This window comes from Rhodococcus aerolatus, from assembly GCF_054783215.1.
In genome coordinates this window covers 113528-169978 of record NZ_BAAGQZ010000029.1, presented here as the reverse complement: position 1 = coordinate 169978, position 56451 = coordinate 113528, and the positions used below count along the sequence as shown (strand labels likewise).

Genomic DNA, 56451 nt, shown 5'->3' with positions numbered 1-56451 from the left:
AGGTCGAGGTCGTCGGGGTGGCGCTCGAGGTAGGCGGCGATGAACGGGCACCGCGGGGTCAGGGTCAACGAGCGGGCCCGGACGTCGTCGAGCGCCGCCCGGGCCAGCGCGCCGCCGACGCCGTGGCCCTCCCAGGCCGGGTCGACCTCGGTGTGGGTGAACGTCCGGTGCGTCCCGCGCGGCTCGTAGGCCGCGAAGCCGACCCGCTCGCCCCCGATCGTCGCCTCGTAGCGGCGCCGCTCGGGGACGTCGGTGACCTCGACGCGCCCGGTCACCGCCGCGACACGGTGGCCGCGCCCGCCACCTGGTCCTTGAGCCGGCTGCGGTGGTAGCCGTAGGCGAAGTAGATGGCGATGCCCAGCACCATCCAGACCAGGAACCGGAGCCACGTCTCCCCGGCCAGGTTGAGCATCAGGTACACGCTGACCAGCACGGACAGGATGGGCAGGGCGGGGACGGCGGGGCAGCGGAACGCCCGCGGCAGCTCGGGCCGGGTGCGGCGCAGCACGATCACCCCGATGGCGACCAGCACGAACGCGAACAGGGTGCCGATGTTGACGAGGTTGGCCAGCTCGGAGAGCGGGACGAGGAACGAGATGAGCGCGACGACGACCCCGGTCACCACCGTGGTGCGCACGGGCGCCCCGGTGCGCTCGGACACGGTCGAGAACACCGGCGGCAGCAGCCGGTCGCGGCTCATGGCGAAGAACACCCGGCTCTGGCCGAGCATGAGCACCATCATCACGGTGGTCAGCCCGACCAGCGCCCCCACCGAGACGAGCGTGGCGATGACGGGCTGACCGACCGACCGGAACGCCTCCGCCAGCGGGGCGTCGACGCTGATGTCGGTGTACTTGACCATCCCGGTGATGACGATGCTGACCAGCACGTAGAGCAAGGTGCAGATGGCGAGCGAGCCGAAGATGCCCCGGGGCATGTCCCGCTGCGGGTTGCGGGTCTCCTCCGCGGAGGTGGCGACGATGTCGAAGCCGATGAAGGCGAAGAACACCAGCGCCGCACCGGTGAAGATGCCCGTGACGCCGAACGCCCCGGGCGCGAAGCCGAGGTCCTGCAGCAGCGACGGGGTGCTCTCGGCCCCGGCCGCGGCGGGTGAGCCGGCGGGCGGGATGAACGGCGAGTAGTTCGATGCCTTGACGTAGAACGCGCCGGCCACGATGACCAGCAGCACGATGGCGACCTTGACGATGACGGCGACCAGGTTGACCTGGGCGGAGACCTTGATGCCCTGGCTGATCACGGCGGTGAGCACGAGCACGATGGCGGCGGCGACGACGTTGTGCCCGTCCCCGGTGATCGCGGCCGGCAGCGTGATCCCGGCCTGGCCGAGGACGTCGGTGAAGTACGTCGACCACCCGACGGCGACGGTGCTGGCCCCCAGCGCGAGCTCGAGGATGAGGTCCCAGCCGATGATCCAGGCCACGAGCTCGCCCAGGCTGGCGTAGGAGAACGTGTAGGCCGACCCGGCCACGGGCACGGTCGAGGCGAACTCCGCGTAGCAGAGCGCCGCGAGCGCGCAGCCGAACCCGGCGAAGACGAAGGACAGCGCGACGGCCGGCCCCGCCTGCACCCCCGCGGCCTCCCCGGTGAGGACGAAGATGCCGGTGCCGATGACGACGCCGACCCCGAAGACGGTCAGCTGGACCCAGCCGAGCGTCTTGTTCAGCTGGTGGCCGGGCTCCTCGGTGTCCTCGATGGACTGCTCGACGGTCTTGGTGCGGAACGCCCCCATGGTGGCTCCCTGCCTCGTGGCCCGGTGGTGGCACGAGACGCTAGACCGCTGCCCCCCGCAACGCTGCACGACACAACGGACGGGCCGCGACCAGGAACCCGGGGACGGGTCAGGACGGCGGGTACTGGCTGCGCAGCGTGCCCGCCTCGAGCCGGCGGGCCACGTCGCGGCGGAACACCAGGATGAGCGCCCACAGGAAGGCGAAGACGATCCCCGCGATGCCCAGCGGCACGTTGACCAGCAGCCCGGCGACGAACAGCACCTGCACCGCGAGGTTGTAGGTCAGCGCCCACGGCCGGCGCTGCAGGCCGGCCCCGAGCACGAGCAGCAGCGTCAGCAGCCCGACGTAGAGCCCCGCGACCAGCGAGATCCCACCCCCCACGGTGCTGATGACCGGCAGCGCGAGCAGCACGATGATGACCTCGAGCACCAGGGTGCCCGCCATGACGCCGCGCAGGCCCTTCCACGGGTCGGGCGGGCTGGCCAGCGGCTCGGGCCGTGCGGGGGTGCTCACCCGGGCACCCCGCCCAGCATGGTGCGCGCCTCGCCGACGGTGACGACCGAGCCGGTGACGACGACACCGGCACCGGAGACCGACTCCCCGGGGTCGCCCACCTCCTCGGCCATGCCCACGGCGGTCTCCAGGGCGTCGGCGAGCGAGTCGGCGACCACCACCCGCTCGTCGCCAAACCGGGCCACGGCCAAGTTGGCGAGCTCCTCGACGTCCATCGCGCGCGGCGAGCCCGACCGCGTCACGACGACCTCGTCGAGCACCGGCTCCAGCGCCTCGAGGACCCCGGCGACGTCCTTGTCCCGCATGACCGCGACCACGCCCACCAGCTTGCGGAAGTCGAACTCCTCGCGCAGCGCGGCGGCCAGAGCGCGGGCGCCGGCCGGGTTGTGGGCGGCGTCGAGGAACACCGTCGGCGCGCTGCGCACCCGCTCGAGCCGGCCGGGGCTCGCCACCCCGGCGAAGGCCTCGCGCACGGCGTCCGCGTCGAGCCTGCGGTCCGCGCCCGCCCCGAAGAACGCCTCGACCGCGGCCAGGGCGAGCACGGCGTTGTGCGCCTGGTGCTCGCCGTGCATCGGCAAGAACACGTCCTCGTAGACCCCGCCGAGGCCCTGCAGCCGGAGCTGCTGGCCCCCCACGGCGACCTGGCGGCCGAGCACGGCGAGCTCGCTGCCCTCCCGGGCGACGGCCGCGTCGACCTCCACGGCGCGGCGCAGCAGCACCTCCATCACCTCGGGCTCCTGCTCGGCGATGACGACCACCGAGCCCGGCTTGATCACGCCGGCCTTCTCGGCGGCGATCCCGGCGAGGTCGGTGCCCAGGTACTCGGTGTGGTCCAGCGAGATCGGGGCGATGACGGCCACCTGCCCGTCGATGACGTTGGTGGCGTCCCACCGCCCGCCGAGGCCGACCTCGACCACGGCGACGTCGACGGGCGCGTCGGCGAACAGCGCGTAGGCCATGCCGGTGAGCACCTCGAACTTGCTCAGCCGCGGGCCGCCGTCGGCCTCGGAGCGGGAGTCGACCATGGCCAGGAACGGGGCGATCTCCTGGTAGGTCTCGACGTACCGCAGCGGGTCGACGGGCGCACCGTCCACGCAGATCCGCTCGGTGACCAGCTGCAGGTGCGGGCTGGTGAGCCGGCCGGTGCGCAGCTGCAGCCGGGTCAGCAGGGCGTCGACCATGCGGCTGACCGAGGTCTTGCCGTTGGTGCCGGCCACGTGGATGGCCGGGTAGCTGCGCTGCGGGTTGCCCAGCACGTCCATGAGCGCGGTGATGCGCACCAGCGACGGCTCGATCTGCGTCTCCGGCCACCGCGTGTCCAGCTCGGCCTCGACGGCGCCGAGCTCGGCGAGCCCCGCGGGGGCGACGTCGCTCACGAGGCGGCCGGCTCGGGCAGTGCGGCCAGCCGGGCGTCGAGCCGCTCGATCTCCTCGGCGGCGGTGCGCTGCCGGGTGCGGATCTTCTCCACCACCGGCTCCGGCGCCTTGGCCAGGAACGCCTCGTTGCCCAGCTTGGCGGTGGTGCCGTCGAGCTCCTTGCGCGCCGCGCCCAGCTCCTTGGTCAGCCGGGCCCGCTCGGCGGCCACGTCGACGGTGCCGGAGGTGTCGAGCTCGACGGTGACCGTGGCCCGGCTCAGCCGGACCTCGACCGAGGCCGTCGGGGTGAAGTCCTCCCCGGCCGGGGTCAGCCGGGCCAGGGCGACGACGTGGTCGAGCATCCCGGCGAGGTCGGCGCGGTCGACCTGGCCGACGCGGGCGGCCACCCGCTGGCCGGGCCGCAGGCCCTGGTCGGCGCGGAAGCGGCGCACCTCGGTGACGAGGCGCTGCACGTCGGCGACGCGGCGGGCGGCGTCGGCGTCGGGCGTGGCGTCGGCCGCCCCGGGCCGGACGGGCCAGTCGGCGACGACGACGGACTCCCCGCCGGTGAGCGCGGTCCACAGCGTCTCGGTGACGAAGGGCATCACCGGGTGCAGGGCGCGGAGCAGCGCGTCGAGCACGTGGCCCAGCACCGCGCGGGTGGCCGGCGCCTGCGCGGGGTCCGCCGTCTGCACCTTGGCCAGCTCGAGGTACCAGTCGCAGAGCTCGTCCCACGCGAAGTGGTAGAGCGCCTCGCTGGCCCGGCCGACCTCGTAGCGGTCGAGCGCGGCGTCGACCTCGGCGAGCACGGCGTCGAGCCGGTCGAGGACCCAGCGGTCGGCGTCGGTGAGCCCGGCGCGGTCGGGCAGGCCGTCGGTCGAGGCCTCCAGCAGCAGCGCCAGCTTGGTCGCGTTGAACAGCTTGGTGGCGAAGTTCCGCGACGCCTGGGCGGCGTCCTCGCCCACGGCCAGGTCGGAGCCCGGGTTCGAGCCGCGCGCGAGGGTGAAGCGCAGCGCGTCGGCCCCGAAGCGCTCGACCCAGTCCAGCGGGTCGATCCCGTTGCCCTTGCTCTTGCTCATCTTGCGGCCCTGCGCGTCGCGGACCAGGCCGTGCAGCAGCACGTCGGTGAACGGCACGGCCTGCTCGGGGGCCGCCCCGTCGCCGGCCTCGTCCCCACCGAGGGCGTAGGTGCCGAACATCATCATCCGCGCCACCCAGAAGAACAGGATGTCGTAGCCGGTGACCAGCACCGACGTCGGGTAGAAGCGCTCCAGCTCGGCGGTGCGCTCGGGCCAGCCGAGGGTGGAGAAGGGCCACAGCCCGGAGGAGAACCAGGTGTCCAGGACGTCCGGGTCCTGCGTCCAGCCCTCCCCCGTCGGCGGCTCGTCGTCGGGGCCGACGCAGACGACCTCGCCGTCGGGGCCGTAGAACACCGGGATGCGGTGGCCCCACCACAGCTGCCGGGAGATGCACCAGTCGTGCATGTGGTCGACCCAGTCGAACCAGCGCGGCTCGAGCCCCGCGGGGTGGATGGTGGTGCGCCCGTCGCGCACCGCGTCGCCCGCGGCCTTCGCGAGGGTCTCCACGGCGACGAACCACTGCAGGCTCAGCCGCGGCTCGATGGGCTCGCCGGTGCGCTCGGAGTGCCCGACGCTGTGCAGGTACGGCCGCTTCTCGGCGACCACCCGGCCCTGCTCGGCCAGGGCCTCCCGGACGGCGACGCGGGCGGCGAACCGGTCGAGGCCGTCGAAGGCCGTGCCCGTGCCGGTGACGGTGCCCGCCTCGTCGAGGATCGAGGGCATGGGCAGACCGTGGCGCCGGCCCACCTCGAAGTCGTTCGGGTCGTGCGCCGGGGTGATCTTGACCGCGCCGGTGCCGAACTCCGGGTCGACGTAGTCGTCGGCGACCACCGGCACGTCGTGCCCGGTGAACGGGTGGGTGAAGACGTGGCCGACGAGCGCGGTGTAGCGCTCGTCGTCGGGGTGCACGGCGATGGCGGTGTCGCCCAGCATGGTCTCGACCCGGGTGGTGGCCACCACGACGTGCGGCTCGGCGTCGTCCAGCGAGCCGTAGCGCAGGCTGACGAGCTCACCCTCGACGTCGGAGTAGCTGACCTCGATGTCACTGATGGCACTGCGCAGCGCGGGCGACCAGTTGACCATCCGCTCGGCGCGGTAGACCAGCCCGTCGTCGTAGAGCCGGCGGAAGATCGTCTGCACGGCACGGGAGAGGCCCTCGTCGAGGGTGAAGCGCTCCCGGGACCAGTCGACGCCGTCGCCGAGGCGGCGCATCTGCCCGCGCACTGTGTCCCCGGACTCCTTGGTCCAGTCCCACACCTTCTCGACGAAGAGCTCGCGGCCGTAGTCGTGGCGGGTCTTGCCGTCCACCGCGACCTGCTTCTCCACCACGGTCTGGGTGGCGATCCCGGCGTGGTCGGTGCCCGGCAGCCACAGCACCTCGTAGCCCTGCATGCGCTTGCGGCGGGTCAGCACGTCCATGAGCGTGTGGTCGAGCGCGTGGCCCATGTGCAGGCTGCCGGTGACGTTGGGCGGGGGCAGCACGATCGAGTACGCGGGCTTGCCGCTGGCCGGGTCCGCGGTGAAGTACCCGGCGTCCACCCAGCGCTGGTAGAGGGTGCCCTCCACGGCGGCCGGGTCCCACGAGCCGGGCAGCGGGGGGCGGGGCGGCGGTGCGGTGGTCACACCCCCGATCCTATTCGTCGGGCGCGCGGTGCCCCGTCCGCCCCGGGGCGGTCAGCGCCGCCCACTCGGCCGGGGTGTTGGCCCCCCGGACCGAGCCCAGCGCGGGGTCGGCGGCGGCCAGGGCGGGGTCGGCCAGCAGCTGCGCCCGGCCCACCTCGCGGGTGCGCGCCCCGCGCAGCAGGGCCCGTACCGGGGCCGCGTCCGCCGCCAGGTCGGCGGCCGCGGCCGCGAGGTGGGTGCGGTAGACGGCGAGCAGGGGGTGGGCCTGACCGTCCACCACCGGCACCACCGCGTCGTCGTCCGGGCGCAGCAGGCCGAGCAGGGTCGTGAGCAGGGCGTGGTGCAGCAGCGGCAGGTCCGTCGCGCACACGCACGCCACGTCGCGCCCGGCCGCGGCGGCCGCGGCGAGCCCGCGCGCCACCCCGGCGAGCGGCCCCCGGTCCAGGACGTCGTCGTGCAGCACGGTCACCCCCGTGTCGGGCACGGTCCGACCGGGCGCGGTGACCACGAGGACGGGGTCGCACACCGCGCGCAGCTCGGCCACGACGTGGGCCAGCAGCGGGGCCCCGCGGTGGGGCAGCTCCGCCTTGGGCGAGCCCATCCGGCGCGACCGGCCGCCCGCCAGCACCACTCCCGCCGCGACCACGCCCCGAGGGTAGGCGGTTAGGTTCTCAGGCCATGGCGACCTTGTTCACCCGCATCATCTCCGGCGAGATCCCCGGGAGGTTCGTCTGGCGCGACGAGCGCTGCGTGGTCTTCCTGACCATCAACCCGCTCGCCCCGGGGCACGCGCTGGTGGTCCCGCGCGAGGAGGTCGACCACTGGATCGACCTGCCCGCGGACCTGGCCGCGCACCTGTGGGTGGTGGCGCAGCACGTCGGCCGGGCCCAGCAGGACGCGTTCTCCCCGAGCAAGGTCGGCGTGCTGGTGGCGGGCGAGGAGGTGCCGCACACCCACGTGCACCTCATCCCGTTCACCAGCGTGCGCCAGCTCGAGATCAGCAACGCCGAGGCCGACCCCGACCCCGCCGCCCTCGACGACGCGGCCGAGCGGCTGCGGGCGGCGCTGCGCGCCGCGGGCCACCCGGAGACGGTCGACGCCTGAGGCGCCCGGACCCCGGGCGGGTGCGGTCCGTCGTGACCGGGATGTGACCGTCTCGCGCGGCCCGTGGGCGCGCAGGGTCCTACGGTGCTCTGCGACACCCGTCACCGAGGGACGAGAGGCACACGCATGTCCTACAACACCCCCCAGGAGACCGCGGAGCTCGCGGTCACCTCCGGCACGGCGAAGGCCCACCTCAGCCCGGCGAAGGCCGTCGTCGGCGGGATCCTCGCCGGCGCCTACATCGCCTTCGGCGGCCTGCTGGCCATCGTCGCCTCCGCCGGGCTCAAGTCCGAGGACTGGGGCGGGATCGTCACCCTGGTCACCGGGCTGACCTTCAGCCTCGGCCTGGTGCTGGTCGTCGTGGGCGGCGCCGAGCTGCTCACCGGGAACATGATGCTGCTGCCCATGGCGGCCCTGCGCGGCAAGGTCGGACCCGGCAAGATCGCCGTGAACTTCGGCCTGCTCATCATCGGCAACCTCATCGGGTCGCTCATCGTGGCCTACTTCCTGGCCTCCGGCACCGGGGTGATCGGGACCGCGTCGTCCGCGGCCGGCTCCACGGGGGCGTCGAACTACGCGCGCCTGGCCACGATCACCGTCGGCAAGGCCGTCACCGAGAGCGACTACCAGATCTTCCTGCGCGCGGTCGGCTGCAACTGGCTGGTCTGCCTCGGGGTGTGGCTGGGCCTCGCCGCGAAGACGGTGGGCGGCAAGATCCTGGGCATCGTCTTCCCCATCACCGCGTTCGTGGCGCTGGGCTTCGACCACGTCGTGGCCAACATGTTCTTCCTGCCGCTGGCCATGTTCCAGCACGTCCCGGGGGTGACGTTCACCCACACGCTGAACAACCTGGTCTTCGCGTTCCTCGGCAACGGCCTGGGGGCCGCGCTGTTCGTCGCCGGCGCCTACTGGTTCCTCTACCTCAAGGACGCCCCGGCGACGGCCGCGACCACCGACGCCGCGTCCAACGGCGGGAACGGGGCACGGGCGACGGGGAAGGCCCGCTCCCGGTCCTGACCCGGAGCGACCTCCGCACGGGGGAGGGACCACGCGGTCCCTCCCCCGTCGGCGTGGGGGCGGTGCGCGGGCGGTGGGAGACTGGTGGGACACCAGCGAAGGAGCCGACCGTGGGACGTGTGACCGCTCGACACCCCGTCCGCCGCATCACCGCCGAGGGCGAGGTGCGCCGGCCCGACACGCTCGCCGTCGAGGAGCCGATGGAGCTGCGGGTGGCCGGCCGCTCGATCGCCGTCACCATGCGGACGCCCGGCCACGACGTGGACCTGGTGCACGGCTTCCTGCTCACCGAGGGCGTGATCGGCTCAAGCGACGACGTCGCGGTGGTGCGCTACTGCGACGGGGTCGACGACGAGGGCCGCAACACCTACAACGTCCTCGACACCGACCTGGCCGCCGGGGTCGCCCCGCCCGAGCTGGGCGTCGAGCGCAACTTCTACACGACCTCGTCGTGCGGGGTGTGCGGCAAGGGCTCGCTGGAGGCGGTCAAGCTCAAGACCCGCCACTCCCCCGCGGGTGACGACACCACCGTCACCCCGGCGGTGCTGTCGTCCCTGCCAGACACGTTGCGCGCGGCGCAGAAGGTGTTCGACTCCACCGGGGGGCTGCACGCGGCCGGGCTGTTCACCCCCGCCGGCGAGCTGCTCGTGCTCCGCGAGGACGTCGGCCGCCACAACGCCGTCGACAAGGTCGTCGGGTGGGCGGTGCGCGAGGGGCGGGTCCCGCTCGCCAGCACGGTGCTCATGGTCAGCGGCCGGGCGTCGTTCGAGCTGGTGCAGAAGGCGGCCATGGCCGGGGTGCCCCTGCTGGCGGCGGTGTCGGCGCCGTCGTCGCTGGCCGTGGCCCTGGCCGACGAGCAGGGCCTCACGGTCGTGGGGTTCCTGCGCGGGGAGACGATGAACGTCTACACCCACCCCGACCGGGTGCTCGCCCGCAGCTGAGCGGCACCGGCCGCAGGCTCAGGCCGACTTGGTCTGGCGCTCCTCGCGCGGCGGCGTGCGCGGCACGATCGTGGGGAGCACGTTGTCGCGCACCGTGTCCTCGGTGACGACGACCTTCTCGACGTCGTCGCGCGAGGGGATGTCGTACATCACGGGGAGCAGGACCTCCTCCATGATGGCGCGCAGCCCGCGGGCGCCGGTGCCGCGCAGGATGGCCTGGTCGGCGATGGCGCCGAGCGCCTCGGGGGTGAACTCGAGCTCCACCCCGTCGAGGTCGAACAGCCGTCGGTACTGCTTGACCAGCGCGTTCTTGGGCTCGGAGAGGATGGTGACCAGCGAGTCCTTGTCCAGGTTGGTCACGCTGGCGACGACGGGCAGCCGGCCGATGAACTCCGGGATGAGCCCGAACTTGATGAGGTCCTCGGGCATGACGTCGGCGAAGCGGTCCACCGTGTCCACCTCGGCCTTGGAGCGCACCTCGGCCCCGAAGCCGAGGCCGCGCTTGCCGACGCGGTCGGAGACGATCCGCTCCAGCCCCGCGAACGCACCGGCCACGATGAACAGCACGTTGGTGGTGTCGATCTGGATGAACTCCTGGTGCGGGTGCTTGCGGCCGCCCTGCGGGGGGACGCTGGCCTGCGTGCCCTCGAGGATCTTCAGCAGCGCCTGCTGCACGCCCTCGCCGGACACGTCCCGGGTGATCGACGGGTTCTCCGACTTGCGGGCGATCTTGTCGACCTCGTCGATGTAGATGATGCCGGTCTCGGCCCGCTTGACGTCGTAGTCCGCGGCCTGGATCAGCTTGAGCAGGATGTTCTCGACGTCCTCGCCGACGTAGCCGGCCTCGGTCAGCGCGGTCGCGTCGGCGATCGCGAAGGGGACGTTGAGCATCTTGGCCAGCGTCTGGGCGAGGTAGGTCTTGCCGCAGCCGGTGGGGCCGAGCATGAGGATGTTCGACTTGGCCAGCTCGACGGCCTCGTCGCGGGGGTCGCGGGCCTTCTCGCCGGCCTGGACCCGCTTGTAGTGGTTGTAGACCGCCACGGCGAGGGTGCGCTTGGCCGTGTCCTGGCCGATGACGTAGTTCTCGAGAAAGGCCCGGATCTCGGCCGGCTTGGGCAGCTCGTCGAGCTTGACCTCGCCCGCCTCGGCGAGCTCCTCCTCGATGATCTCGTTGCAGAGGTCGATGCACTCGTCGCAGATGTAGACGCCCGGGCCCGCGATGAGCTTCTTGACCTGCTTCTGGCTCTTGCCGCAGAACGAGCACTTGAGCAGATCGCCACCGTCACCAATGCGCGCCATGCCTGCTGTCCCTGCTTCCGTCGTGGTCCGGTCGGTGGGGCACCGGGCCGTCGTCGCTGGTCGGGTCGAGTCCCGACCGTACCCGCCGTGCCCGACGACCGGGGGTCCTCGGGCACGGCACCAGCCGGTCGGTGGGGCCGACCCACCGCGTGTCGGTCGACACCCTGCCCGCCACCCGGACGCCCGCGGGGGACGCCCGGGTGCGCGGCGTGTCAGGCCTGGGCCGGGCCCGACGGCCCGCTACGCCTGGGCCGAGAGCTTCCGGTAGGGCAGCACGTCGTCGATGATCCCGTAGGTCCTGGCCTCCTCGGCCGTCAGGATCTTGTCGCGCTCGATGTCCTCGCGGACCTGGTCGGCGTCGCGACCGGTGTGGCGGGCCATCGTGGTCTCCAGCAGGCGCCGCATCCGCTGGATCTCCGCGGCCTGGATTTCCAGGTCGGAGACCTGGCCCTGGATGCCGCCCGAGGCGGGCTGGTGGATGAGCACGCGGGCGTTGGGCAGCGCCATCCGCTTGCCGGGGGTGCCCGCGGCGAGCAGCACGGCCGCCGCGGAGGCGGCCTGGCCGAGGCACACGGTCCGGATGTCGGCACGGACGTACTGCATCGTGTCGTAGATGGCCATCAGCGAGGTGAAGGAGCCACCGGGCGAGTTGATGTACATCGTGATGTCGCGGTCCGGGTCGTCGGACTCCAGCACGAGCAGCTGGGCCATGACGTCGTTGGCGGAGGCGTCGTCGACCTGCACGCCGAGGAAGATGATGCGCTCCTCGAAGAGCTTGTTGTACGGGTTCGACTCCTTCATCCCGTAGCTGGTGCGCTCGACGAAGGACGGCAGGACGTAGCGGGAGCTGGGGAGCGACAGCGCGGGATCGCCCGCGCCGGGCTGGATGGGGCTCATGGGGTCTCCTGGGGGGTGAGGACGAGCGGGCCGCGGGGGCGCGTCAGCTGGAGGCGACGCCGCCGGACTGGGCCGCGCGGGAGATGACGTGGTCGACGAAGCCGTAGTCCTTGGCCTCGGCCGCGGTGAACCAGCGGTCCCGGTCGGAGTCGGCGGTGATCTGCTCGATCGTCTGACCGGTGTGCTCGGCGATGAGCTCGGCCATCTCGCGCTTGGTGTGCTTGAACTGCTCGGCCATGATCGCGATGTCGCTCGCGGTGCCGCCGATGCCGGCCGACGGCTGGTGCATCATGATCCGCGCGTGGGGCAGGGCGTAGCGCTTGCCCTTGGCGCCGGCGGAGAGCAGGAACTGCCCCATCGAGGCGGCCAGGCCCATGCCGTAGGTCGCCACGTCGCACTCGGCGAACTGCATGGTGTCGAAGATGGCCATGCCCGCGGTGACCGAGCCGCCCGGGGAGTTGATGTAGAGCGAGATGTCGCGCGTGGGGTCCTCCGCGGAGAGCAGGAGGATCTGGGCGCAGAGCTTGTTGGCGATGTCGTCGTCCACCTGGGTGCCCAGGAAGATGATGCGCTCCTGCAGCAGGCGCTCGAAGACGGAGTCGCTGAGGTTGAGACCAGCGGTTCCGGCGCGCATGGCGGGGTTCTGCGGCGTCACGAGGGGCCTACCTTCCGGTGCGGTCGTGCGGGGTGTGGGGCAGTCCTGGGCGCGGGTCACCGAGCCGCTGGGTGGGGCCGGTGACGCTGCGTTCGAGCCTGTACCCGACCCTAACGAACACCGGCCGACCGGGAATCCCGGTACGGCCGGTGTTCGCTGTGGGCGTCAGGACTGCTGGTCAGGACTGGGAGGGGGCGTCCCCGTCCTCGGTCGCCTCGGCGGTGTCGGTCCCCGCGCCGGCCTCGGTGCTGGTCTCGGTGCTGGTCTCCGTGACCTCGCCCTCGATGCTGCCGTCCGCGTTGACCTGGACGTCGTCGGAACCGTCGGCCCCGTCGGCGTCCGCGTCGGCGGCGGGCGTGCGGCCCAGCAGCTCGTCGAGGTCGACGGGCGCCCCGGTGGTGTCGGTGACGGTTGCCCGGCCGACGACCCCGGCGAGGGCCTTCCCGCGGCGGACGTCGGCGAAGATCGCGGGCAGCTGGTTCGCCTGCTGCGCCTGCTGGATGAACTCCTCCGGGCTGACGCCGTAGCGCTGCGCCTGGAACATGATCCGCTCCATGAGCTCGTCGTTGTCGACCGACGTGCCCTCCTCCTCGGCGATCGCGTCGAGCAGGAGCTGGGTCTTGACGGAGCGCTCGGCCTCGGCGCGGGTCTCGGTGTCGAAGGCCTCCCGGGTGGTGTCCTGCGCGACGAGGGAGGCCTCGAAGGCGGCCTCGTCGTGGTCGAACGGGTGCACCGCGTCGTGCAGCCGGGAGTCGACCTCGGCCTGCACCACGGCGTCGGGCACCGGGACGTCGGTCATCTCGAGCAGCGCGTCGAGCACCTTGTCGCGGGCCTGGGTGGCCTGCTCGACCTGCTTGACCCGGCCGACGCGCTCGCGCAGGTCGGCGACGAGCTCGTCGAGGGTGTCGAACTCGCTGGCCAGCTGGGCGAACTCGTCGTCGGCGTCGGGCAGCTCGCGGATCTTGACCGAGCCGAGGCCGACGGTGACGACGGCGTCCTGCCCGGCGTGCTCGCCGGCGAGCAGCGCGGTGGTGAACTCCCCGGTGTCGCCTGAGGACATGCCGACCAGCGCCTCGTCAATGCCCTCGATGAGCTGGCCGGAGCCGACCTCGTAGGACATGCCGGTGGTGCGGGCGTCCGGGACGTCCTCGCCGCCGACGGTGGCGGACAGGTCGAGGGTGACGAAGTCGCCGTCGGCGACAGGCCGGTCGACCCCGGTCAAGGTGCCGAAGCGGGCGCGCAGCGCGTCGAGCTGCTCGAGGACCGCGGCCTCGTCGACCTCGAGCGGGTCGACGGTGACGGCGATGTCGCCGATCGCGGGGATGGTGATCTCGGGGCGCACGTCGACCTCGGCGGTGAAGGCGAGCTGCTCGCCGTCGTCGATGCGGGTGACCTCGATCTCCGGCTGGCCGATGACCTTGACCTCGGCGGAGGTGACGGCCTCGGAGTAGCGCGCCGGGATCGCGTCGTTGACGACCTGCTCGAGCACGGCGCCGCGGCCGACGCGCGCCTCCAGGAGGCGGGCGGGAGCCTTGCCGGGGCGGAAGCCGGGCAGCCGCACCTGCTGGGCCAGGGCCTTGTAGGCGCGGTCGAAGTCCGGCTTCAGCTCGTCGAAGGGCACCTCGACGTTGATCCGGACCCGGGTCGGGCTCAGCTGCTCGACGGTGCTCTTCACGTTCGGTGCTCCTCAGCGTCGGGATGGTCGTGCTCGGTCAGGCGTGCTCGGGCGTGCGCGGGCAGGGACGGACCCGGGTGCGGTGGTGGCTGCCCGGGTCGCGAGTCGGGGTGGCGGGATTCGAACCCACGGCCCCTCGCTCCCAAAGCGAGTGCGCTACCAAGCTGCGCCACACCCCGTGACGACCTGCGCGGACGATCCTACGGGGGCGGTGGGTACAGTCTCGAACCGCACGTGGCGCCGGCGGCGATCCCGAGGCGCCACGGCACGCGGATGTAGCTCAATGGTAGAGCCTCAGTCTTCCAAACTGATGACGCGGGTTCGATTCCCGTCATCCGCTCCCCTCCCCCCCCGACGTTCCGACCCGCGCGGCTCGGGGAGCCCCGCGGGTCGGGTCGGGCGGTACGGCGACCGCTCAGGCGCGGCGCACGAGCGGGGTGTGCGGGTCGAGCAGCCAGTGCAGCGTCAGCACGGTGACGACGCCGTAGGCCAGGTGGCTCACGGCCTCGACGGCCGTCGACGCCGCGGAGGTCGAGCGCGCCGCCCCGGTCACGGACGCGGCGCCGAGGGTGCTCCCCCAGGCGGCGCCACCGACCGCGGCCATGGCCAGGGGCTGCGGCGGGGTGGCCGTCTCCCCGCGCAGGGCACCGGCGGCCGCACCGACGGCGAGCGAGACGAGCACGCCGCCGAGCGGGCCCGCGGCGGCCGACTTCGCGTCGGGGGCCGAGGGGCTGCCGCCCTGGGCGCCCTCGGCGGTGGCGGCGGGGGTGTTGGACCGCGGCGAGGATGGCGAGGTGCCGCCGGTGACGGCCTGGTACAGGTAGGTCACCGCGTCGTGGGCGGTGGCGCCGGCAGCGCCGGCGAGCAGACCGGCGGCGATGCCGGCGAGTCGGGTGTCAGCCATGGGGTTCTCCTCGATCGGGTGGGTGGAGCTCGGTGGGCACCCGACCTGCTTCAGGCGACCCCCCGACCGTAGGACCCGCTGGACGTCGCCGCCGGACGGGAGCGCGGGCCCGCCTCAGGTCGTCGCGGGCTCGCCCGCGCCACCGGCCACCCCGGGTGCCGGGGCGGTGGTCGGTGCGGTGGTCGGTGCGGTCGACGCCGCGCGCGCGGCCGACGCCTTCTCGTCGCGCTTCTGCGACCAGTTCATCCACAGGACGAGCAGCACGACGGTGGCGATCCACATCACGTTGCCCAGCCCCACCATCACGTCCACGGGGAGCGTGTACGTCAGGACCACGTGCAGCAGGCCCTCCCCCAGCAGCGCCAGTCCCCACACCAGCGTGGCGACCTTGTAGCCGTGCCGGACCTCCGGGTCGGTGTCGTAGGCACGCTGCAGCTCGGCCGCGCCGTCGCCCGACCACTTCTTGGACGCGTCCAGGGTGAGCGGGCGGCCCACCGCCTGGCTGACGAGGAACAGCAGTCCGACGCCCGAGGTGATGAGCGCGTCCTTCGCGATGGCCAGCCGGACGTCGCCCGTGGTCAGGGTCGCGATCACGCCCCCGGCGAACACGACGAGCATGAGCGCGGAGAACGCGTTCAGCCGGCCGCCGCGCACCGCGGACACCACCGTCTGCACGGATGCGACCAGCGCCGCCCACAGGTTGGCCGTGAGGCTGCTGGTGCCGATGCCGTCGCGCAGGGCGTAGTAGGTGATGACGGCAGGCCCGACGTCGGCGAGCAGGCCGGTCACGATGTGCGGGGTGGTCGACGTCCTCAGGTCGGGCACGGGGCACTCCTCGGGAGCGGTAGCGGGTCGCAGGACGCGCCGCCTGCAGGCACTCGAAAAGTACCGGCGGCCGCGTGCGGTTCGGCGGTGATCGAACTAGCCCGATCAGGTGATCTCCGCCCGAGCGGGCCCCGCCGCGGGTCCGCCGACACCCCGGCCCGGCGGGCGCCGTCCGGGTCCCGGGGGTGCCCGCAGGGGGTCGCCGCGGGAGACCACCCCGGCAATCCGGCGCGCGGGCCGCCGACGCGCCAGACTGGCCCCGGGGGACACCGGCTGCGCTGCGGCGCCAGGGGTCCCACGCACCATCCTCGAACTGGAAGGCCCACTCGTCATGACCGACTACGCCGAGTACTCCGATGTCATGGAGGGCAAGTGCCCCTTCGGTGGCGACACCATCGGCGGCGCCTACACCTCCAAGCCCACCCTCTCCGACTGGTACCCCGACCGGCTGCGCGTCGAGCAGCTGCACCGCGACGGCCCGGCGGCCAACCCGCTAAGCGACCTCGACTACACCGCGGCGTTCAACGCCCTGGACCTCGACGAGCTCAAGGGCGAGATCAAGACCTTCCTGACCACCTCGGTCTCTTGGTGGCCCAGCGACTACGGCAACTACGCCCCGCAGATGATCCGCATGGCGTGGCACGCGGCGGGCACCTACCGCATCGCCGACGGCCGCGGTGGCGCGGGGCAGGCGCTGCAGCGCTTCGCCCCCATCAACTCCTGGTGGGACAACGGCAACACCGACAAGTCGCGCCGCCTGCTGTGGCCGATCAAGAAGAAGTACGGCACCTCGCTGTCCTGGGCCGACCTGATGATCCTCACCGGCAACTGCGCGCTGGAGATCATGGGCTTCCCCACCACCGGCTTCGGCGGCGGCCGCCGCGACTCCTGGGAGGCCGACGACGCCACCTACTGGGGTGCGGAGTGGATCGAGAACAGCAACCCCGAGTCGTTCGACGCGATGGTCATGCGCAGCGACCGCTGGACCGGTGAGCCCGGGGACAGCAACTACGAGCTGCAGCAGCCGCTGGCCGCCTCGCACCAGGCGCTGATCTACGTCAACCCCGAGGGCCCCAACGAGAACGGCAACCCCCGCGACTCCGCCGTCGACATCCGCATCACCTTCGGCCGGATGGCCATGAACGACGTGGAGACCGTGGCGCTGATCGCGGGCGGCCACGCCTTCGGCAAGAGCCACGGCAAGGTCGCCGCCGACAAGATCGGCCCGCCGCCGGAGATCGCCCCTACCGAGGCGATGGGTCTGGGCTGGGCCAACCCCGAGGGCCCCGGCTTCGCCGAGTACACGATGACCAACGGCATCGAGGGCTCCTGGACGCCGAACCCCACCCAGTGGGACAACGACTACCTGACGAACCTCTTCGCCTACGAGTGGGAGAAGATCGAGAACTCGATCACCGGGGCCACCCAGTGGAAGCCGGTCGACCCCGACGCGCCGAAGACCCCCGACGCGCACGTCGAGGGCCAGATGAACGAGCTCATGATGATGACCAGCGACATCGCGCTCAAGGTCGACCCGGTCTACCGCGAGATCTGCCTGAAGTTCCGCGACGACTTCGACTACTTCACCCAGGAGTTCTCCAAGGCCTGGTACAAGCTGACGCACCGCGACATGGGCCCGAAGTCGCGCTACCTCGGCCCCGAGGTCCCGGCCGAGGACTTCATCTGGCAGGACCCGCTGCCCACCTACCACGGTGCCCAGCTCGCCGACGCCGACGTCGACACCCTCAAGCAGGCGATCCTCGGCTCCGGGGTGTCGGTCTCGGACCTGGCCTACACCGCGTTCTCCGCGGCGGTGACCTACCGCGACACCGACAAGCGCGGCGGCGCCAACGGGGCCCGGCTGGCGCTGGCCCCGCAGAAGGACTGGAAGGTCAACGTCCGCACCGGCGACGTCATCGCGGCGCTGAAGCAGGTGCAGGCCGCGAGCGCCGTGCAGGTCAGCCTGGCCGACCTCATCGTGCTCGGCGGCTGCGTGGCCGTGGAGCAGGCCGCCCGGGCGGCCGGCGTCGAGGTCACGGTGCCGTTCACCTCGGGCCGGGTCGACGCGACCGACGAGCAGACCGACGTCACCCAGTTCGAGTGGCTGGCGCCGGTCGTCGACGGGTTCCGCAACTTCGTGCTGCCGGAGTTCTCCACTATCTCCCGCGTGGCGCCGGAGGAGATGTTCCTCGACAAGGCCGCGCAGCTGGGCCTGTCCGCCCCGCAGTGGGTGGCGCTGACCGGCGGCCTGCGGGCGCTGGGCTGCAACCACGACGGGTCCGCGACGGGGGTCTTCACCGACCGCGTCGGCGTTCTCTCCACCGACTTCTTCGACGTGGTGACGAGCATGGACTACGAGTGGGCCAAGCTCGACGACGAGGGCTCGGCGTTCGCGGTCAACGACCGTGCCACGGGCGCCAAGGTCTACGACGCCACGCGCAACGACCTGCTCTTCGGGTCGAACCAGCAGCTGCGCGCGGTGGCCGAGGTCTACGCGGGCGGCGACGGCCAGGAGCGCTTCGTGCGCGACTTCGTCGCCGTGTGGGACAAGCTCATGATGGCCGACCGCTACGACGTCAAGGTCGGCTAGCCACGCCCGCTCCCCGATCCCCCCGGACCACCGCACCACGGTCCGGGGGGATCGTCGCGTCCGGTGGGGCCGGCGGGGTGCGGTGTGCTCAGGAGGCCTGGCAGGTGGGGCACCAGAACAGGTTCCGCCCACCCAGGTCGGCGCGGAGCACCGTCGTCCCGCACAGCCGGCAGGGCAGGCCGGCCCGGCGGTAGACGTAGCTGCGGGGCCCACCGCGCCGGCCCCGGGGCAGGTCGCCGGGGGTGTCGCCGTGGTCGTCGCCCGGGCGCACGGTGACGATGCGGCCCTTGCGCACCCCGACGCGCATGAGCTCGACGAGGTCGTCCCACATCTGCTCCCAGCGCGAGCGCCCCAGCTCCCTGCCCGGCAGGTAGGGGTCGACGTGGTGGCGGAAGAGCAGCTCCGCGCGGTAGACGTTGCCGATCCCGGCGACCACGGCCTGGTCCATGAGCAGCCCGGCGACCGGGGCCCGCGAGCGGCCGATCCGCGCCCAGGCCCGGTCCGGGTCGGGGTTGCGGCGCAACGGGTCCGGGCCCAGCTTGGCCGTCACCGCGTGCACGTCGTCGGCGGTGATGACCTCGCAGGTGATGGCGCCGCGCAGGTCGGTCCACCGCTCCTCGCCGACCATCCGCATGCGCACCGCCCCGCGCGGCTCGGTCACCTCGCCGAGGTGTGGCTCGAACTTGCCGTACAGCCCGAGGTGGACGTGGACCACGGCATCGGGGCCGTAGCGGTGGAACAGGTGCTTGCCCCACGCCTCGGCCTTGAGCAGGGTCCGGCCGTCGACCAGCTCGGCGCCGGTGGCGAAGCGACCCTGCGGGCTGGAGACGTGATCGTCTGCCCGGCGAAGTGCTTCTGGTGGTCCCGGGCCAGCCGGTGCAGGGTGTGGCCCTCGGGCACGGCGCTACTGCTGCTCGGCCGGGGCGGCGTCCGGGGGCAGCGGCGGCGGGGTGCCGGTCCGCTGGTAGTCGCTGAGCTGGTCGATGCGCCGCTGGTGACGCTCCTCGCCGGAGAACGGGGTGGCCAGGAACGCGTCGACGATGGCCAGCGCCTCCTCCAGGGTGTGCATCCGGCCGCCGATGCCGGCGACCTGGGCGTCGTTGTGCTGACGGGCGAGCTGCGCGGTCTCCACCGACCAGGTGAGCGCGGCGCGGCAGCCGGGCACCTTGTTGGCCGCGATCTGCTCACCGTTGCCCGAGCCGCCGAGGACGAGGCCGAGGCTGCCGGGGTCGGCCACGGTGCGCCGCGCCGCCTCGACGCAGAACGACGGGTAGTCGTCGACCGGGTCGTAGTGGTGGGCCCCGCAGTCCACCGGCTCGTGCCCGGCCGCGGTGAGGTGCCGGACGATCTCGGCCTTGAACTCCAGGCCCGCGTGGTCGGCGGCGAGGTAGACGCGCATGCCTACAGTCTCGCAGGTGAGCGCCACCGCCCGGCCACCCGGCCACCGCGTCGCCGGCGTCGACGGCTTCGCCGGGCGCTGGGTGGTGTGCCTGCTCGACGGCCGCCGCGTCCGGTTCACCACGGCCGACGACGCGTCGGGCGTGCTGGCGCTGACCGGGGACCGGGCGGCCGTGGGCGTCGACGTGCCCCTGGGCCTGGCCGAGGACGCGGTGCGCTCGTGCGAGCCGGTGGCCCGGCGCCGGCTGCGGGCGGCGGGCGGCTCGGGGGCGGCCTCGTCGGTGTTCCCCACCCCCGCCCGCGCGGTGCTCGCCGCGGGCACCTACGCGGAGGCGTGCGCGGTGTCGCGGGCGGTGGCGGGCAAGGCGATCAGCAAGCAGACCTGGTTCATCACCCCGGGCATCCGCGACTTCGACGAGGTGGGCCCCGACCCGGCCCGGGTCGTGGAGACCCACCCGGAGCTGTCTCTGCGCGCGCTGGCCCCCGGCGTGGCCTTCGTCGGCAAGAAGACCGCCCGGGGGCAGGGGCAGCGGGTCGCCGCGCTGGCACGGTGGTGCGACCTGGCCGCCGGGCTGGCCGACCTGCCCCCGGGCCCGGCGCTGGACGACGTGCTCGACGCCGTGGCCTGCGCTTGGTCGGCGCGGCGCTGGGCGGCCGGCACGGCGGACGTGCTGGGCGGCGAGCCCGACGCGCGGGGCACCCCGATGCGGATCGTCGTCTGAGCGCCCCGGGGACGATCGCGGGCCCGGTGTCGCTACCCGGGGTGCGGGAGCGACAGCGGGCCCGTGATCATCGCCCGGCTGGGCTCAGCTGAACTCGGGGTCCTCGTCGCGGCTGCGCTTGAGCTCGAAGAAGTGCGGGTACGAGGCCAGCGCGACGGCGCCGTCCCAGACCTTCCCTGCCGTCTCGCCGCGCGGGATGCGGGAGAGCACGGGGCCGAAGAACGCGACGCCGTTGATGTGGATGGTGGGGGTGCCCACGTCGTCACCGACGGCGTCCATGCCCGCGTGGTGGCTGGCGCGCAGCTCGTCGTCCTTGGCGTCGGTGTCGGCGGCCTCGGCCCGCTCGGCCGGCAGCCCGACCTCGGCCAGGGAGTCCCGCACGACCTTCGGCCAGTCCTGCTCACCCTGGTTGTGGATGCGCGTGCCCATGGCCGTGTACAGCTCGGCCAGCTTGGCGTCGCCGTCCTCGCGCTGGACCTCCATCGCGACCCGGACGTTGCCCCACGCCTTGCCCATCATCTCCCGGTAGTTCTCGGGGAGGTCGCGGCCCTCGTTGAGCACGGCGAGGCTCATGACGTGGAAGTTCACGTCGATGTCGCGGACCTTCTCGACCTCGAGGACCCAGCGGGAGGTGATCCAGCACCACGGGCACAGCGGGTCGAACCAGAAGTCGACCCGGTCCCGCGACGACCCGGTGTCGGGGGTCTCGTCGGTCGGCTGGGGTCCGGAGCCGGTGAGGTCAGTCGCAGCAGTCATGGCAGGTCCAACCACACCGGTGCCCGGCCTCTTCCCGCACCCGGCAGGGTGTCGGTGCGCCGTGATGGGATGGCCAGATGACCGCTCCCAACCTCACCCGCGACCAGGCCCGCGAGCGCGCCGCGCTGCTCGACGTGGCGTCCTACTCCGTCGAGCTCGACCTCACCGACGGCGCGGGCGCGCCCAGCACCGCCACCTTCGCCTCCACCAGCACCGTCCGCTTCGCCGCCACGGCGGGCGGGCGGACGTTCGTCGACGTCGTCGGCCGCAGCGTGCGCCGCGCCGTCCTGAACGGCACCGAGCTCGACGTCTCGGGCTACGACGAGGAGCAGGGCCTGGAGCTGACCGACCTCGCCGCGGACAACGAGCTCGTGGTCGAGGCCGAGCTGGAGTACTCCCACACCGGTGAGGGCCTGCACCGCTTCGTCGACCCCACCGACGACGCCGTCTACCTCTACAGCCAGTTCGAGACCGCGGACGCCAAGCGCATGTTCGCCTGCTTCGACCAGCCCGACCTCAAGGCCACCTTCGACGTCGCCGTCACCGCGCCCAGCAGCTGGACCGTGCTCTCCAACGCCGCGGTCGCCACCACCGACGCCGCCGGGGACGCCACCCGCCACGTCTTCGCGACCACCCCGGTGATGAGCACCTACCTCGTGGCCCTCGTCGCCGGGCCCTACGCGTCGTGGACCGACACCTACTCCGACTCCCACGGCGACATCCCGCTCGGCCTGTACTGCCGCGCCTCGCTGGCCGAGTTCATGGACCCGGAGCGGCTGTTCGCCGAGACCAAGCAGGGCTTCGGCTTCTACCACGAGAACTTCGGCGTCCCCTACGCCTTCGGCAAGTACGACCAGTGCTTCGTGCCCGAGTTCAACGCGGGCGCGATGGAGAACGCCGGCTGCGTCACGTTCCTCGAGGACTACGTCTTCCGCAGCCGCGTCACCCACGCCCAGTACGAGCGCCGCGCCGAGACCGTGCTGCACGAGATGGCGCACATGTGGTTCGGCGACCTGGTCACCATGCGCTGGTGGGACGACCTGTGGCTCAACGAGTCCTTCGCCACCTTCGCCTCGGTGCTGTGCCAGTCCCAGGTGACCGAGTACACCTCGGCGTGGACCACGTTCGCGACCGTGGAGAAGTCCTGGGCCTACCGCCAGGACCAGCTGCCCTCGACGCACCCCGTGGCCGCGGACATCCCCGACCTGCAGGCCGTGGAGGTCAACTTCGACGGCATCACCTACGCCAAGGGTGCGAGCGTGCTCAAGCAGCTCGTGGCCTACGTGGGGCTGGAGTCGTTCCTGGAGGGGCTGCGCGCGTACTTCCGCGAGCACGCCTTCGGCAACGCCGAGTTCTCCGACCTGCTGGGCGCGCTGGAGCAGGCGTCGGGCCGGGACCTGTCGGACTGGGGCGCGCAGTGGCTGCGCACCACCGGGCTCAACACGCTGCGCCCCGAGCTCGAGGTCGGAGAGGACGGCACCTACACCGCCGTGACCGTGGTGCAGGGCGGCGCCGCCCCCGGGGAGGGCGAGCTGCGCACCCACCGCCTGGCCGTGGGCGTCTACGCCGACGACGGCTCCGGTGCCCTGGTCCGCACCCACCGCGCCGAGCTCGACGTCACCGACGAGCGGACGAGCGTCGACGAGCTCGTCGGCGTGCCCGCGGGCGACCTGGTGCTGGTCAACGACGAGGACCTCACCTACTGCTCGCTGCGCCTCGACGAGCGCTCGCTGGCGACCCTCGTCGGGCGCATCGCGGACATCGCCGACCCGCTGGCCCGCACCCTGTGCTGGTCGGCGGCCTGGGAGATGACCCGCGACGCCGAGATGCGCGCCCGGGACTTCGCCGCCCTGGTGCAGGGCGGGGTGGGCCGGGAGACCGAGATCGCGGTGGTCTCGCGGCTGCTGCTGCAGGTGCAGACCGCGGTGGCCAGCTACGCCGACCCGACGTGGGCCGAGGAGACCGGCCGCCCCGAGCTGGCCGACCGGCTGCTCGAGCTGGCCCGCGGCGCCGAGGCGGGCTCGGACGCGCAGCTGGCGTTCACCACCTCGCTCGCCGGCTCCGCGCTGGCCGACCGCCACCTCGACGTGCTGCGCGGCCTGCTCGACGGCGACCCGGCCGAGCAGGGGCTGCCCGGCCTGACGGTGGACACCGACCTGCGCTGGTCGCTGGTGCAGGGCCTCGCCGCGCACGGCCGCATCGACGCCGACGGACTGGACACCCCGGAGATCGACGCCGAGGTGCAGCGCGACCCGACGTCGGCCGGCCGTCGCCAGGGGGCCCGCGCCGCGGCGTTGCGCCCGACGGCGGAGTCCAAGGCCCACGCCTGGGAGCAGGCCACCGTGGACGACGACCTGTCCCACACCGTGGCCCGGGCGGTCATCTCCGGGTTCAGCGGTCCGGGGCAGTCCGCGCTGCTGGCGCCCTACGTCGACCGCTACTTCGACGAGGTCGCCGGGATCTGGGCGCGCCGCTCCTCCGAGCGCGCCCAGGCCGTCGTCGTCGGGCTGTTCCCCTCGTGGTCGGTCGAGCAGGCCACCGCCGACCGGGCCGAGGAGTTCCTCGCCGGCGACCACCCCGCCGCGCTGCGCCGCCTCGTCAGCGAGGGTCGCGCCGGGATCGTCCGCTCGCTGGCCGCGCGCGAGGCCGACGCGCGGTAGGCCCGCACCGACGACGGCGCCCCCCGGACCAGCAGGTCCGGGGGGCGCCGTCGTCACGGGCGGGCACGTCAGCTCGTGCGGTGGCCCGCGGTCAGCTCGTGCGGTGGCCCGCCTGGTCGGCGAGCATGCGCAGGCCGCCGAGGATGCCCTCGATGAGGTCGCCCTCCTTGAAGGAGGTGACCATCGACATCACGGCCAGCCGCGCTCCCCGGTCGGTGACCCGGCGCGCCACGTGGGCCCCGGTGACGACCTCGACGACGCGCTCACCGGGCGAGACGGCGACGACCACGGAGTCGGGGGCGGTGTCCCCGAGGCCGGAGAGCAGCTCCTCGGCCCGGGCGCGGGTGTCGGACCCCAGCTCACCGAGGTAGACGGAGAAGTGGACGCCGGTGTCGCGCTCGGCGAAGGTCAGCGCCTCGTCGATGCGGGCGAGCTGGGGGACGCTGAACAGCGGGGGCCGGCCGTGGTCACCGGGCTGGCGGGCCGCCGAGATGCGGCCGGTGCCGACCTCGGCCTCGCCCAGGTGCAGCTCGCGGACCTCGGAGACGCGGGGGTCCTCCGCGAGGGCCTCCCGACGCGTCTCCGGGTTGCGCTCGCGCCGGGCGAGCTCGCCGGAGGTCTGCTCACCACGTGCCACGTGCGCCACCCCCGACCACGTCGGCGCCACCGCGCAGCGGCTGGGCGTCGCTCCCGGCGGGCAGCCCGGCCGGGTTGGCCGTCCACCACACCGGCGGGTGGTCCCACTCCTGGCCCGGCTTGTAGCGCACGGGACGGTGGGGCCTGCGGGCCATCGTCACCGCCGCGAGCAGCACCAGGGACCCGACCGGGATCACGACGTAGACGAGGAGCGTCTCCACGATGGTCACGGCCGCCACCGTAGTGGGTCCGGCGCCCGTCGCACCCGTCGGGTCGCGCGCCTCACCGGGCCCGGGCAGCCGCCTCGACCTCGCCCGGCCGGGCGGGGCGCAGCAGCCCCGGCCGCGCGACCAGCGCCGCCACCACGAGCAGCGCTCCCCCGGCCACGAACACGGCCGGCTGGCCCAGCAGCGCGGCCACGCCACCCCCCGCGCCCGCGCCCAGCGGCATGGCCCCCCACCCGACGGTCCGGTTGGCGTTGGCCACGCGGGCCTGCAGCGCGTCCGGCGTCACCCGCTGGCGGCGCGCGGCGACCGCCACGTTCCACCAGCCGAACCCGACGCCGCTCACCACGTAGGCGGGGAAGACGACCGCGACCACGGGGGCCAGCCCGACGACGGCGAAGGCCAGCCCGGTCAGCACCAGCGCCGCCACCAGGACTGGGCCGTCCCCGCGGCGCGCCACCAGCCCCGTGACGGTGCGGGCGCCGACGAGCACCCCCGCCGCCTGCCCGACCAGCAGCAGCGGCACGGTCGCGACGGGGAGGCCGAGCGTGTCCAGGGCGAACAGGGCCAGCATCGCGTTGACCCCGCCCACCGCGACCGAGGCGGCCAGCGTGGTGCCCGCCAGCACCCGCAGCACCGGGGTGCGCACGACCACGGCCAGGCCCTCCCGGACGTCGGCGGTCAGGTCGGCCAGCACCGCCCGCCCGGGCCGCGCCGGCGCGCGCCGGGAGCGGGGCAGGGCCAGGCCGAGCAGGCCCGCGACCAGGAAGGTCGCCCCGTCCACGGCGAACGCCAGGCCCGGGGACACCGCGACCAGCACACCGCCGAGCACCGGTCCCACCGTCACCAGGGTGAGCGTCTCGACGGTGCGGAACCGGGCGTTGGCCCAGGTCAGCCGTCGGCGCGGCACGAGCCGGACCAGCACCACCTGCTGCGCGGCGTCGGCGAACGTGTCGGCCACGGTGAGCGTGAAGGCCGCGACGCAGAGCGCGGCGATGCCGGCCGAGCCCGTCAGCAGCGCGGCCGCCAGGGCGAGGGAGAGCACGACGCGCACCAGGTGGCCGGCGACGACGACGGTGCGCGGGTCCCAGCGGTCGACCAGCGCCCCCGCGGGCAGGGAGAGCAGCAGCCACGGCAGCAGCTCCGCGGCCGCCACCGCGGTCACGGCCAGCGGGTTGCTGGTGAGCAGCGCGGCGGTGAGCGGCAGCGCCACCATCCGCACGCCGTCCCCGGTGAGCGACACCACCCAGCTCGCGGTGAGCACGGCGAACCCGCGGCCGCGGGCCCGCGGCGACACCTCCAGCACGACCCACCCCCCGGCTTCGCGGGCGGCCTGCGAGCCCGACCCGCGCCACGCTAGCCGCGGCGGCAGGCCCCGCCCAGCCGGACCGCGACTCTCACCCAGCACCACCACACCGACACCCAGGGTGACTGGATCTGCGAGAACGGCGCCAGCCCACGCACCGGTCGGTCACGCAGCGTCAGGCTGCGGGCTCGCCGAGGTAGCGCAACCAGGACGGGTCGAGCTCGGTGGCCGAGGCCAGCAGCCGCCAGTGCCGACCCTTCGGCGGCACCAGCGCAGCACGCAGGGTCCAGCCGATCTCGGCGAGCAGCCGGTCGGCCTTGCGGTGGTTGCAGTCCGCGCAGCACGCCACGCAGTTCTCCCAGGAGTGCTCGCCGCCGCGGCTGCGCGGCACCACGTGGTCGATCGTCTCGGCCTTGCCGCCGCAGTAGGCGCAGCGGAACCGGTCGCGGTGCATGAGCGCGGCCCGGGTCATGGGGATGCGGGCGCGGTAGGGCACGTGGACGTAGGTGCGCAGCCGGACGACCGAGGGCACCTGCACGCTGCGGCCCGCGGAGTGCAGCACCAGGCCGGACGGGTCCTCGTGCACCACGTCGGCCTTGCCGCACACGAGCAGGACCACCGCCCGTCGCAGCGGCAGGGCGGTGAGCGGCTCGTAGGTGGCGTTGAGCAGCAGGACCCGGCGCTTGACCCAGGCCGGTACCGCGTCCTCCGAGACCACGGGGGGACCCGGTGGCGCCTCGACCCCCGCCGGCCCCCGGGTGAGCGGCACGACGGAGCGCGGCACCCGGCCCTGCCGGGACCCGCTCGACCTGGGTTGTCGTCCGGTCACGCACCACCTCCGTGGAGACGCCCCCACTGAACCAGGTCCGGGCCCCGCGCGCACGCGTCCGCCCGGCGATCCGTCGGTGAACAGCAGGTGAGGAGGGTCGACGGCGTCCCGTGGGGCCCGATGTCCACAGTGGACCTTGGTACGGTGGTGGCCGTGCCTTCCCCGATCTTCGACCCGTTCTCCGCCACGCTGGCCGACCCCACCGTCCTCGGCCTGTCCGAGCTGGCCCAGCAGTGGCTGATCCGCAAGCCGATCACCGTCGTCGTCATCGTCGTGGTCGCCGTGGTGGTCAGGCTCGTCGCGCACCGCGCCATCGACCGGCTCACCCGCCCGCCCTCGCTGGGCGCGCGCCCCGCCCTGCTGCGGCCGCTGCGCGAGCGGGGCACCCGGGTGGACGACCGCGGCCGCACCGCGGCCATGCAGCACGAGCGGCGCACCCAGCGGGCCACGACCATCGGCTCGGTGCTGAAGTCGATCACCTCGGTGGTCGTGCTCACGTTCGCGGTGATCTACGTCCTGCGCGAGCTGGGCCTCGACATCGCGCCGCTGCTCGCCTCCGCGGGGATCGTCGGGGTGGCGCTCGGGTTCGGCGCCCAGAACCTCGTCCGCGACTTCCTCTCGGGGATCTTCATGATCCTCGAGGACCAGTACGGGGTGGGCGACGTCATCGACACCGGGGAGGCGACCGGGGTCGTGGAGTCGGTCGGGCTGCGGGTGACCGTGCTGCGCGACGTGCCCGGCACGGTCTGGTACGTCCGCAACGGCGAGGTCCAGCGCATCGGCAACAAGAGCCAGGGCTACGCCGTCGCCGTCATCGACCTGCCGCTGGCCCACACCACCGACGTCGACGATGCCTCCGACGTCGCGCTGGAGACCGCCACCACCTCGGTCACCGAGGGACCGCTGGCCGAGCTCGTGCTCGCCCCGCCGGAGGTGCTCGGGGTGGAGAGCGTCACCGCGGACACGGTGACGCTGCGCCTGACCGTCAAGGTCAAGCCGGGCAAGCAGTGGGCGGTGCAGCGCACCCTCAACCAGCGGATCCTCGACGAGTTCGACGAGCGCGGCATCCGCCCGCCCTACCCGCAGGGCCGCCCCCTGGGTGGGCTGCCCACCCCGTCGCCGTGAGCCGGACCGCGCCCGCCGGGGCGGCGGCGGGCAGGATGGGGCCACGATGACCTCACCGACCAGCCCCGACGGGCCGACCACCTTCTACGACGCCGTCGGCGGCCACGACACGTTCCGCGACATCGTGGCGCACTTCTACGCCACGGTCGCCCACGACCCGGTGCTGCGTCCGCTCTACCCGGAGGACGACCTCGGCCCCGCGGAGGAGCGCTTCCGGATGTTCCTCGAGCAGTACTGGGGCGGGCCGCGCACCTACTCCGACGAGCGCGGCCACCCCCGGCTGCGGATGCGCCACCACCCGTTCCGCATCGCCTCCCGGGAGCGCGACGCCTGGCTGGCCGCCATCCACGCCGCGGTCGCCTCCGTCGGGCCCGACCGGCTCGACGACGAGCACCGCCGCGCCCTGCTGGACTACCTGGAGATGGCGGCGCACTCCATGGTGAACACCCCCGGCTGACGCGCCACCGGCCGCCCGGCCACGCCGGGTCGTCCGCTTTGGCAGGATGACGACCCGTGACCAACCTGCAGCAGGACCCGTCCCCCACCGCGGACGGCCCGAGCGACGCCGCGGGGTCCCCGCAGGACTGGTGGCGCTCGGCCGTGTTCTACCAGGTGTACCCGCGGTCGTTCGCCGACTCCGACGGTGACGGGGTGGGCGACCTCGAGGGGATCCGGGCCAAGCTCGGCTACCTCGAGCTGCTCGGGGTGGACGCGCTGTGGCTCTCCCCCGTGATGCGCTCCCCCATGGCCGACCACGGCTACGACGTGTCCGACCCGCGCGACGTCGACCCGCTGTTCGGCTCGCTGGCCGACCTCGACGCCCTCGTCGCCGAGGCCCACGACCGGGGCATGAAGCTGACCATGGACCTGGTGCCCAACCACACCAGCGACCAGCACGAGTGGTTCCGCGCCGCGCTGGACTCGGCCCCCGGCAGCCCGCAGCGGGCGCGCTACCTGTTCCGCGACGGCCGTGGGCCCGACGGCGACGAGCCGCCCAACAACTGGACGTCCACCTTCGGCGGGCCGGCCTGGACCCGGGTGACCGACGACGGCCGACCCGGCCAGTGGTACCTGCACCTGTTCGCCCCGGAGCAGCCCGACCTCGACTGGACCAACCCGGAGGTGGCGCAGGACCTGGCCACCACCCTGCGCTTCTGGCTCGACCGGGGCGTCGACGGGTTCCGGATCGACGTCGCCCACGGGATGGCCAAGCCCGACGGGCTGCCCGACATGGACCCCACCGAGACCCGGCTGCTGGCCAACGTCGACGGCGACCCCCGCTTCGACCAGGACGGGGTGCACGACATCCACCGGATGATCCGGTCCGTGCTCGACGAGTACCCCGGCGCGATGGCCGTCGGCGAGATCTGGGTCGACGACGACGAGCGCTTCTCCCGCTACGTCCGCCCCGACGAGCTGCAGCTCGGGTTCAACTTCCGGCTCGCACAGGTGCCGTTCGAGGCCGACGCGGTCCGCGAGGCCGTGGACCACTCCCTGGCCGCCGTGGCCCGGGTGGGCGCTCCCCCGACGTGGGCGCTGGCCAACCACGACGTGGTGCGCCAGGTGACGCGCTACGGCGGCGGCGAGGTCGGCACCGCCCGGGCGCGGGCCATGCTGCTGGTCGAGCTGGCGCTGCCCGGCGTGGTCTACCTCTACAACGGCGAGGAGCTCGGCCTGCCCAACGTCGAGCTGCCCGAGGCGGTGCTGCAGGACCCGGTGTGGGAGCGCTCGGGGCACACCGAGCGCGGCCGCGACGGGTGCCGCGTGCCGGTGCCGTGGGAGGGCGACGCCCCGCCGTTCGCGTTCTCCGACACCCCGGACACCTGGCTGCCGGTGCCCGCCGAGTGGGCGCCGCTCACCGTCGAGGCCCAGCTGGAGGACCCGGCCTCCACCCTGTCGCTGTACCGGGAGGCGCTCGAGCTGCGGTCCGCCCGGCCGGCGTTCCGCGGCGACGAGGTGGAGTGGTACGGCGCGCCGCAGGGGTGCCTGGCGTTCCGCCGCCGCGGGGGCGGCCTGGTGTGCGCGCTGAACGCCTCCGACGCGCCCGTGCCGCTGCCCCCGGGTGAGCTGCTGCTGGCCAGCGCGCCACTCGTGGACGGGGCGCTGCCGCCCGACGCCGCCGCCTGGCTGGCCTGAGCGGGGCGGCTCAGGCGATGAGCAGCGGCAGCTGCGGGTGGCGCCGGCGCAGCACCGAGCCGTAGCGGGCGTCGAGCCGCAGCCACCCCGCGCTGGCCCGCACCCGCACCAGCGCGTCACCCCCGCCCGCGACGGTGCCGGCGTCCTCCCCGACGAAGCCCATCCCCTGCAGCGCGAACACGCACCGCATCGGCACCTCGACGCTGACCGCGCCGCCGTCGGCGGCCGACCCGGCCACGGTGAGCACGGCCTGGTCGAGCAGCGACGGCGGCGGGCCCTGCGGCCCGGCGTGCTCCCGGGCCAGGGCCACGCCCCGCTCGGCGAGCTCGGCCAGCACCCGGGCGGGCACGTCGTCGACGTGGTGGAAGCCGTCCTCCGGCGGCAGCGCGGAGCGCCAGGCGGCGTCGACGGCGAACCCGGGGTCGACGGCGTCGGCCCGCCCCACGGCGAGGGCGGAGAGCAGGTCCGTGGCGTTGACGGTGGTGTCGGCGGGCTCGAGGTCGGCGCGCACCACGCGGGCGGCGAGGGCGTCGAAGCCGGTGGAGGCGTACACCGCCACCGTGCCCGCGGCCCGGCGGCGCAGCCGCACGACGGCCGCGTCGTCCAGGCGCACCACCCGGCCGACGAAGGTGGCGAGGTCGTCGCGCTCGGCCCGGTCGTGCACCCGCAGCAGCCGCCCGCCGTGCCCGGCGCTCACCGCTGGGCCATCGCGAGGGCCTGCTTCTCCGCGGCGCTGAACCGCCGGGGCCGCTGGGTGGCCATGTCGAACGCGACGAGCTGGGTCACCGCGGCGACGGACGGCGCGACGTCCACGCCCACCCCCGTGGGGCGCAGCTCGTAGGACAGGTCGAAGTCCGCCGCACGCAGCCGCGACACCCACATCTCCACCTCGAGCGGGGAGTCGGCGTGCACGAGCTGCCCGGCGTAGCGGACCGACAGCGACGCCACCAGCACCCCCGCGGCGAGGGTGGCCAGCGGCTGGCCGGGCGCGAAGAGCACCGCGACCCGCGCCTCCTCGAGCAGGGTGACGGTGCGGGCGTGGTTGAGGTGGCCGTAGGCGTCCATGTCCGACCAGCGGACGACGACGGCGGTGCGGAAGCCGGGCCCGCTCACGCGTCGAGCCCCGTCCGGGACGCGGCGCCGCGCACCATGCTGCGCACCTGGCGGGCGGCCACCGAGAGGGTGGCGAGGTCGTAGGTGCCCCGCTCGGCGATCTCGCCCAGGGTGGTGCGGGCCCGCGCCAGCCGGGAGCGGTTGCCCAGCTCCCACTGCTCGATCTTCTCCGCCGCGCTCTCCTGCGGCTCGCTCTCCCGCAGCACGTCGAGGGTCAGCGCGCGCACCGAGCCGTAGATGTCGTCGCGCAGCGCGAGCCGGGCCAGCGAGTGCCAGCGGTCGCCGCGCTCGAGGCCGGTGACGGCGGTGAGCAGCCGGTCGGCCTCGAGGTGCTCGGAGAGGGCGAAGTACAGCTCGGCGACCTCCCGGTCCTCGCGGTCGGTGACGTCCGCGACGTCGACGACGTCGAGCAGCGCGAAGGCGTGCAGCAGGGCCGCGGTGCGGCGGGCCAGGGCGGCCGGCACGCCCGCGTCCTCCCAGCCCCGGGCCTGCTCCTCGACCGACGTGGCCTCGGCGCCCTGCAGCCACCCCGGCACCCCGGCGGCGAGCTCGGCGACCCGGTCCCGGTAGCGGGCGATCTCGGCGCCGACCGCCAACGGCTGCGGCCGGTTGGCCAGCAGCCACCGGACCACACGGTCCAGCAGCCGGCACAGCTCGAGGCTCAGCGAGTCGGTCGCGGTGACCGGGGCGGTGGCCCCGGCCGCACGGATGTCGGCCTGCAGGCTCGCCACGTCGAAGATCTCGGTGGTGGCGGCGTGCGCCCGGACGACGTCGGTGGTCGACGCCCCCGTCTCCTCGGCCGCGCGGAAGACGTAGGAGATGCCACCGGACCACACCAGCTCGTTGACGACCATGGTGGTGATGACCTGCCGGCGCAGCGGGTGCGCGGCGATCGCGGCGGGGTGCCGCTCGCGCAGGGCCGTCGGGAAGTACAGCGGGAGCCGGCCGGTGAAGACGTCGAGGTCGGGCAGGTCGGACTCGGCCAGCTCGTGCTTGAGCGCGAGCTTGACGTGGGCCATCAGGGTAGCGGTCTCCGGCGAGCTCAGGCCCTCGCCGCGCTCGACGAGCCGGGCCATCTCCCGGCGCGAGGGCAGCACCTCCAGCTCACGGTCCAGCCCGCGGTCGCGCTCCAGGGCGGTGAGGAGCCGGGCGTGCACCCCGGCCAGCGGGACGGACAGGGTGCGGCTGACCCCCACCAGCTCGTTCTGCTCGACGTTGTCCGCCAGGACCAGGCGCGCGACGTCGTCGGTCATCTCCTCGAGCAGGTCGACCCGCTCGCGGGCGGTGATCTCGCCGCGGGTGACAAGCCCGTCGAGCAGCACCTTGATGTTGACCTCGTGGTCGGAGCAGTCGACCCCGGCGGAGTTGTCCAGGGCGTCGGTGTTGACCCGCCCGCCCGCCCGGTCGTACTCGATGCGGCCGCGCTGGGTCAGGCCGAGGTTGCCGCCCTCGCCGACCACCCGGACCCGCAGGTCGCGGCCGTCGACCCGGACCGCGTCGTTGGCCTTGTCCCCCACCTCGGCGTGGGTCTCGCCGGCGGCCTTGACGTAGGTGCCGATGCCGCCGTTCCACAGCAGGTCCGCCGGCGCCAGCAGGATGGCCCGCACCAGCTGCGGCGGGGTGAGCGAGGTGGTGTCGTCGGGCAGGCCCAGCGCGGTGCGGGCCTGCGCCGAGACGGGCACCGACTTGGCCGTGCGCGGCCACACCCCGCCGCCCTCGCTGATCACCGAGGTGTCGTAGTCCGCCCACGACGAGCGTCCCAGGCCGAACACCCGGGCCCGCTCGGCGAACGAGGCGTCCCGCTCGGGGGTGGGGTCGAGGAAGACGTGGCGGTGGTCGAACGCGGCGACGAGGCCGATCCGCTCGCTGAGCAGCATCCCGTTGCCGAAGACGTCGCCGCTCATGTCCCCCACGCCGACCACGGTGGTGTCGTCGCGCTGCACGTCGACCCCGAGCTCGCGGAAGTGGCGGCGCACGCTCTCCCACGCGCCCTTCGCGGTGATGCCCATGGCCTTGTGGTCGTAGCCGACGGAGCCGCCGGAGGCGAACGCGTCGCCCAGCCAGAAGCCGTACGACGCGGCCACCTCGTTGGCGGTGTCGGAGAAGCTGGCGGTGCCCTTGTCGGCGGCCACCACGAGGTAGGTGTCGTCGCCGTCGTGGCGCACCACGCCCTCCGGCGGGATCACCTCACGGCTGACGGGGTCGAGGTTGTCGGTGAGGTCGAGCAGGCCGGAGATGAACCACCGGTAGCAGGTGGTGCCCTCCGCCGCGGTCGCCTCCCGGTCCGCGGCGGCGTCCCCGGTGCGGGCGGGCGGGCGCTTGACGACGAACCCGCCCTTGGCCCCGACCGGGACGATGACGGCGTTCTTCACCTCCTGGGCCTTGACCAGGCCCAGGACCTCGGTGCGGTAGTCCTCGAGGCGGTCCGACCAGCGCAGCCCGCCGCGGGCGACCGCGCCGAAGCGCAGGTGCACGCCCTCGACGCGCGGGGAGTGCACGAAGATCTCGAAGCGGGGCCGGGGCTCGGGCAGCCCGGGCACCGAGCGGGGGTCGAGCTTGAGCGAGAGGTAGGGCCGGGACCGGCCGTCGGCGTCGCGGACGAAGTAGCTGGTGCGCAGCGTGGCGCGGACCAGGGCCAGGTACGAGCGCAGGATTCGGTCGGCGTCGAGGCTGGTGACCTCGTCGGCCAGCCGGCTGACCTCGTCGACGAGCGGCTGGGTGGCCTCGGCGTCGAGGCCCTGCTCGGGGTCGAACCGGGCGGTGAACAGCTCGACCAGCGCGCGGGCCGCCCGCGGGGTGCCCAGCAGCACGGTGGGCACGTAGGTGGGGCTGTAGGGCAGGCCCGTCTGGCGCAGGTAGGCGGCGTAGGCGCGCAGCAGGGCCGCCTCCCGCCACGTCAGCCCGGCCACCAGCACCAAGGAGTTGAACCGGTCGGCCTCGGCCTCGCCGCGCCACACGGCGGCGACGGTGTCGGCGAAGCGCTGCTGCACGGCCCCGAGCTGGTCGTCGGCCAGCAGCTCGGGCGCGACGGCGAGTCCGAAGTCGTAGATCCAGCAGCGGGCACCGTCGGGCCGGGTCACCGCGTACGGGCGCTCGTCGAGCACCTCGACATCCATGGACTGCAGCACCGGCAGCACCCGGCTCAGCGGCACGGCGTCCCCGGTGACGTACATCGTCAGCCGGGCCTCCCCCGGCGCGGCGTCTGACCTGCGGTACAGCGCCAGGTCGAGGTCGTCCGCGCCGAGGGCCTGCAGCCGGGTCAGGTCGGCCAGCGCCCGCTCGGCGTCGAAGTCCTCCTTGTAGGCCTCCGGCAGCGACCGCGCCCAGGTCTGCGCGCGGCGCGCCGCGGTGCCCCCGCTGCTGCCGGCCCGCTCCAGCAGCCGGTCGTCCCAGGTCCGGGCCAGCCGGGCGATCTCGGCCTCGAGGCGCGCCTCGGTGCCCTCGGGCGGCGGGCCGCCGCGGGGGGTCTGCACGGTCACGTGCAGCACGGCCGAGCTCGACTCCCCCACCCGCGAGGCGTGGGCGAGGGTGGTGCCGCCCAGCTCGCGCAGCAGCAGGTCCTGCGTGGCCACCCGCACCTCGGTCGAGTAGCGGTCCCGCGGCAGGTAGACCAGGCAGGACACGAAGCGGCCCAGGTCGTCGGGGCGCAGGAACAGCCGCACCCCGGTGGCGGCGTCGAGCGAGGACACCGCGGTGACGGTGCGCAGCAGGGTGTCGGTGTCGATGGCGAACAGCTCGCTGCGCGGGTAGGTCTGCACCACCTCGAGCAGCTCCTGGCCGGAGAACGAGTCCAGGTCGTGGCCCGCGGCGGCGACAACCTCGCGGGTGCGCCGGCGCAGCACGGGGATGTCGAGGACGTCCTCGTGCAGGGCGGCGACGGGCAGCGCCCCGACGAAGCGGTGCTCGGTGGTGACCCGGCCCGCGGAGTCGGTCTCCCGGATGCCGACGAGGTAGGGCGCGGTCGAGCCCCGCACGGTCGCGGGGACCGACGCCGAGGTCAGCACCAGCTGCGGCGCGCCCGGGGCGGAGCGGTGGACCGCGTCGGCCGGGCCGTCGGGGTCGTCGGGGGCGGGGTCGGCGTGCAGCACGCCCAGCCCGCTGCCGACGATGGCGGACCGGGTGCCCGCCGCGTCGACGTCGTAGCGGCGGTAGCCGAGGAACGAGTAGTGCCCGGCGGCGAACCAGCGCAGCAGCGCGGCCGACTCGGCCGCGCCCCCGTCGGTGCTGTCGGCGGCGGCCCCGTCCCCGCGGCCCGTCGCGGCGTCGGCGGGCAGCAGGCGCTCGGCGAGGTCGAGCAGCCGTTCGCGCATCACGGCGGTGTCGTCGACGACGCGACCCACGGCGGCGACCACCTCGCCCACGCCGTCCTGCAGCGCGCGGAGGTCGACGTCTCCGTCGCGGACGTCGAGCTCGAGCGCGATCCAGGACTCGACCAGCGCCGTTGTGCCGTCGCCCGCGTCGTCGGGGCTCGGGCGGGTGCGGGCCGGGGCGACCCCGAGCAGGGTCCCGTCGGCCGCGCGCCTCACCCGCAGCACGGGGTGCAGCAGCCGGCCGGGCCGGGCCCCGGCGCGCTCGACGCGCGCGGTGACGGAGTCGACCAGCAGCGGCACGTCGTCGGTGACCACGAGCAGCACCGGTGCGGCGTCCGGGCGCTCGTGCACGTCGACGAGGGTGCGCCCGGGCTCCCGCCGTGCGGCCAGGGTGCGGTGGGCCCGCAGGAGGTCCAGCGTCGCGCGGGCGGCGTCGGCGTCGAGCGCGTCCAGGTCGAGGTCGCGGTGGTAGACGGCGGCCAGCGCGTCCAGGTCGGCATCCTCGCCCGGCAGCGGGCTCGTCGCACTCATGGGGGTAGGTCTGCTCCCGGTCGACCGCGGCCCTCGCGCACGCGGGTTCGCGGGCCACACTATCCACGGCCCGGCGGGCCGGGGGGAGGCCGAGCCCTACCGATCGGTAGCGCCGACGACCACCCCGGGCGAGGTCTCCGGTGCGGCCCCGGCCGCGCCGTCGAGCAGGGCGGTGAGCGCATCGCGGGAGGCGTCGGTCAGCGGCACGGAGCGCCCGGCGGCGGCGTCGAACCCGACGACGACGCTGCGGATGCGGGCGAAGACCCGGTCGCGCCCGGGCTCCTCCGTGGTGGGGGCGGTCTCGACGACCTGCTCGACGGTGACCGACGACCGGCCCACCGCGGCGACCTGGACCCGCACGTGGACCGGGGCGTCGCGCAGCTCGAGGACGCGGTCGTAGTCGATCTCCTGGCGGACCACGACGGTCGGGCGGCGCGGCAGCACCCCGTGGGCGTCGAGCAGGGTGAGGTACTTGATGCGGGCCTCCTGGGCGTACTCCAGGAACCGGACGTTGTTGACGTGGCCGAGCAGGTCCAGGTCCGCCCACCGCAGCTGCAGCGGGAAGACCTGGACCGGCGCCATCGGCTGCCCGGTGCCGGCCGGCTCGGTCACCGCCGGCTCAGTCGCGGGTGAGCTTGCGGTGGGTGACGCGGTGCGGCCGGGCCGCGTCGGCGCCGAGCCGCTCGACCTTGTTCGCCTCGTAGGCCTCGAAGTTGCCCTCGAACCAGAACCAGTCCGCGCCGTCGCCGCCCTTGCCGTCGCCCTCCCAGGCGAGGATGTGGGTGCAGGTGCGGTCGAGGAACCACCGGTCGTGCGAGATGACCACGGCGCACCCGGGGAACAGCTCGAGCGCGTTCTCCAGCGAGCCCAGGGTCTCGACGTCGAGGTCGTTGGTGGGCTCGTCGAGCAGGATCAGGTTGCCGCCCTGCTTGAGGGTCATGGCCAGGTTGAGCCGGTTGCGCTCGCCGCCGGAGAGCACACCCGCGGGCTTCTGCTGGTCGTGGCCCTTGAAGCCGAAGGAGGAGATGTAGGCGCGGCTGGGCATCTCGGTCTGGCCGACGACGATGTGGTCGAGGCCGTCGGAGACGACCTCCCACACGCTCTTCGACGAGTCGATGCCGGAGCGGTTCTGGTCGACGTAGCTCAGCTGCACTGTCTGGCCGACGTCGACGGTGCCCGAGTCCGGGTCCTCCAGGCCGACGACGGTCTTGAACAGCGTGGTCTTGCCGACGCCGTTGGGGCCGATGACGCCGACGATGCCGTTGCGCGGCAGCGTGAACGACAGGTCCTTGATGAGCAGCCGGCCGTCGAAGCCCTTGTCGAGGTGGCTGACCTCGACCACCTTGTCGCCGAGCCGCGGCGGCGCGGGGATCTGGATCTCGTCGAAGTCGAGCTTGCGGGTCTTCTCCGCCTCGTTCGCCATCTCCTCGTAGCGCGAGAGGCGGGCCTTGTTCTTGGCCTGGCGGGCCTTGGCGCCGGAGCGGACCCAGGCCAGCTCCTCCTTGAGCCGCTTCTGCAGCTTCTGGTCCTTCTTGCCGGCGACCTCGAGGCGCTCGGACTTCTTCTCGAGGTAGGTCGAGTAGTTGCCCTCGTAGGGGTAGAGGTGGCCGCGGTCGACCTCGGCGATCCACTGGGCGATGTTGTCCAGGAAGTACCGGTCGTGGGTCACGGCCAGCACGGCGCCCGCGTAGGCGGACAGGTGCTGCTCGAGCCAGAGCACGCTCTCGGCGTCGAGGTGGTTGGTGGGCTCGTCGAGCAGCAGCAGGTCGGGCTTGCTGAGCAGCAGCTTGCACAGCGCGACACGGCGCTTCTCACCGCCGGACAGGTGGGTGACGCCCTCGTCGGGCGGCGGGCAGCGCAGCGCGTCCATGGCCTGCTCGAGCTGGGAGTCGACCTCCCAGGCGTCGGCGTGGTCGAGCTTCTCCTGCAGGTCCCCCATCTCCTCCATGAGCTCGTCGGAGTAGTCGGTGGCCATCAGCTCGGCGATCTCGTTGTAGCGCTTGAGCTGCACCATCACCTCGCCGAGGCCGTCCTCGACGTTCTGCCGGACGGTCTTGGACTCGTCGAGCTGGGGCTCCTGCATGAGGATGCCGACGGTGGCGCCCGCGGCGAGGAACGCCTCACCGTTGCCGGGCTGGTCCAGCCCCGCCATGATCTTGAGGATGCTCGACTTGCCCGCCCCGTTCGGGCCGACGACACCGATCTTGGCGCCCGGGTAGAAGGACATCGTGACGTCGTCGAGGATGACCTTGTCGCCGTGCGCCTTGCGCACCTTCTTCATGGTGTAGATGAACTCAGCCATGCCCCCAGCGTAGTGGTGGCGCGCCGGTCGCCGGGCCACCCGCCCGGGGCGGCCCCCGCCGGCACCCGGCCGGCGGGGGCGCGCCTCAGCGGGCGGTGAGCTCCTCCGGGCTGTCGGGCACCTCGAGGCCCGCGCCGACCTCGGCCAGGGACCCCGCGTCGGTGCCGTCACCGTCCTGCTCGGCGCCGCCCGCCCGCTGCGGCGGGCGCATGATCGTGGCCTGGCAGCGGGCCAGGTCCGGACCCACCGCGGCGGCGTCGATCTCGAGGCTGGACCGCTTCGCGCCGTCGACCTCGTACTGCCGGGTGAACATGCGGCCGGTGACGATCACCGGCGCCCCCTTGTAGAGCGAGAAGGACACCCCGCCGACCAGCCGGCGCCAGCAGGTCACCTGGGCGTAGGTGGTCTCCCCGTCGTGCCACTCGCCGGACTCGCGGTCGCGGCGGCGCTCGTTGGCGGCGACGCGGAAGCTCACCAGCTCCGCGCCGCCGTCCCCGACGCCGCGGCGGCGCAGGTCGCTGGTGATGGTGCCGACGAGGGTCACCTGGGTCTCGTTCATGGTCGTCTCCCCTGCTCGTGTTTCCCGCCGAGCTGCTCAGCCGGGCCCGGTCGGTGCCGGATCGTCCGTCCGGCTGGGACCCACGGTGCTGGGTGGCGGCGGACGGCAGCAGTGGTCACCGGCGAGCTGGGGACGGGTGCGGACGGACGGGCCCGACCGCCCCGGGGGCGGGGCCGCTCAGGCGGAGCTGTCGGTGGGGTGTGCTGCGCGCTCGGGGCCCGGCGCCCCGGGGGTGCGGGCGGGGGCGGCGGACCGGGCGGCCAGCGCCGCGAACATGGCGTTGTGGGCCTCGAGCTCGCGGTGGTGGTCGCGCTCCGCGGCTCGGTCGGTGCGCCGGGCCAGGCGCTCGTCGTCGCGCGACCACTGCACCACCAGGGCCAGCATCACCAGCACGAGCGGGATCTCCCCGGTGGCCCAGGCGATGCCGCCGCCCAGACGCTGGTCACCCAGCAGGTCGGTGTTCCACCCGAGCCCGAGCGAGCGGAACCAGTCCTCGCCCATCACCTGCGTGGAGCCCATGAGGACGACGCCGAAGAACGCGTGGAACGGCAGCGCGGCGAAGACCAGGCCCAGCTTGGCCAGCGACGGCAGCTCCCGGGGCGCCGGGTCGACGCCGATCGCGAGCCAGTAGAAGAGGTAGCCGGAGAGCAGGAAGTGCACGTTCATGAGGACGTGCGCGGCGTGGCTGCCGACGGTCGCGCCGTAGATGCCGCCGAAGTAGAGCGCGTAGAAGCTGCCGACGAAGAGCAGGAGCGCGACCACGGGGTGGGTGAGCACGCGTGTCACCCGGCTGTGCAGCGCCGCGAGCAGCCACTCCCGCGGTCCTGGCACGCCGTCGCGTCCCGCCGCCGGCAGCGCCCGCAGCGCCAGCGTCACGGGCCCGCCCAGCACCAGCAGGACCGGCACAAGCATGGACAGCAGCATGTGGGTGACCATGTGCACGCTGAACACCGCGGGGCTGTAGCGGCCCAGCCCCGACGACGTGGCGACGAGCAACGCCGCGCAGCCCAGCAGCCAGCTCACGGTGCGCCCGACCGGCCAGCGGTCCCCCCGCCGGCGCAGCCGCAGCACGCCCGCGACGTAGCCGGCGGCGAGCACGAGCGCCGCGGTGCCCAGCACGAGGTCGAACCTCCAGTCCAGGGCGAGGGTGGACAGGCTCGGCGGGCGGGGCAGGTCGTAGCCGATCTCCACCTGGGCGATGCTCGGCAGCGTGGTCGGCGGCGGGGGCGGGGTGCGGCCGAGCCCGACGGCCAGGCCGACGGTGGCCGAGAGCAGCAGCACCTCCACCCCGGCGATGCGGACGAGCGGGCCGCGCGCGGTGGGGTCGGCGGCGAGCGCGGCCACCGAGCGGCGGCGGTGCAGGTAGCCCGCCACCCCGGCCAGGCCCAGGGCCACCGCCTTCGCCAGCACGAGCCGGCCGTAGGTGGTGGTGAGCAGGTCGCCCGGGTTGAGGCGCACCGCGGCGTTGACCACGCCCGTGACCGCCATCGCCACGAAGCAGACCAGGGCCAGGGAGGAGAAGCGGCGGGTCGCCACGTCGGTGTGCGCCCCGCGGCGCAGCGCGTGGGCGAGCAGCGCGACCAGGCCGCCGACCCACAGCGACGCCGCCGCGAGGTGGATCAGCAGCGAGTTCGTCGCCAGGTCGTGGGAGCCGCCCGCCGAGGAGTGCCCGGTCAGGCCCAGCGGGACCAGGCTGAGCAGGCCCAGCGCGAGCAGCGCGGGGGTCCAGCTCCAGCGCAGCACCGACCGGCAGGCGACGGCGAGGACGGCGGCGATCCCCGCGGTCCACGCCCACGCCTGGGCGGTCTGCACCGTGCCCAGGGTGGCGAGCACGTTCGCCGGGTCCACGGCCGCGGAGAGGGGCTGGCCGGAGGAGTCCGACAGCGTCAGCGGCACCAGCAGCGCGGCGCACCCCGCCCACACCGCGGCCGCGGTGGCCGCCGTGCGCACCGCGCGGTAGCCGTCGGCGTCGAGCACGCCGGAGCGCTGCGGCGGGACCAGGAACGCGGCCAGCAGCAGCGACCCGACCGCGACCACGGCGGCCAGCTCCCCGACTGCTCGGGCAGCCGGCAGCCCGTAGGTGGTGAGCGGGCCGGGGTCGGGGATGCCCAGCAGCACCAGCGCCTGCGCTGCGGAGAGGCCGACCAGGGCGGTGGCGACCAGCCCGGCCAGCGCCCCGGCGACGACGGTCAGACCGGCCGCCGGGGTGCGCAGCGGGCGCGTCTCGGCGGGGGCGGCGACGGCCTGCTCGGTGCTCACCGCTCCCAGGGTAGGGACCTCGGCTCCGGCCGGCCCCGCCGCGCAGCCGCTACCGTGGTCGCGCACACCACGCCCCCGTAGCTCAGCTGGACAGAGCAAGGGCCTTCTAATCCCGAGGTGGCAGGTTCGAGTCCTGCCGGGGGCACCGAGCGTCGTCCGTCCCCGCGGCGGCGCCGGTGAGCGTCCGCGGCACCGAGGGCCGTGAGGAGCCCGGCTGCAACGCAGGGTCGTCGACACCCAGGCGACCACCGGCGGACTCGGCGGCGGCGACACCACCTGCCCCGACCTGCCCGCCGCCGTGCGATGACCCCCGGAAGCCTCCAGCCGCGGGGCCCGCGACTCGGCGTGGGAGCCGGACCCGCTCGTGGCCCACAGCGTGGACAGCGGCGCCGCACCGACCCGTCGACCGCCGGGCGCTGACGACGAGCCGGCCCGCTCGGCTCAGCCCAGCCGTTCGACGACCGCGAACCAGGTGACGACCACCAGCTCGTCGTCGTCCGGGACGAACGTGGGACGGCCCAGCCGGGCGCGCACCTCGTCTGAGGTCCAGAACCGTTCGTGCTCGGCACGCCACTGCGCCGCGGACGCGAAGCCCTCCCCCTCGGCCAGCGCCACCTCGAGGCCGACGTCGGCGAGACGCGCCTGCTCCACCCGCGTCACCTCCAGCACGGCCACCGGGCGCGCGTCCTCGTCGACCATCACCTCGCGGTCACCCACGACGGGCAGCGGGACACCCTCGGCCTCGTGCTCCCGCCGCAGGCTCGAGCCGGCGGTCTTGGTCCCGTCGAGGTACGCGGCGACGAGCCGGGCACGCAACGGCCCGGGCGAGCCCATCTCCGCGACCGCCAGGCCGGCCAGGTCCGGGCGGAGACGCCGGAGCTCGTCGACCGTGGCTGCCACGCGCACGACCGTAGACCGGGACCGTCCGCGGCGGGACGGCCCCGACGTCCCGCGGGGTCAGGGCCGACCCGCGATCGCGGGGGTCAGCACGCGGGCCCCGGTCATCCCCGGCGGAACCACCGCCTCGGGCCTGCCGCCGGCGCGGGGGTCCGGTCGCAGGTGCACCGCTGTGACGTCGGCACCCCGGCCATGACGGCGTCGACGTGCTGACCGCAGCCGGCCCAGGTGGTCTTCCCGCAGGTCCGGCAGGTCGCTGCTCGGCACATGTGGTCTCTCCTTCGTGGTGGCCGCCGGGCGGCGTACCGGTGAGGCGCAGGACGACCGGGAGCGGGTCGGCCAGCATGAATGTTGTCCGGACAAATCTACACCACTACCCCCGGGGGTATGGTCGAGACCGAGGGCGGCCCCGCCCGGACGACCGGAGGAGCACCGTGGAGATCGACACCGACCAGCTCGTCGACGTGCTGGCCCGGTTGCGCCGGGTCCAGGGCCAGGTCGGCGGGGTCATCCGCCTCATCGAGGAGGGCCAGGACTGCGCCAAGGTCGTCACCCAGCTCGCCGCCGCGTCGAAGGCGCTGGACAAGGCCGGGTTCCAGATCATCGCCACCGGCCTGCGCCAGTGCCTGCTCAGCCCCGACGGCGAGCAGCAGTCGCTCGACCGAGCCCAGCTCGAGAAGCTCTTCCTCTCCCTCGCCTGACCACCCACCCACCGCACCGGAGGACCCCGTGACCACCTACGAGAACAGCGTCACCCTCGAGATCGGCTACGACGAAGCCGTCGCCGCCACCAAGGCCGCGCTGGCCGAGCAGGGCTTCGGCGTGCTCACCGAGATCGACATGCAGGCCACCATGAAGGCCAAGCGGGACAAGGACATGGAGCCCTACGTCATCCTCGGGGCCTGCAACCCGGTGCTGGCCGAGCAGGCCATCGACGCCGACCGCTCCACCGGGGTCCTGCTGCCCTGCAACGTCGTCGTCCGCGGACGGGGCAGCGGCAGCGTGGTGCACGTGCTCGACCCGCAGCTGATGGCCTCGGTCAGCGACCTGCCCGCCATGGCGACGCTGGCCGACGAGGCCACCACCCGCCTCGACGCCGTGCTCGCCGCCCTGGCGGGGTGACGGCGCGGCGCCCGTGCCGCGCCACGCGGCCCGGGCGCGTGCGCCACTGCGCGGATACGCTGAGCGGGCATCCCGGGACCACGGACGCACCCCACCACCCGCCCGCACGAGAGGTCGCGCGTGTCCCTGGACCAGTCCGTCACCCCCACCCGTCGCGCCGCACCGGACGAGCTGCACCGGCTCCTGGCCGACGGTGCGGTGACCGCGTCGCTGCAGCCGGTCGTCGACCTCGCCACGGGCCGTCCGGTCGCCTACGAAGCCCTCGCGCGCGGGCCGGTCGACACGCCGCTGCACACCCCGGACGCCCTGTTCGCCGCTGCCCGGGCCGCCGGCCGGCTCACCGAGCTCGACGCCGCCTGCGTGCGCGCGGCGCTCGACGCCGGGGTGCGGGCCCGCCTGGCTCGACCCTGGACCCTGCTGGTCAACCTCGAGCCCGACTCCCGCACCCGCGACGTGCTGCCCGCGGCCGTCCCAGCCGGGCTGCCCGTGGTGGTCGAGCTGACGGAGCGGGCACTGCTCGCCGACCCCGCCGCCGTCCTCGCCACGGTGGACCGCGTCCGACAGCTGGGGTGGGGCGTGGCGCTGGACGACGTGGGGGTGGACCCGGCGTCGCTGGCGCTGCTGCCGCTGCTGCGGCCCGACGTGGTCAAGCTCGACGCGCAGGTGGTGCAGCGCGCGCCCGACCGCAGCACGGCCGCGTTGTTCTCGGCCGTGGCCGCGGAGGCGGAACGAACCGGCGCGGTGGTGGTCGCCGAGGGCATCGAGACCCGCGAGCACCTGGCAGCGGCGCGGGCCCTGGGCGCCCAGCTCGGCCAGGGCTGGCTGTTCGGCCGCCCCACCGCCGAGCTGCCCGACGGGCCGGGCGAGGCCCCGCCCCGCAGCGCGGTCCGACCGGTCACGGCGGCCACGGGGGTGCCGCCGCAGACGCCGTTCGCGCTGGCCGCGGCCGTGCGCCCGGTGTGCCGCTCCGACGGCCACCTGCTCTCCGCCACCAGCCGCCACCTGGAGCGGCAGGCCGCGGCGCTCGGCGAGGGCGCCGTGGTCCTGACGACGTTCCAGCGGGCGCGCGCCTTCCGGCCCGCGGCCCGCCGGTACGCCGAGATCGCGCGCTCGGCGACGTTCGTGGCGGCGCTCGGCGTGGGGCTGGAGGCCGAGCCGGCGCCCGGGGTGCGCGGGGTGGACCTGAGCGCGGACGACCCGTTGGCGCCGGAGTGGGACCTGGTGGTGCTCGGACCGCACCACGCCGTGCTGCTCGCCGCCCGACCCGCCCCGGACGACGGTCGCCTGGGGGCGGGCCCGGCCGTCTACGAGCACGTGCTCAGCCACGACCGGTCCCTGGTCGTGGCGGCGGCCCGGTCACTGGCGGGACGGGTCACGGCGACCCGCGCCGACGGCTGAGCCGCCGGGGTCAGTCGTCGGTCTGCTCGTCCTTGCCGGGCACCCCGCTGCGGGGCTCGTTCTCCTCGATCTCCTCCTCGCGGTCGGCGGCCATCGCGTCCTCGGGCCGGTCGTGCTGGTCGCCGTCACGGGCGGGGGTGCTCACGGGTGTCCTCCTGGGGTCGGTGCGGGTGCTGCCGCCACCCTGCGCCCCGCCGGGGCGGGGCGCAGGGTGAGGCCGGGCACCGGGGCCCGGGCTGCCGTGCGGCTCAGCGCGACCCGTCGTCGTGGCCGTGCCTGCCGGTCTCGCGGCCCTGGGCGTCGCGCTGCGCGTCGTCGACGGGGCGGCCGTCCTCGTCCTCGAGGGTGTAGACCTCCTTCTCGACGGGCACGGTGATCGTCTGCATCTCCGTCACGGTGTGCTTGCGCAGCCGCGGACCCGTCGAGCCCCGCCGCCCGCCGTCCCGGTCACGGTCGCGGTCGCGGTCGTCGCCGCGGTCCCGGTCCTCGTCGCGGTCGCGCACCCCGTCGTGGTCGCGGTCGCCGTGGACGCGGTCGCCGACCCGCTCGCCCACGGACTCGCCCCGGCCGCCGTCACGGTCGTCGCGGTCGCGCACCCCGTCGCGGTCCCGGTCGTCACGGTCCCGGTCGTCGTGGTCGCCCCGGCCGCGGGCCGCTGCCCCGCCCGCGACACCGGCCACGCCGGCCGCACCCGCCGCCGCGGCGGTCCGACCGGTCCCGCCGTGGTCACCGTCCCGGTCCCGGTCCCCGTCGTGGTCGCGGTCCCGCGCACCCTCGTGGTCGCGGTCCTGCACCCCGTCGCGGTCACGCACCCCGTCGCCGTCGCGGTCGCGGTCCCGGTCGCCGTGGGAGGCGTCCCGCCCGCCGTGGCTGCCGTCGACGCCGTAGTGCCGGTACAGCTCGTCCTCGGCCTCCGGCGTCAGCGACTCGTCGTCGCCGATGTTCGGGGCGTCCTTGACGGTGGCCTTGCTGTGCGGCAGCCGGAGGTCGTCGCCGTCCAGGCTCGCCCCGTCCAGCGGCACGAAGCTCTGGCGCGTGCCGAACATGCCGGTCGAGACGGTCACCCAGGCGGGCTCCCCGCTGTCGTTGTCGAGGTAGACCTCGCCGACCTTGCCCAGCTTGGAGCCGTCGTCGCTGTAGGCGGTGCTGCCCCGGACCGTGTCGATGTGCTCACGAGTGATCATGGTTCGTCCCTGCTTCCCCCGCGCGTCGTCGCGCGAAGTGATCATCGTGACTCACGACACGCCTCCGTGCGGAAGGAAGCGGCCCCGCAGGCGGGGGCGAGGTCAGCCGCGGTGTCGACGACGCGCCCGCAGGCACGCCGTGGCCGACCCCGCGACGGCCACGACGAGCACCGCGAGCTCCCACCAGGGCGTCACGACGACCCGGTCAGAGCAACTTCTCGATGTCGCCGGTGAGCTTCTCCGGCTTGGTCGTGGGCGCGTAGCGCTTGACGACGTTGCCCTTCCCGTCGACGAGGAACTTGGTGAAGTTCCACTTGATCTTGCCGCCGAGCAGGCCCGACTTCTCGCCGCGCAGGTGGTCGTAGAGCGGGTGCGCGTCGTCGCCGTTGACGTCGATCTTGCTGAACATCGGGAACGACACGTCGTAGCGGGTCGAGCAGAAGCTCTTGATCTCCTGCTCGTCACCGGGCTCCTGGTGGCCGAACTGGTCGCACGGGAAGCCGAGCACGGTGAAACCCCGCTCGCCGTAGGTCTGCTGCAGCTGCTCCAGGCCCTCGTACTGCGGCGTGAACCCGCACTGCGAGGCGGTGTTGACCACCAGCAGGACCTGGCCCTCGTAGTCGGCGAGGCGCTGGGGCTCGCCGTCGATCGTGGTGGCCTCGAAGTCGTGGACGGTGGTCACGGGGGCTCTCCTCAGGGACGGCAGCGGTTCTCGTCACTCCTACGCCCGCGGGGGCCCCGGCGGTTCACCCGTGCGAGTGGCCGTGCCCGTGACCAGCGCCGTCGTCGCCGCGGTGGTGGTGGCCGCCGGACCACACCTGGCCGGCCGCGGGGACCCAGTCACCGAGGTCGAGCTGGGCGACGGACCCACCCTCGACGTGGACCACCCCGCCGAGCGGGGAGCCGTCGGCGGGGTGCAGCAGCTGGTAGTCCCCCGTGGTCAGCGACGGGTAGACCGCGGTCAGCCGCTGGTGGCCGTCCGGGCCCCGCAGGTGCACCCCGGTGTGGGCGAACGGCGCGCCGCCCGCCACGCAGATGTCGATCTCCTCGCCCTCGAGGCTCTCGGGGACGAGGACGAGCAGCGCGCCGATGTCGCCCCCGATGTCGAGGACGACCGGTCCGGTCCCGACGGGCGCCCCCTCCGGGACCGGACCACCCACGTCAGCTGCCGCTGTCGTAGCGGCTCGGGTCCGAGGCGAAACCGGAGTTCGGCAGGGCCAGGTACGGGAAGCTCGGCAGCAGCGGCCCGTTGTCGTTGGGCGCGAAGTCGTCGAGCACGTTGACCGCGATGTCGACCTTGTAGTCCGGCTCCACCAGCGGCAGTGTCGCGCCCGCGATGGCGCGGAGCTCGATGCCGACGATGTCGTCGCCGAGGCGCCGGCCGTTGGGGAAGCCCTGCAGGTCGCCGGCGAGCACGCCGAACGGCTTGGGCTGCGGCGTGACCGGGACAGCCACGTTGAGCCGCAGCATGTCCGCCTGGGTGGTGGCGTTGCCGATCTGCGTCTTCAGGCCCGGGATGATCCCGGCGGGCAGCCCGGTCAGCAGGATGGCCAGCAGGTCCGCGCGGGGCTTCCCGCTGGCCGACCGGGCGGCCAGGTTGGGGAACACCCGGGGGTAGAGCACGTTGAGCAGCGAGGCCAGACCGGGGCTCGCGACGCCGCCCGCGTAGGCGGAGTCACCCGCGGGCGTGGAGGCGTTCCACGCGTCCTTCTGGGTCAGCGGGACGAGGACCTCGTTGAACAGCGGGTTGCCCAGCCGGGAGACCTGCACGGGAGCGCCGGAGTCGACCGGGGCGCCGTTGGTCGTGTAGACGCGGCTGCCGGGGCGGGCCGCGGCCGACCAGATCCCGACGACGGCGTTGGCGGCCGTCACGTCGCCGTCCCGGGGCACCGTGCCGCCGGCCACGATCTCGCTGGTGGGGACCTGCAGCACGATCGAGAGCACGTTGAGCCCGCGCAGGTTGTTCTTGGCGAAGGCGGGCCCGAGCGGGCCGGTGTGCAGGAACTGGATGGGCCGGATGTCGGCGAGGTCGAAGATGGCGCCGAGGTCGGCGTAGAACGGGTCGGCCCGCTGCCCGGCGAACACCTTGCCGCCGCCGCTGAGGGCGGTCACCGCGGGCGCGGCCAGGGCGCCGTAGTTCGGGGTGGAGTGCACGCCGACGTTGCACGGCGGCACGGGCACGTTGCTGGCGACAGTCGTGCCGTTGCGCCGCACCGTGTACGTCTGCGGAACGCTGTAGTTGGTGTACGTGCCGCCGGAGTAGGTGATGGTGCCGGTGTTGTAGAGGAAGAACTGGCTGGCGGCCGCGGTCGGGTTGGTCGTGAAGTTGAAGGAGTAGGTGACGTCGGGGACGCCGTCACCGGTCTGGTCGACGTAGATGTAGTACGTGACGCTCGGGTCGAACTCGAAGAAGTTCGGCCCCGCCGCCGGCCCCTGCTGGGGGACGAAGTTGGCGACGATGGTGGTCGTGGTCGGGGCGTCCGGGCTGCGGAACGCGTACACGTCCGTGTTGTCGGCCGTGGGGTCCTTCGAGATCGACGGTGCTTCGCGGTGGGAGGACATGAGGTACCTCGTCTGTGGTGTGGGGGCCCGGCTCGCGGTCCACCCGGGGGGGAGGGAGAGCTGGGGTCAGGCGAGGGCGGCGGTGATGCGCGCCGCGAGGGCCTTGTCGGTGAACTCGATGGTGCGCGCGCCGATCATGAGCCGGAACTCGCCGGACGGCGCGTCCTCGAGGTAGGCGACGACGGGCGCGCCCAGGTCGGAGGGCGCAGCCTCCGGGGCGGGGGCGGGCACGGCGGCGACGGGCGTGGCCGCCGCGGCGGTGCCGGTGCCGACGAGGGCGGGGACGGCGGCCGCGGCGCTCAGGGCGGCGGCCCCGAACCCGGCACGGCGGAGGAAGTCACGACGGTTGGACTCGGGCACGGTGGCACCTCTCCGGGGGACGCCCGGCACAGCGCACCGGATCCCCGAGAACAGTGGTGCACCACACAACGCCTGTCAACCGCTGGACGGGGCAGAGATCCGTTGCGGCTCAGTTGATCTAGGAACGCGGCCCACGACCGCCGCCACCCCGTCGCCGCCCGGTCACCGACCGGGGGCAGACTGCCGCCCCGTGACCACCCCCGCGACGCCCCGCACCGCGCTCGTCCTCGGGGGCGGTGGCATCACCGGCATTGCCTGGGAGATCGGTCTGCTGGCCGGGCTCGCCGAGGCCGGGCTCGACCTGTCCACCGCCGACCTCGTCGTCGGCACCTCGGCCGGGTCGGTCGTCGGCGCGCTGCTCACCTCCGGGCGGCCGCCGGCCGAGCTGCTGGAGCGCCAGCTCGGGCCGGTGGGCCACGAGCGCGCCGCGAGCACCGGCCCGCGGGTGCTGCTCGGGCTGGGGTGGGCGCTGCTGCGCTCCCGCGGCGACGCCGCCGGCTTCCGCCGCCGCGCGGGCCGCTTCGCCCTCGGCGCCAGCACCCCGAGCGAGGCGGAGCGCCTCGAGGTCATCGGGGAGCGGCTGCGCGGGGTCGACTGGCCGGAGCGCGACCTGCGGGTCACCGCCGTCGATGCCCGCTCGGGCGAGCCCGTGGTGTGGCAGCGCAGCAGCGGCGTCGGCCTCGTCGAGGCCGTGGCGTCGAGCTGCGCGGTGCCCGGCGTGTACCCACCGGTGACCATCGGCGAGCGGCGCTACGTCGACGGCGGCATGCGCTCGGTGGCCAACGTCGACCTCGCCGCCGGCCACGACCGGGTGGTCGTGCTCGCCCCGCTCGCCCGTGGGATGGGCGTCCTGCGCTCCCCCGCCGACCAGCTCGCCGAGCTGGGAGCCGACCGCGGCGTGGTCGTCAGCCCGGACGGGGACTCCCGGGCCGCGATCGGCCGCAACGTGCTCGACCCCGCCGCCCGCGCCCCGTCCGCCCGGGCCGGTCGCGCGCAGGCCGCCACCGAGCTCGACCGGGTCGCCGCGGTCTGGCGGTGACCCCCGCCCGCTAGAGCCGCCCGGAGTTCCACCGGCCGGCGACGGCGGCGACGTGGGCGCACATCTCCTCGCCCGCGGTGCTGGCCAGCACGCGCTCCAGCGGCTCGGAGCCACCGGGGTCCGCCGCCGACCAGCCGTCCCGCAGGGCGGCGTCGACGAGATCACCCACGCCGCTGCCCTCGTCGAACTGCGACTTCGTCCGCCACGTCACCTCGTCGGGCAGCAGGTCGGCCACCGCCTGGCGCAGGACCCACTTCTCCGGCCCGCCCTCGGGCAGCTTCAGGTCCACCGGCACGGTCTGGGCCACCCCGATGACGTCGAGGTCGAGGAACGGCACCCGCGCCTCGAGCCCGTGGGCCATGGTCATCCGGTCCACCCGCTGCAGGTTGACGTGGTGCATCTCGGTGATGGACCGGTGCAGCTCGTCGGCGAGGACCTCGCGCCGGACGTCGCCGTGGTACCGGTACCCGGCGTACAGCTCGTCCGCGCCCTCCCCCGTCATGACCACCTTGACGTGCTGCGCGGCCGCCTCCGCGACGAACCACGTCGGCACCGCGCTGCGGACCAGGTCCGGGTCGGTCGACTCCAGGAACCACACGATCTCGGGCAGCGCGTCGGCCACCTCCTCCGGGCGCACCACCCGCTCGTGGTGGGTGGTGCCCAGGTGGGCGGCCACCACCCGGGCCGCGGCCAGGTCGGGGCTGCCCTCGAACCCGCAGGCGAAGGTGTGCAGCTCGCGCACCCGGGTGGCGAGCATCGCGCAGACCAGCGACGAGTCGAGGCCGCCGGAGAGGAACGCCCCCACGGGCACGTCGGACATGAGGTGCCGGTCGACGGAGCGCTCCAGGCTGTCGCGCACCGCGGCGACGTGCTCCGCGGTGGACCGCTGCACCGGGGCGGGCGCGGGGACGGCGGCGAAGCGCTGCTCGCCGGTGCGCGAGGACCACACCGTGCCGGGGGCCTGCGGCACGACGCCGGTGGTGCCGGGGGCGAAGGCCTTGACCTCGGAGGCGAAGACGGTGCCCCCGCCCAGCGAGCCGCGGTAGAGGGGCTTGATGCCGATGGGGTCGCGGGCGAGCAGCAGCTCCCCGTCGCGCTGGGCGGCGAAGGCGAACATGCCGTGCAGCCGGGAGGCGGCGACGACGGGGTCGGCCTCGGCCTCCAGCACCCGCAGCGCGACCTCGCTGTCGGACAGCGACAGCCACGCGACGTCCTCGAGGTCCTCGCGCAGGCCCGGCGCGTTGTAGATCTCGCCGTTGACCACGATGGCCTCGCTGGGCGAGGCCACCAGCGGCTGGCGACCGCCCTTCGGGTCCACGATGGACAGCCGTCGGTGGCCGAGCACGCCCACCCCGTCCTCGACGTGGAAGCCCTCGTCGTCCGGCCCGCGGTGGGCCAGCGCCTCCGTCATCCCCGCCACGTCCTGCGCGGTCAGGTCCCCCGAGCCCCCGGCGATCCCACACATCTCCGCGTCCTCCCGTCGTCCCGACCCACGTCCTGCGGCCCACTGTGCCCCGTGCACCCGGAACCACTGTGCCCCGTGCACCCGGTACCACTGTGCCCCGTGCACCGGTGCGTCCGCCGACCGTGTCGCAGTGTTCACAGCGCGGAAACCGACCGACCCGGCCCGTGGCCCACCATCACCGCACGGCGGCGGGTGCCGGCGGGCTCGGGGTCGGGAGGTGGGCGCGTGGACGCGGTGATCTGGCAGGGCAGCGGGGCGGTCTGGCGCGGCGCGGGGTGGGGGTCACCGCTGCAGCGCCGGCTCGACGAGACGGGGTGGCGGACCCACCTGGTGCCCTGGGGGGACCCGGGGCACCACGTCCGGGGGGCCGCGGACGTGCTGCACGTGTTCACCGGCGGGGCCGAGCCGCTGGCGCTGCGCAGCGCCGAGTCGGTCGACCGCGTCGAGGCGGTGGCGGCGGCCGTGCGCACCGCCGAGCGCGGCGCCTGCGCGGTGGTGGGCATCTGCCTCGGGGCGCAGATGCTCGCCCAGGTGCACGCGGGCCTGGGCCCGGAGCGGGTGCCCGGCGGGGGCGAGGCCGGGGTGGCCCGGGTGCACGGCCGCACGGGCGGGGTGGGTGACCTCGTCGTGGGCACCGTCCACGTCGAGCAGGTCCCGGCGGCCTTCCTCGACGAGCCGGGCGTGACGCACCTCTGGGGCAACCGCACCACCACCGTGCAGGGCTTCCGCGTCGGCAGCCGGGTGGTCGGGGTGCAGTTCCACCCCGAGCTCGACGGCGCCGAGGCGCAGCGGGCGGGCCGGCGGTTCCGCCGCCTGCTGCACGCCCCGTTCGCGGTGGCCGACGCCGACGCGGTCGACCCCGCGCGCAACCTGGCGGCCGTGCTGGCCGCGGCGGGGGCGAGTGCCCGCGGGCTCGTCGCGGTTCCCCCGGTGCCGACCTCCCGGGACGTGGCCGTCGCGGGCTGACGCCGTCCCCGGGACGCGACGCAGCCCCCGCCGGGGGGACGGGGGCTGTGTCGTGCGCGAGGGGTGCTCGGGCGTCCTAGGAGCCGAGGAACTCGATCAGCACCCGGTTGAACTCCTCGGCGTGGCTCGCGTTGATCGCGTGCGGGCCACCCTCGACCACGTGCAGCGTCGCGCCGCTGATCAGCTCGGCGGACCGCTTGCCCGAGACCTCGAACGGCACCACCGCGTCGGAGTCGCCGTGGATGACGAGCGTGGGCACGTCGATCTTCTCGACGTCACCGCGGAAGTCCGTGCGGGCGAAGGCGGCGATGCAGTCCAGGGTGCCCTTGGGCGAGGCCCAGGCGGCCAGGTCGCGGGCGTACACGCGCTGCATCTCGCTGACCTTCAGCTCGCCGCCTGCGGAGAAGAAGTTCGTCGCGAACCCGTCGAGGAAGTCGAGCCGGTCGCCGCGGACCCCGCTCTCGAACTGGCCGATGGTGTCGTCGTCGAGACCACCGTCCGGGTTGTCGTCGGACTGGTAGAGGTACGGCGGCACAGCCGAGGCCAGCACCGCCTTGGCGACGCGCTCGGAGCCGAAGCGGGAGAGGTAGCGCACCACCTCACCGCCGCCCATGGAGAAGCCGACGAGGGTGACCCCGGTCAGGTCGAGGTGCTCGAGCAGCGCCTGCAGGTCGTCGGCGAACGTGTCGTAGTCGTAGCCGCTCCAGGGCTGCGACGAGGCGCCGAACCCGCGGCGGTCGTAGGTGACGACGCGGTGGCCCGCCTCGACGAGGGCGGGGACCTGCGCCTCCCAGGAACGGCCCGAGAGCGGCCAGCCGTGGATGAGGACGACGGGCGAGCCGCTGCCGTGGTCCTCGTAGTAGAGCTCGACCGGGGTGCTGTTGTCGGTGCCGACCAGAAGCCTCGCCATGAGGTGACCTCCCAGGTGGTTGATCGTTGGACTGTCCTCGGGTGCAGCGCCCACGGTGGGCCGCGTGTTCCACCCCGGCGACGGCCGTCCCAGTCCGTGGGAACGTCGGCCCCGGCGGCTATCGTGGCCGCCGCGACCGCGGGAGATCCTCGCCGGGCGCCGACGAGGACCCCAGGAGGACGTGACGGTGGCTGCGGCAGACGCTCCGGACCCGACGACCGGCACCGGGGGCTGTCCCGTCGACCACACCACGCTGACCGCACCCCGACCGCCGCGCGGCTCCCGGCTGCCGTCCCTGGTGCAGGTGGTCCGCAGCCTGCGCGACCCGGTCGGCTTCACCCACCGCCAGCACCGCGCCTTCGGTGACGTCTTCGCCGTGCGCTCGCTGGCCGGGCCGTCGGTGTCCGTGGCCGACCCGTCCGTGGTGGAGGCCGTGTTCTCCGGCCCGCACGACGCGCTGCACGCCGGGGCGGCCAACGGCATCTTCCTGCGGGCGATCTTCGGCGCCCGCGGCATCCTCGCGGTCGACGGCGAGGAGCACACCGCCACCCGCAAGGCCCTGCTGCCCCCGTTCCGCGGCAAGGAGATCGCGCGCTACCGCGACATCATGCGGGAGGAGACCGAGCGCCGGATCGCGACCTGGCCCGTGGGCGGCGAGATCCGGATGCACGAGGAGGCCCGCGCGATCACCCTCGAGGTCATCCTGCGCACCGTGTTCGGCGCCGAGACCGGCCCCGAGCTCGACGAGCTGCGCACCGCGGTCACCGACGCCTCGCACATCACGCTGCTGCGCGGCATGTGGCTGGTGCTGCCCCGCCTGGGGGCGCTGCCGCCGTGGCGCTCCTACGCGCGGCTCATCGCCCGGACCAACGCGATGCTCGACGACTTCATCGCCGCCCGCCGCACCGCGCCCGACCTGGCCGAGCGCACCGACACCCTCTCCCTGCTGGTCCGCAGCTCGGGCGAGGACGACGAGTGGCTGCGCAACCAGCTGATGAGCCTGCTCGGCGCGGGGCACGAGACGACGACGACCTCGCTGTCGTGGGCGGTGGAGCTGCTCAGCCGCCACCCCGACGTCCGGGAGAAGGCGCGGACGGGTGACGACGAGTACCTCGACGCGGTGATCAACGAGACGCTGCGCATCCGCACCGTGCTGCCCGGCGTGGGCCGCAAGCTGAGCCGGCGGATGTCGTTGGGCGGCTACACGTTCGACGAGGGCGCCATGCTCAACCCGCAGATCGAGGCCATCCACACCGACCCGCGCATCTGGGGCGACCCCGAGGTGTTCCGCCCGGAGCGGTTCCTGGAGCGCAAGCCCTCGACCACCGAGTTCCTGCCCTACGGGGGCGGCAAGCGCCGCTGCATCGGGGCGCTGTTCGCCCACGCCGAGATGAAGGTCGCGCTGCGGACCATCCTCGACGCCACCGACTTCACCCACGTCGGGGACGGGGCCGAGACCCAGAAGCACTCCTTCGTCACCCTGGTGCCCTCCCGCGGGGCCACCATCCGCCGCACCCGGTGAGCCCGCTGCCGCGCCGCGCCCCGCGCCACCGGGTGGCCGGCCGCACCGCTGTGGTCACCGGGGCCGGCTCCGGCATCGGCCGGGCCCTGGCCCACGAGCTGGTCCGCCGCGGGGCCGTGGTGGCGCTGAGCGACGTCGACGGCGCCGCCGCCGAGCGGACCGCCGCCGACTGCCGGGCGTCCGGCGGCACGGCCCGGGCGTGGCGGCTGGACGTCACCGACCGGGCCGCGGTCCTCGCCCACGCCGACGAGGTCGCCGCCGAGCTCGGCCCGGTGCACCTGGTCGTCTGCAACGCGGGCGTCTCGGTCAACGCCTCGGTGGCGGAGTCCACCGAGGAGGACATGCGCTGGGTGATGGAGGTCAACCACTGGGGCATGGTCCACGGCGCCCAGGCCTTCCTGCCCCACCTCACGGCCTCCGGCGACGGCCAGCTCGCGGTGGTGTCGAGCCTGTTCGGCCTCGTCGCCGCGCCGGGGCAGGCCGCCTACAACGCCAGCAAGTTCGCCGTCCGCGGCTTCGCCGAGGCGCTGCGCATGGAGCTGCGGCTGGCGGGCACCCCCGTGGCGGTGAGCACGGTCCACCCCGGCGGCATCCGCACCAACATCGCCCGCAACGCCCGGGTGGGGGCCTCGGAGGACCGCGACGCGGCCGCCGCCGCGTTCGAGACCCTGGCCCGCACCTCGCCGGAGACGGCGGCCCGGGTGATCCTCGACGGCCTGGCCCGCGGCCGCTCCCGGATCCTCGTCGGGCCGGACGCCGTCGCGGTCGCGGTGCTGCCGCGGCTGCTCGGTGCCCGCTACACCGGCCTCGTCGAGCTGGTCAGCAAGCGGCTGGGCTGAGCGCGGCGCCGGGCGGCTGAACCCGGTCCCGCGGTTGTGATGCACCGCACTGCTACCGGCCGGTAGGTTCTGCGGGCACCCCCGGCACACGGCGCCGGGCCGCCCGACGGCGCGTGGCGCCACCACCAGGCAGAGAGGCCTCCCGTGCGACTGCTCCAGCACCCCGCCGTCCAGAACGCCGTCCAGCTCGCCGCGGGCCTCGGTCCCGTGGCCCGGTCGGGGATCATCTCCCCGATGCGGCCGGACCGGCTGGCCAAGGTGGCGGTCGACTGGGTCCGCTGGGACTTCACCCCCGGCTCGCTGCTGGCCATCTCCGCGCACCGCTACCCCGACCGCGTCGCCGTGGTCGACGACGCCGGGGAGATCACCTACGCCGAGCTCGTCGAGTCGGTGGAGGCGCTGGCCCGCGCGCTGGCCGCGAAGGGCGTCGGCGAGCGGGACAAGATCGGCGTGCTGTGCCGCAACCACCGCGCGGTGCTGCAGGTCCTCGGGGCCACCGGGCGCCTGGGCGGGGACCTGGTGCTGCTCAACACCGGCCTGTCCGAGGGGCAGCTGGCCGACGTCATCGCCGAGCAGGACCTCGACGTCATCGTCGCCGACGCCGAGTTCGCCGACTCGATCCCCGACGACCTCGGCGACACGCTCGTCCTGCAGGCGTGGGCCGACGTCGAGGACGCCGAGCAGGCCAAGGACCGCACCGAGCACGAGATCGCCCGCGCCGTGCCCACCCTGGCCGAGCTGATCCAGGACGCCCCGTCGAAGGACGAGCAGAAGCTGCCCCGCCGGCCCCGCCGCGGCCGCACGGTGGTGCTGACCTCCGGCACCACCGGCACGCCCAAGGGGGCCAAGCGCCCGGAGCCCAGCAACTGGATGCCCGCGGCGTCGGTGCTCTCCCGGATCCCGCTCAAGGCGGGCGGGGTCACCCTGGTGCCCGCCCCGCTGTTCCACACCTGGGGCTTCGCCGGGATGCAGCTGAGCCTGGCGCTGAGCTCGACGATGGTGCTGCGCCGCCGCTTCGACCCCAAGGGCCTGGTCGCGGACCTCGAGCGCCACCGCGCGGACACCGTGGTGGCGGTGCCGGTGATGCTGCAGC

51 protein-coding genes, 3 tRNA genes and 1 pseudogene (2 of these 55 only partly in view) are annotated in these 56451 nt (G+C 74.2%); 19 read left to right on the top strand and 36 right to left on the bottom strand.

Features of this window, described 5'->3' with window-relative positions; translation table 11 throughout:
* From ACYVOF_RS11965 to ACYVOF_RS11940, 6 genes are all read right to left on the bottom strand, one after another.
* On the bottom strand, positions 1 to 275 hold the 5' portion of the coding sequence (locus tag ACYVOF_RS11965) for a GNAT family N-acetyltransferase (RefSeq protein ID WP_460866728.1). The gene continues 22 nt to the left of window position 1, outside the view; only the first 275 of its 297 coding nucleotides appear in the window; its start codon is at positions 273 to 275; its stop codon lies beyond the left edge, outside the window.
* Positions 272 to 1750 (bottom strand): amino acid permease, encoded by a 1479-nt coding sequence (locus ACYVOF_RS11960; RefSeq protein WP_460866726.1) that lies wholly within the window; start codon positions 1748 to 1750, stop codon positions 272 to 274. Before ACYVOF_RS11960 ends, ACYVOF_RS11965 begins: the two co-directional genes overlap by 4 nt.
* Before the next feature lie 109 nt (positions 1751 to 1859).
* Positions 1860 to 2195 carry a DUF4233 domain-containing protein gene (locus ACYVOF_RS11955; RefSeq protein WP_460866868.1) on the bottom strand — a complete coding sequence of 112 codons (336 nt, stop codon included), beginning with the start codon at positions 2193 to 2195 and terminating at the stop codon, positions 1860 to 1862.
* Between the two features lie 65 nt (positions 2196 to 2260).
* The gene (gene folC, locus ACYVOF_RS11950; protein ID WP_460866724.1) at positions 2261 to 3640 is read right to left on the bottom strand and encodes a bifunctional tetrahydrofolate synthase/dihydrofolate synthase; all 1380 of its coding nucleotides are present in this window, start codon (positions 3638 to 3640) and stop codon (positions 2261 to 2263) included.
* Positions 3637 to 6321, bottom strand: a complete 2685-nt coding sequence (locus ACYVOF_RS11945; RefSeq protein WP_460866722.1) for a valine--tRNA ligase — start codon at positions 6319 to 6321, stop codon at positions 3637 to 3639. Before ACYVOF_RS11945 ends, folC begins: the two co-directional genes overlap by 4 nt.
* A 10-nt stretch (positions 6322 to 6331) precedes the next feature.
* A complete protein-coding gene (locus tag ACYVOF_RS11940) occupies positions 6332 to 6967 on the bottom strand; it encodes an NTP transferase domain-containing protein (protein ID WP_460866720.1) in 636 nt (211 codons plus the stop codon).
* 32 nt (positions 6968 to 6999) lie between these two features.
* On the opposite strand from ACYVOF_RS11940, the gene ACYVOF_RS11935 reads away from it, so the two are divergent.
* The 3 genes from ACYVOF_RS11935 to fdhD all read left to right on the top strand — a co-directional run bounded on the left by ACYVOF_RS11935 (position 7000) and on the right by fdhD (position 9383).
* Positions 7000 to 7425, top strand: a complete 426-nt coding sequence (locus ACYVOF_RS11935; RefSeq protein WP_460866718.1) for an HIT family protein — start codon at positions 7000 to 7002, stop codon at positions 7423 to 7425.
* A gap of 126 nt (positions 7426 to 7551) precedes the next feature.
* Positions 7552 to 8442, top strand: coding sequence for a formate/nitrite transporter family protein (locus ACYVOF_RS11930; RefSeq protein WP_460866716.1), 891 nt, complete (start codon positions 7552 to 7554; stop codon positions 8440 to 8442).
* 110 nt (positions 8443 to 8552) lie between these two features.
* Positions 8553 to 9383 (top strand): formate dehydrogenase accessory sulfurtransferase FdhD, encoded by an 831-nt coding sequence (fdhD, locus tag ACYVOF_RS11925; RefSeq protein WP_460866714.1) that lies wholly within the window; start codon positions 8553 to 8555, stop codon positions 9381 to 9383.
* A gap of 18 nt (positions 9384 to 9401) precedes the next feature.
* Here fdhD and clpX read toward each other — a convergent pair whose 3' ends face one another.
* The 5 genes from clpX to ACYVOF_RS11900 form a co-directional block, all read right to left on the bottom strand.
* The gene (gene clpX, locus ACYVOF_RS11920) at positions 9402 to 10682 is read right to left on the bottom strand and encodes an ATP-dependent Clp protease ATP-binding subunit ClpX (RefSeq protein WP_460866712.1); all 1281 of its coding nucleotides are present in this window, start codon (positions 10680 to 10682) and stop codon (positions 9402 to 9404) included.
* A 240-nt stretch (positions 10683 to 10922) separates the two neighbouring features.
* Complete coding sequence (locus ACYVOF_RS11915; protein ID WP_460866710.1) at positions 10923 to 11579, bottom strand: ATP-dependent Clp protease proteolytic subunit; 657 nt, start codon at positions 11577 to 11579, stop codon at positions 10923 to 10925.
* A 43-nt stretch (positions 11580 to 11622) separates the two neighbouring features.
* A complete protein-coding gene (locus ACYVOF_RS11910; protein WP_460866708.1) occupies positions 11623 to 12213 on the bottom strand; it encodes an ATP-dependent Clp protease proteolytic subunit in 591 nt (196 codons plus the stop codon).
* A gap of 199 nt (positions 12214 to 12412) precedes the next feature.
* Entirely contained in the window at positions 12413 to 13909 is a 1497-nt protein-coding gene (tig, locus tag ACYVOF_RS11905) for a trigger factor (protein ID WP_460866706.1), read from the bottom strand.
* A 105-nt stretch (positions 13910 to 14014) separates the two neighbouring features.
* Positions 14015 to 14088 (bottom strand) — tRNA-Pro (locus tag ACYVOF_RS11900).
* A gap of 90 nt (positions 14089 to 14178) precedes the next feature.
* On the opposite strand from ACYVOF_RS11900, the gene ACYVOF_RS11895 reads away from it, so the two are divergent.
* Positions 14179 to 14249: transfer RNA gene (locus ACYVOF_RS11895), tRNA-Gly, on the top strand.
* A 75-nt stretch (positions 14250 to 14324) separates the two neighbouring features.
* On the opposite strand, the gene ACYVOF_RS11890 is transcribed toward ACYVOF_RS11895, so the two are convergent.
* A complete protein-coding gene (locus ACYVOF_RS11890; protein WP_460866704.1) occupies positions 14325 to 14813 on the bottom strand; it encodes a hypothetical protein in 489 nt (162 codons plus the stop codon).
* 114 nt (positions 14814 to 14927) lie between these two features.
* Positions 14928 to 15638, bottom strand: coding sequence for a VC0807 family protein (locus tag ACYVOF_RS11885; protein WP_460866702.1), 711 nt, complete (start codon positions 15636 to 15638; stop codon positions 14928 to 14930).
* A gap of 331 nt (positions 15639 to 15969) precedes the next feature.
* On the opposite strand from ACYVOF_RS11885, the gene katG reads away from it, so the two are divergent.
* A complete protein-coding gene (gene katG, locus ACYVOF_RS11880) occupies positions 15970 to 18228 on the top strand; it encodes a catalase/peroxidase HPI (protein ID WP_460866701.1) in 2259 nt (752 codons plus the stop codon).
* Between the two features lie 88 nt (positions 18229 to 18316).
* Here the strand turns inward: katG and ACYVOF_RS11875 are convergent.
* Positions 18317 to 19128 (bottom strand): annotated as a pseudogene (locus ACYVOF_RS11875) (Fpg/Nei family DNA glycosylase).
* Between the two features lie 4 nt (positions 19129 to 19132).
* Positions 19133 to 19627, bottom strand: coding sequence for a ribose-5-phosphate isomerase (locus tag ACYVOF_RS11870; protein WP_460866699.1), 495 nt, complete (start codon positions 19625 to 19627; stop codon positions 19133 to 19135).
* A 16-nt stretch (positions 19628 to 19643) separates the two neighbouring features.
* Here ACYVOF_RS11870 and ACYVOF_RS11865 point away from each other — a divergent pair, with 16 nt between their 5' ends.
* Positions 19644 to 20348, top strand: a complete 705-nt coding sequence (locus tag ACYVOF_RS11865) for a DUF429 domain-containing protein (protein ID WP_460866698.1) — start codon at positions 19644 to 19646, stop codon at positions 20346 to 20348.
* Between the two features lie 84 nt (positions 20349 to 20432).
* Here the strand turns inward: ACYVOF_RS11865 and ACYVOF_RS11860 are convergent, their stop codons facing one another.
* Positions 20433 to 21104 carry a mycothiol-dependent nitroreductase Rv2466c family protein gene (locus ACYVOF_RS11860; protein WP_460866695.1) on the bottom strand — a complete coding sequence of 224 codons (672 nt, stop codon included), beginning with the start codon at positions 21102 to 21104 and terminating at the stop codon, positions 20433 to 20435.
* A 77-nt stretch (positions 21105 to 21181) separates the two neighbouring features.
* Here ACYVOF_RS11860 and pepN point away from each other — a divergent pair, with 77 nt between their 5' ends.
* Positions 21182 to 23764, top strand: a complete 2583-nt coding sequence (gene pepN / locus ACYVOF_RS11855; RefSeq protein WP_460866693.1) for an aminopeptidase N — start codon at positions 21182 to 21184, stop codon at positions 23762 to 23764.
* Positions 23765 to 23855: 91 nt separating this feature from the next.
* Here the strand turns inward: pepN and ACYVOF_RS11850 are convergent, their stop codons facing one another.
* The 4 genes from ACYVOF_RS11850 to ACYVOF_RS11835 all read right to left on the bottom strand — a co-directional run bounded on the left by ACYVOF_RS11850 (position 23856) and on the right by ACYVOF_RS11835 (position 26648).
* Entirely contained in the window at positions 23856 to 24401 is a 546-nt protein-coding gene (locus tag ACYVOF_RS11850) for a DUF5130 family protein (RefSeq protein WP_460866692.1), read from the bottom strand.
* On the bottom strand, positions 24388 to 24630 hold the full coding sequence (ctaJ, locus tag ACYVOF_RS11845; RefSeq protein WP_460866689.1) for an aa3-type cytochrome oxidase subunit CtaJ: 243 nt from the start codon (positions 24628 to 24630) through the stop codon (positions 24388 to 24390). The genes ACYVOF_RS11850 and ctaJ overlap by 14 nt, the downstream gene beginning before the upstream one ends.
* A 52-nt stretch (positions 24631 to 24682) precedes the next feature.
* Positions 24683 to 25930, bottom strand: coding sequence for an MFS transporter (locus tag ACYVOF_RS11840; protein WP_460866687.1), 1248 nt, complete (start codon positions 25928 to 25930; stop codon positions 24683 to 24685).
* A 175-nt stretch (positions 25931 to 26105) separates the two neighbouring features.
* Positions 26106 to 26648, bottom strand: a complete 543-nt coding sequence (locus ACYVOF_RS11835) for an HNH endonuclease (protein WP_460866685.1) — start codon at positions 26646 to 26648, stop codon at positions 26106 to 26108.
* Positions 26649 to 26912: 264 nt separating this feature from the next.
* Here ACYVOF_RS11835 and ACYVOF_RS11830 point away from each other — a divergent pair, with 264 nt between their 5' ends.
* The 3 genes from ACYVOF_RS11830 (at position 26913) to ACYVOF_RS11820 (ending at position 30020) form a co-directional block, all read left to right on the top strand.
* Positions 26913 to 27884, top strand: coding sequence for a mechanosensitive ion channel family protein (locus ACYVOF_RS11830; protein ID WP_460866683.1), 972 nt, complete (start codon positions 26913 to 26915; stop codon positions 27882 to 27884).
* A 46-nt stretch (positions 27885 to 27930) separates the two neighbouring features.
* Positions 27931 to 28341, top strand: a complete 411-nt coding sequence (locus ACYVOF_RS11825) for a globin (protein ID WP_460866681.1) — start codon at positions 27931 to 27933, stop codon at positions 28339 to 28341.
* 143 nt (positions 28342 to 28484) lie between these two features.
* A complete protein-coding gene (locus ACYVOF_RS11820; protein ID WP_460866866.1) occupies positions 28485 to 30020 on the top strand; it encodes a glycoside hydrolase family 13 protein in 1536 nt (511 codons plus the stop codon).
* 10 nt (positions 30021 to 30030) lie between these two features.
* Here ACYVOF_RS11820 and ACYVOF_RS11815 read toward each other — a convergent pair whose 3' ends face one another.
* From ACYVOF_RS11815 to ACYVOF_RS11785, 7 genes are all read right to left on the bottom strand, one after another.
* Entirely contained in the window at positions 30031 to 30717 is a 687-nt protein-coding gene (locus tag ACYVOF_RS11815; protein WP_460866679.1) for a hypothetical protein, read from the bottom strand.
* On the bottom strand, positions 30714 to 31133 hold the full coding sequence (locus ACYVOF_RS11810; protein WP_460866677.1) for an acyl-CoA thioesterase: 420 nt from the start codon (positions 31131 to 31133) through the stop codon (positions 30714 to 30716). Before ACYVOF_RS11810 ends, ACYVOF_RS11815 begins: the two co-directional genes overlap by 4 nt.
* Positions 31130 to 35974 (bottom strand): NAD-glutamate dehydrogenase, encoded by a 4845-nt coding sequence (locus tag ACYVOF_RS11805; protein WP_460866675.1) that lies wholly within the window; start codon positions 35972 to 35974, stop codon positions 31130 to 31132. The genes ACYVOF_RS11810 and ACYVOF_RS11805 overlap by 4 nt, the downstream gene beginning before the upstream one ends.
* Positions 35975 to 36070: 96 nt before the next feature.
* Positions 36071 to 36586, bottom strand: a complete 516-nt coding sequence (locus ACYVOF_RS11800) for an acyl-CoA thioesterase (RefSeq protein ID WP_460866674.1) — start codon at positions 36584 to 36586, stop codon at positions 36071 to 36073.
* 7 nt (positions 36587 to 36593) lie between these two features.
* Complete coding sequence (ettA, locus tag ACYVOF_RS11795; protein WP_460866672.1) at positions 36594 to 38276, bottom strand: energy-dependent translational throttle protein EttA; 1683 nt, start codon at positions 38274 to 38276, stop codon at positions 36594 to 36596.
* 85 nt (positions 38277 to 38361) lie between these two features.
* On the bottom strand, positions 38362 to 38835 hold the full coding sequence (ssb, locus tag ACYVOF_RS11790; protein ID WP_460866670.1) for a single-stranded DNA-binding protein: 474 nt from the start codon (positions 38833 to 38835) through the stop codon (positions 38362 to 38364).
* A gap of 177 nt (positions 38836 to 39012) precedes the next feature.
* A complete protein-coding gene (locus ACYVOF_RS11785; protein ID WP_460866668.1) occupies positions 39013 to 41094 on the bottom strand; it encodes a cytochrome c oxidase assembly protein in 2082 nt (693 codons plus the stop codon).
* A 71-nt stretch (positions 41095 to 41165) separates the two neighbouring features.
* Between ACYVOF_RS11785 and ACYVOF_RS11780 the strand changes: the two genes are divergently transcribed.
* Positions 41166 to 41239: transfer RNA gene (locus tag ACYVOF_RS11780), tRNA-Arg, on the top strand.
* Positions 41240 to 41535: 296 nt separating this feature from the next.
* Here ACYVOF_RS11780 and ACYVOF_RS11775 read toward each other — a convergent pair.
* Positions 41536 to 41994 carry an ASCH domain-containing protein gene (locus ACYVOF_RS11775; RefSeq protein ID WP_460866667.1) on the bottom strand — a complete coding sequence of 153 codons (459 nt, stop codon included), beginning with the start codon at positions 41992 to 41994 and terminating at the stop codon, positions 41536 to 41538.
* A gap of 341 nt (positions 41995 to 42335) precedes the next feature.
* Between ACYVOF_RS11775 and ACYVOF_RS11770 the strand changes: the two genes are divergently transcribed.
* From ACYVOF_RS11770 to ACYVOF_RS11760, 3 genes are all read left to right on the top strand, one after another.
* Positions 42336 to 42692, top strand: a complete 357-nt coding sequence (locus ACYVOF_RS11770) for a metal-sensitive transcriptional regulator (RefSeq protein ID WP_460866665.1) — start codon at positions 42336 to 42338, stop codon at positions 42690 to 42692.
* 28 nt (positions 42693 to 42720) lie between these two features.
* Positions 42721 to 43113, top strand: a complete 393-nt coding sequence (locus ACYVOF_RS11765; protein WP_460866664.1) for a DUF302 domain-containing protein — start codon at positions 42721 to 42723, stop codon at positions 43111 to 43113.
* Between the two features lie 120 nt (positions 43114 to 43233).
* Positions 43234 to 44511, top strand: coding sequence for a sensor domain-containing phosphodiesterase (locus ACYVOF_RS11760; protein ID WP_460866662.1), 1278 nt, complete (start codon positions 43234 to 43236; stop codon positions 44509 to 44511).
* Between the two features lie 10 nt (positions 44512 to 44521).
* Here ACYVOF_RS11760 and ACYVOF_RS11755 read toward each other — a convergent pair whose 3' ends face one another.
* The 6 genes from ACYVOF_RS11755 to ACYVOF_RS11730 all read right to left on the bottom strand — a co-directional run bounded on the left by ACYVOF_RS11755 (position 44522) and on the right by ACYVOF_RS11730 (position 48617).
* Complete coding sequence (locus tag ACYVOF_RS11755) at positions 44522 to 44656, bottom strand: hypothetical protein (RefSeq protein ID WP_460866660.1); 135 nt, start codon at positions 44654 to 44656, stop codon at positions 44522 to 44524.
* Between the two features lie 103 nt (positions 44657 to 44759).
* Entirely contained in the window at positions 44760 to 45695 is a 936-nt protein-coding gene (locus ACYVOF_RS11750; RefSeq protein ID WP_460866658.1) for a PRC-barrel domain-containing protein, read from the bottom strand.
* A gap of 205 nt (positions 45696 to 45900) precedes the next feature.
* Positions 45901 to 46377, bottom strand: coding sequence for a glutathione peroxidase (locus ACYVOF_RS11745; protein WP_460866657.1), 477 nt, complete (start codon positions 46375 to 46377; stop codon positions 45901 to 45903).
* Between the two features lie 64 nt (positions 46378 to 46441).
* A complete protein-coding gene (locus ACYVOF_RS11740; protein ID WP_460866655.1) occupies positions 46442 to 46855 on the bottom strand; it encodes a hypothetical protein in 414 nt (137 codons plus the stop codon).
* Position 46856: 1 nt separating this feature from the next.
* Complete coding sequence (locus tag ACYVOF_RS11735) at positions 46857 to 48257, bottom strand: DUF4331 domain-containing protein (RefSeq protein WP_460866653.1); 1401 nt, start codon at positions 48255 to 48257, stop codon at positions 46857 to 46859.
* A 66-nt stretch (positions 48258 to 48323) separates the two neighbouring features.
* Entirely contained in the window at positions 48324 to 48617 is a 294-nt protein-coding gene (locus tag ACYVOF_RS11730) for a hypothetical protein (RefSeq protein WP_460866651.1), read from the bottom strand.
* Between the two features lie 190 nt (positions 48618 to 48807).
* Between ACYVOF_RS11730 and ACYVOF_RS11725 the strand changes: the two genes are divergently transcribed.
* Positions 48808 to 49656, top strand: coding sequence for a patatin-like phospholipase family protein (locus tag ACYVOF_RS11725; protein ID WP_460866649.1), 849 nt, complete (start codon positions 48808 to 48810; stop codon positions 49654 to 49656).
* 10 nt (positions 49657 to 49666) lie between these two features.
* Here the strand turns inward: ACYVOF_RS11725 and asnB are convergent, their stop codons facing one another.
* Entirely contained in the window at positions 49667 to 51121 is a 1455-nt protein-coding gene (gene asnB / locus ACYVOF_RS11720; RefSeq protein ID WP_460866648.1) for an asparagine synthase (glutamine-hydrolyzing), read from the bottom strand.
* 225 nt (positions 51122 to 51346) lie between these two features.
* On the opposite strand from asnB, the gene ACYVOF_RS11715 reads away from it, so the two are divergent.
* Positions 51347 to 52087 carry a glutamine amidotransferase-related protein gene (locus ACYVOF_RS11715; protein ID WP_460866646.1) on the top strand — a complete coding sequence of 247 codons (741 nt, stop codon included), beginning with the start codon at positions 51347 to 51349 and terminating at the stop codon, positions 52085 to 52087.
* A 76-nt stretch (positions 52088 to 52163) separates the two neighbouring features.
* On the opposite strand, the gene ACYVOF_RS11710 is transcribed toward ACYVOF_RS11715, so the two are convergent.
* On the bottom strand, positions 52164 to 52997 hold the full coding sequence (locus ACYVOF_RS11710) for an alpha/beta fold hydrolase (protein WP_460866645.1): 834 nt from the start codon (positions 52995 to 52997) through the stop codon (positions 52164 to 52166).
* A 187-nt stretch (positions 52998 to 53184) separates the two neighbouring features.
* Here ACYVOF_RS11710 and ACYVOF_RS11705 point away from each other — a divergent pair, with 187 nt between their 5' ends.
* The 3 genes from ACYVOF_RS11705 to ACYVOF_RS11695 form a co-directional block, all read left to right on the top strand.
* Positions 53185 to 54519, top strand: a complete 1335-nt coding sequence (locus ACYVOF_RS11705; protein WP_460866643.1) for a cytochrome P450 — start codon at positions 53185 to 53187, stop codon at positions 54517 to 54519.
* The gene (locus tag ACYVOF_RS11700) at positions 54516 to 55358 is read left to right on the top strand and encodes an SDR family NAD(P)-dependent oxidoreductase (RefSeq protein ID WP_460866641.1); all 843 of its coding nucleotides are present in this window, start codon (positions 54516 to 54518) and stop codon (positions 55356 to 55358) included. The genes ACYVOF_RS11705 and ACYVOF_RS11700 overlap by 4 nt, the downstream gene beginning before the upstream one ends.
* A 144-nt stretch (positions 55359 to 55502) precedes the next feature.
* Positions 55503 to 56451 carry the 5' portion of an AMP-binding protein gene (locus ACYVOF_RS11695; RefSeq protein WP_460866640.1) on the top strand. The gene runs 851 nt beyond the window's last position, so 949 of the gene's 1800 nt are visible here — the first part of the coding sequence; the start codon lies at positions 55503 to 55505; its stop codon lies beyond the right edge, outside the window.

Bases quoted from the DNA above. Each gene is read 5' to 3' on its own strand.
- ACYVOF_RS11735 (WP_460866653.1), bottom strand. From the start codon at position 48,257: ATGTCCTCCCACCGCGAAGCACCGTCGATCTCGAAGGACCCCACGGCC.
- ACYVOF_RS11805 (WP_460866675.1), bottom strand. From the start codon at position 35,974: ATGAGTGCGACGAGCCCGCTGCCGGGCGAGGATGCCGACCTGGACGCG.
- ACYVOF_RS11710 (WP_460866645.1), bottom strand. From the start codon at position 52,997: ATGGCGAGGCTTCTGGTCGGCACCGACAACAGCACCCCGGTCGAGCTC.
- ACYVOF_RS11935 (WP_460866718.1), top strand. From the start codon at position 7,000: ATGGCGACCTTGTTCACCCGCATCATCTCCGGCGAGATCCCCGGGAGG.
- ACYVOF_RS11960 (WP_460866726.1), bottom strand. From the start codon at position 1,750: ATGGGGGCGTTCCGCACCAAGACCGTCGAGCAGTCCATCGAGGACACC.
- ACYVOF_RS11910 (WP_460866708.1), bottom strand. From the start codon at position 12,213: ATGCGCGCCGGAACCGCTGGTCTCAACCTCAGCGACTCCGTCTTCGAG.
- ACYVOF_RS11915 (WP_460866710.1), bottom strand. From the start codon at position 11,579: ATGAGCCCCATCCAGCCCGGCGCGGGCGATCCCGCGCTGTCGCTCCCC.
- ACYVOF_RS11825 (WP_460866681.1), top strand. From the start codon at position 27,931: ATGACCTCACCGACCAGCCCCGACGGGCCGACCACCTTCTACGACGCC.
- asnB (WP_460866648.1), bottom strand. From the start codon at position 51,121: ATGTGTGGGATCGCCGGGGGCTCGGGGGACCTGACCGCGCAGGACGTG.
- clpX (WP_460866712.1), bottom strand. From the start codon at position 10,682: ATGGCGCGCATTGGTGACGGTGGCGATCTGCTCAAGTGCTCGTTCTGC.
- ACYVOF_RS11860 (WP_460866695.1), bottom strand. From the start codon at position 21,104: ATGACTGCTGCGACTGACCTCACCGGCTCCGGACCCCAGCCGACCGAC.
- ettA (WP_460866672.1), bottom strand. From the start codon at position 38,276: ATGGCTGAGTTCATCTACACCATGAAGAAGGTGCGCAAGGCGCACGGC.
- ACYVOF_RS11750 (WP_460866658.1), bottom strand. From the start codon at position 45,695: ATGATCACTCGTGAGCACATCGACACGGTCCGGGGCAGCACCGCCTAC.
- ACYVOF_RS11890 (WP_460866704.1), bottom strand. From the start codon at position 14,813: ATGGCTGACACCCGACTCGCCGGCATCGCCGCCGGTCTGCTCGCCGGC.
- ACYVOF_RS11955 (WP_460866868.1), bottom strand. From the start codon at position 2,195: ATGGCGGGCACCCTGGTGCTCGAGGTCATCATCGTGCTGCTCGCGCTG.
- ssb (WP_460866670.1), bottom strand. From the start codon at position 38,835: ATGAACGAGACCCAGGTGACCCTCGTCGGCACCATCACCAGCGACCTG.
- ACYVOF_RS11870 (WP_460866699.1), bottom strand. From the start codon at position 19,627: ATGCGCGTCTACCTCGCCGCCGACCACGCGGGCCTGGAGTTCAAGGCC.
- katG (WP_460866701.1), top strand. From the start codon at position 15,970: ATGACCGACTACGCCGAGTACTCCGATGTCATGGAGGGCAAGTGCCCC.
- ACYVOF_RS11770 (WP_460866665.1), top strand. From the start codon at position 42,336: ATGAATGTTGTCCGGACAAATCTACACCACTACCCCCGGGGGTATGGT.
- ACYVOF_RS11930 (WP_460866716.1), top strand. From the start codon at position 7,552: ATGTCCTACAACACCCCCCAGGAGACCGCGGAGCTCGCGGTCACCTCC.
- pepN (WP_460866693.1), top strand. From the start codon at position 21,182: ATGACCGCTCCCAACCTCACCCGCGACCAGGCCCGCGAGCGCGCCGCG.